The organism is Corynebacterium sp. MSK008, assembly GCF_030232585.1.
Classification (GTDB): domain Bacteria; phylum Actinomycetota; class Actinomycetes; order Mycobacteriales; family Mycobacteriaceae; genus Corynebacterium.
The window spans coordinates 57,120-104,579 of sequence record NZ_JASPJX010000011.1; the positions used below are offsets into that span (position 1 = coordinate 57,120).

A 47,460-nucleotide genomic window follows, 5' to 3' on the forward strand; every position below is an offset into this window, starting at 1 on the left:
TGGTTACGCGGCAGCTCAAGGCCCACCTGGCGGGCCTGGGCGATCGCGCGGCGAAACGCGGCGGCTTGCTGGTCGGTGTACGGGTCGGCCGGGTCGTCGGCGCAGCTCAGGTGTGTCATCAGCCCCGCGACCGTGAGCTTGCCTTTGCGCTGCGCGTCCAGGGCGAGCTCGAAGGCCTCCTGCCAGCGGACCTCGTCGATGCCGGAGCGGTGCATCCCCGTATCCACTTTGAGGTAGACGGTGGGCGCCATTGGTGCGTCGATAAGCGAATGCAAATGCGTGAACGACGGGACCCCCACATCGACGCCAGCCGGGAGCTCCTCGTGCGGATCCCACAGCCACGCCAGCACCGGCTTAGTGGTGAGCTCGCGCACCCGGCGCGCCTCCGCAAAGGTGGCCACGCCAAACGCGTCCGCGCCGTTGGCCTCCATCACCGGCACGCAGCGCTCGACGCCGTGGTTGTAGGCGTCCGCCTTAACCACGCACATCAGCTCCGCCGACGTCTGCTCGCGCAGGCGGCGGGTGTTGTGCGCGATAGCGTCCAGATCGATCGTTGTTGTCAGCACGGGCCTATTACACCATGTGGGTCACGCCCAAAACGATGAGCAGCACCGCCACCGACCACGTCGCCGCGGCCGTGACCTGGTCGGGGTGGGCGCGCGCCCAATCGAAGCCGCGCGCGGCGGCGCTTTCCGGCTTCGCGCGCACCCAGCCCACGGCCAACGCGGCGAGTGTGGGCAGCGACAGCGCCACCGTGGCGTAGAGCGGGATCGCGGCGTAGCGCACCTGCGCGTCGAGGCCGGCCGCCGACAGCAGCGCGAGTCCGCCGTAAAACGGCATCGACGTCGCCGACTGGATCAGGCCGAGCACCACGCCGGTTCCCACCGTGGCCGGGCCGGGTGTGTGCAGCGGGCGCATGATCTTCTGCACCAGCGCCTGGTTGTCACCGCCGCGCAGCGCCAGGACGGCGGTGAGGATGCCGGTGGCAATGAGCAAAATGCCGAACACCGGGCCTTCGACGAAGCGCTGCACCACCGGGCCCAGCCCGTCGAAAATCACCAGCATGATCAGCGCCAGGCCTGCCACACCACACCAATCGCCCGCGATCAGCAGCGCGGTGGTCTTGGCGTAGTTGTGCCTTGCGGCGATGCCGACCGCGACGATGACGCCGATGAGGAGCAGATTCACCGAATCAATGAACGCCAGCTGCAAAGCACCGAGCATCCGACCTCCTGTGTGTGGGGTTTGTCGGACTCACCCTAGCGGAGACAGGTTTGCAGTAGGATTGCCCGCGTGTCTGCGAAGCTGAAGAATCTTTCCGACCTGTCCAAGCGTGGCCCCCACCGCGTCCTGGAAGGCGACCTGGGCTACACCGGCCTGCCCGGCAAGGTCTACACCCCCGCCGAAGGCAAGAACCTGCCCGGCGTGGCGTTCGGCCACGACTGGCTCAAGGACGTCGCCGCCTACGAGGACACCCTGCGCCACCTGGCCAGCTGGGGCATCGCCGTGGCCGCGCCGGACACCGAAACCGGCTTCAAGCCCGACCACACCGGCCTGGCCGCCGACCTGGAGACCGCCATGCAGATCCTCGGCGGCGTGCGCCTGGGCAACGGCAACATCACCATCTCACCCGGCAAGCTCGGCATCGTCGGCCACGGCATGGGCGGCGGCGCGGCCGTGCTCGCCGCGGTGGACAACCCGAAGGCGAAGGCCGTGGCGGCGGTGTACCCGGCCAACGTCGCGCCGTCCGCCGTCGAGGCGGCGCGCAACCTGTTCGTCCCCGGCATGGTCGTCGGCCCCGGCGAAGACGGCGACTCGCTGTTCGACCCCGGCAACCCCGCCAAGCTGGCCTACAACTGGGCCGGCGAAGTGGTCTACCGCGCCCCGAAGAAGGGCGACCAGCAGTCCTTCTCCGAGGACACCTTGGTCAAGCGCATCCTTGGCCTGGGCAAATCCGACCGCGGACTGCAGGAAACCGTCCGCGGCCTGCTCGTGGGCTACCTGCTGCACCAGCTCGACGGCGACAAGGCCTACGCCTCCTACTCCGAGCCGGACGCCGAAGGCTCCGGCGTGGAGGCTCTGACCGGCGAAAAGCTATCCAAGGCCGCCGGCCTGGCGCGCGACAACGCCGGCTTCTCCCTGTTCTAGCCCCCTTCCCCGTCGTGGTTGCTTACACGACGGGGTTTTCGCCGTTCGGGCCAATCGCGCGCAGCACCGCCTGGATCTGCTGCTTTTGCGTCTTCTGCGCCGCGTTACGACGAGGCCGCGGCATGCTGTAGTCCCCCCGCGGCACCGTCACCGGTTGCCTAGGCATCGTCTCGCGGGCCCGCGCGTGGTGCTTGGCGGTCATCTCCATCTTCTGCTGCGTTTCCTTCATCAACGCCTCAAAATCCGCCATGCGCTTCGCCGTGCGCTTTTGGTACTGCGCCACAAACAGCTCGAAATCCATCGCTACCACTCCCCTGACTTCTTCATTGCCCACGGATCAACGCCCGCCCCGCCGGCGGCAGTGCCGGTGCCGGTGCTTCCCGCCTGCGCCGGCTGCGTCTCCAGGTTCTCCAGCTTCTTCGGCGGCGGTGCCGGCTCCTCCACCTGCGACAGCTCCGGCGGCGGGGCGATCACCCCGTCATCCGCACGTGCAGGCGCGGGCGGCGGCAGTGGTGGAGGTTCCGGCTCGGGTTCCGGCTCTGGCTCGGGCTCCGTCGGGCAGTCCTCGAGCGCCGTCTCGTCGATGCCGAGCGTCGCCTCCAGGTTCGCTTCCAGCGTCAACCCCAGCTTCAGATCCAGTCCCACACCGGCGCCAGCATGCGCCGAAGCGTCGGAGGCGCTGGTAGCGGCGGCAGGGCGCGTGCTGACGTCGCAAGGCGCATGCCCCTTCTCCCCGAACTCCACCGGCGGGGCGGGCTGCTCGGTCGCCGCAGCGTCGACGCGCGTAGCGACCTCGCCCAGGCACTCCTTGATCACGCAGTTGCGGTCGCTGGCGGTCTCGCGCGCGGTGCGAAGCGCCTCAATGACCATCTCCACCGCCGGCTGGATCAGCTGCACAATCCCGCAGTTCAGCACGATATCCAGCATGCGACGCGCCGGCTCCAGCAAGGCGCGCACCGCCGAGGCCGCGGTGTCCACGATCGTTTTGATCGCCTCCCCGCACTGCCCCATGGACTCACCGGCCGCTTTCGCGCGGTCGAAATGCTCGGTTTCGCGTGTTTCGTCGCAAAGCTCGCGCTCGCGAATACCCACCTCGTCGAACCAGGCGCTGTCATCGCACGAGCACGTCCGCGCCGGTGTTTCCGGGCGCTGCCCGCCCGCAGACAACTTCAGGCCCGCGGCAAGGAACGCGCTAAGCTCCAGTCCCTCGGTCTGCGCCACCTGCTCCAGCAGCTCACCCGCCAGGCAGTGGACTGCCGCACGCTGCGCCGGCCCCACCTCCGGCGCGACATCAACCGCGCGAACAAGCGACTGGACGTCGTCTTTCACCGCAGCCATCATGCGTTATCCACCCCACCGGAAATCGACTCCAAAAACTCGGAGGAGAGCTGGTCGGCGGCGACGGTAGCGTCGCTAAGCAACAGCACCTGCCCCCAATTCTCCTCGCGCGCCGCAAGGAAACGTTGCGACGTGGAATGCAACGCCTCCAACGCATCGACGATGCGCTGACCCTCCCGCGCAAACCCCGCGCCGAACGACGACGCGGCAACCACCGGCCGCCCAGCGTCGAGCTCGCGCGCGGCGTCGCGGTACGCGTCAATAGCCTCTGTGTACTTCGTGCGCACCGCATCAATATCGATGTCGAGCGCCCCAACATGTGTCATATGCCCACCCCCGAAAGGCTCGCAGTTGAACTGTCTTACCTTTACTTAGACTCCCCCAACGCCCCGGCGGTTCCCTGCCGGGGCAAAAAACTTTTACCGCCGATAAACCTACACCGCGGCAACGACCGCCGCGAGGCGACCGGCAACCTTGCGCGCCTGCTCCTCCTCAGCGGCCTCCACCATGACGCGGAACAGCTCTTCCGTGCCAGACGGGCGCAGCAACACGCGGCCGGCATCGCCCAGCTCAGCTTCCGCCTCGGCGATGGCGTCCTTGACGGACTGGTCCTGAAGGATCAGCGCCTTGTTGGACACCGGCACGTTGATCAGCGTCTGCGGCAGCACCGTCATCACCTCCGCCAGCTCGGCGAGCGTCTTGCCGGTCTCCGCCATGCGCTCCATGAGCATGAGGCCGGACAGCACGCCGTCGCCAGTCGTGGCATGCGCCGGCACCACGATGTGGCCGGACTGCTCGCCGCCCAGGGAGAAATCGCCGTTGCCCAGCTCTTCGAGTACGTAGCGGTCTCCCACCTTCGTCTGACGCACCGAGATGCCCTCGCGCTCCATGGCCAGCTTCAGGCCCAGGTTGCTCATCACCGTGGCGACGAGCGTGTTGTCCTTCAGGCTGTTGGACTCCTTCATGCCGGTGGCGAGGATGGCCATGATCTGGTCGCCGTCGACGACGTTGCCCTGCGCATCCACGGCTAGGCAGCGATCGGCGTCGCCGTCGTGCGCCAGGCCCAGGTCCGCACCGTGTTCGACCACGGCCGCCTGGATCTGGTCCATGTGGGTGGAGCCGGAGCCGTCGTTGATGTTGTAGGCGTTCGGCGTGTTGTGGATGGCGGTGACCTCGGCGCCAGCGGCCGCGTAGGCCTTCGGGGCGACCTCGGAGGCGGCGCCGTTGGCGCAGTCCACCACGACCTTGATGCCGTTCAGAGGCTCAGTGATGGCCTCTTTGAGGTGGGCGAGGTAGCGCTCCTGGGCATCCGGCGCTTCCTCGATCACGCGCCCGATGGCGGTGCCGGTCGGGCCCGTTTCCTCCAGCACGGCCATGGCGCGCTCGATCTCGTCTTCGATGTCGTCCGGCAGCTTCTTGCCGCCGGCGGCGAAGAACTTGATGCCGTTATCCGGCATCGGGTTGTGGGACGCAGAGATCATCACACCGATGTCGGCGCCGTAGTCGTCGGTGAGAAACGCCAGTCCCGGGGTGGGGATGACGCCGACGCGCAGCACGTCCACGCCTTTCGACGCCATACCGGCCGCCATCGCGGCAGCCAGCATCTCGCCGGAGACGCGCGGGTCCCGGCCGATCAGCGCGATCGGGCGGCGCTTCTCCGAGCCGCGGTCCTTGGTCAGCACGGTCGCAGCCGCGGCGCCGAGCTTGAGGGCAAGCGATGCGGTGAGGGCCTCGTTAGCCAGGCCGCGGACACCGTCAGTTCCGAACAATCGAGTCATGCGCACAATTATGCACTTGCCTATCGACGATCGCTCCGCCACCCCAACTTCCGCGCAATTTAACCTGGCGTTTTGCGAGTTATCCACAGGGGTGGTGGCGCAAATTCCACAGGGCGGACCGGGGTGGGGTTGCGTTGGGTTTAGGGTCTGTGGCCATGAACCCGTTCGACGCATTCATCCAGGCGATGTCCGCAGTATCCATGGAGACACTGCGGCACTTCGACCTGCCTGTCGCCCTTGCGGCCGGCATGGCGCCGGATAAGGCACGCGCGTGGGCGCGGATGCAGGACGTCTACTACGGGAAAACGAAATTCACCCGCAAGCAATCGGAAGCCGCGCAGAAAGCCCACGCGTTCTCACTCGACGAGCTCGGACTGATCGAACGGCGCATCAGCGGCGTGAAAGACGCTGGCGAGCGGTGGCGGCTGCGGCTGGAACTGCTGGATGTTTCTGGCGGGTACCGCGCGATCGAGCGCGCCGCACGCGACATCGTGCCCCGCGACGACAACGCCCCGACAAAGAAGCAGGTGGCGTTCTCGGCACCGAAGAACGGGCGGGCGCGCATCACCATCGACACCACCGACCGCAAAGCAGCCGACTTAGAGCACCGCCTGCGCCAAGGCATCGACCCGGCCCTGCCGGCTGCGGCGCAGATGGAGGAGGCGTTTTGGCGCATCGTCGAAGGCACCACCGGCGGAGTCGTCGCAGCAGCACCACGCCCGATCGTGATGGTGCCGATCACCGAACACGCCCGGATCATGGCGGGTGACGGCGACGACGTCATCCTCACACTCACCGACGGCACCATCATGACGGGTGCGGAGTACCTCCAGCAGGAGTTCGGCGAAGCCTTGGAGGTTGCCGCCTTCCACCCGGAGGAAGGGGCGGTGAACCTCTACGACACCGAGCGTTTTGCCAACCAGAAACAACGCGATCTTGCCTGCATGGTCTCACCCGTGTGCGCGTTCCCAGGCTGTAGGCACGGGGCGTACGGGTCGGAGATCCATCATGTGGATGCGTGGAAACACGGTGGGCTGACCAACATGGACAACCTGGTGCCGCTGTGCCGGTATCACAACCGGATCAACGACGATGACCCCTGGCGCAACACCCGCGGCCGCATCGCCATGATCAGAGGCGCACCGTGGTGGGTCTCACCGCGCGGGTTCCACATCAAAAACACCGACCGCGGAGCACTCGACCAACTCTTCGGACCACCAAACACCTAGCAACGCAAAACGCCGCCGCCCAACAACGGACGACGGCGTACAACGCACGCGTAAAAGCGATTAACGCTTGGAGTACTGCGGTGCGCGACGGGCCTTGTGCAGACCTGCCTTCTTGCGCTCCACGGCACGGGCGTCACGGGTGAGCAGGCCAGCCTTCTTCAGGGTGGTGCGCTCAGCCGGGTTGTAGACGTTCAGTGCGCGGGCGATGGCCAGGCGCAGAGCACCGGACTGGCCGGTCGGGCCGCCACCGGAGATGTTGGCCTTGATGTCGAACTGGCCCTCGCGCTCGAGCAGGGTCAGCGGGGTGAGGATGTCCTGCTGGTGCAGCTTGTTCGGGAAGTAGTCCTCGAACTCGCGGCCGTTGACGGTGATCTTGCCCTCGCCCTCGACGACGGTCACGCGAGCGATGGCGCGCTTACGGCGGCCAACGGTCTGGATCGGCCCCTCGTGCAGCGGAGCGGCCTCAACGGTCTCCTCGGTTGCCTCAGCCTCGGGGGCGATGGCGTCGCCGATGGTGTAGTTGAACTCCTCGGTCGCGGCGGTTGCGGCGTCGACGTCGGTGCCCAGGGACTCAGCGGTGTTTTCGAAGTTGTTCGGCTCGGTCATTACTGTGCCACCTGCTTAAACTCGTAGGTTTCCGGCTGCTGGCCAGCGTACGGGTGCTCGGCACCGACGAAGACGTGCAGCTTCTTGATGGACTGACGGGAAAGCTTGTTGTGCGGCATCATGCCCTTGACAGCTTCCTCGATCACGCGATCCGGACGCTCGTCCAGCGCGCGGCCCAGGGTCATGGACTTCAGACCACCCGGGTAGCCGGAGTGGCGGTAACGCATCTCGCGCTCGCGCTTGTTGGAGGAGATGTGGATCTTGTCGGCGTTGATCACGATGACGTGGTCGCCGGTGTCGACGTTCGGTGCGTACTGCGGCTTGTGCTTACCGCGCAGGATGTCTGCGACGGTGGAAGCAAGCTTGCCCAGCACCACGTCGGTTGCGTCGATGACGTACCACTTGCGGGTGATGTCACCGCTCTTCGGGTGGTAAGTAGACATGCATGACTCCTTAAAGTCTGTCTAGATGGCTGCCGGCCAAAACTTCGTCTGCCCCTTTGCGCTTCACGGCGGCCGGTGGAGACCCGAAAAGCGCATCCGGCGGGACACACAGGGATAACACCCTACGGCACACCTGCCCGAAAACAAAAAGTGCCGCCGCAGGTGATTCCCCCATCACCTGCGGCGGCACGTCCCCCGTGTCCCCCAGTGGTTGCGCCGCGGGCCGTGTGAAGCCGTGCCCGTCCCCCGATGAAAACGGCCCCTTGCACGGCCTGCGACGCAAGTCTTGTTGTGTTCTAGCCCCAGCTGTTCGCGGCTGCGTTGTTGACGACGAGCATGGTGGTGTTGCCGTCTTCCACGGTGTTGGCGATCTGGTTGAGGATCTGGTTCAGATCCTGCGCTGCCTGGTCCCACTTGGCCTGGTGCGCCTGGTAGGCCGCGGCTGCGGTGCCTTCCCAGGTCTGCGCCATGGGCTGGAGCATCTGCTTGAGTTCGGCCAGGTCGCCGTTGATGCGGGAGGCGGAGGCGCGCATGTCCTCTGCGGCGCCGGCGATCTGCGCGAAATCGTACTTGATCTGCATTGTTTCCCCTTTACAGTGCGAGTCCGCCGGCGATCTGGCGGAGGCTGTCGGTGTTGGTGGCGTCGGTGGTTTCGTAGTTCTTGGCGTTGTCGCGGATGTTCACGGCGATCGCGCTCAGTGCCTCAGAAAGTCGCTTTTGAGCGTCGTCGTAGCGCAGCATGAGCTCATCGAAGCTGCGCTGTGCGTTGCCCACCCAGTAGCCGCGGGTGGCTTCGGCGACTTGCTGCACGCGGTCGATTTCGCGGTTGACGTCGGCGTTGGTGTCGTCGGTGCGGTCTGCAGCGGCGCGCATGACCTCGGCTTCGGTTGCGAACTGCTCCATGTTTTCTCCCCCTCGTTGTGTGTGTTGGGACGGACAACTTCTGTGCTGTCCGTATATCTGACTGACGTTTGGCCCAATCGGTTCCATCGTTTCCAAAACTTTTTTATGTCCCCACGTCAGCCCCCTTATATTCAGCGGATTCCATGGCCATGCGGCAGGTGGCGCGTTGCACGACGGTGGGTTCGGCGCGCGTGTGGCAGCCCACGAACAGCTGCACCGTCCCGTTGGGCCAGGTTTTCCACAGCGATTGCGAGCCGTCGCCGGCGCGCTCCAGGTAGGTCACGGAGATGCCGTCTGTGTCGACGAGTTCGACCTCCGGGTCGGTTTCGATGTCGGCGAGGAGTTGGTCGGCCATCGTGCGCGCTGGCAGCTGGTAGAGGTGCTCGACGGCGATCTGCAGACGGAAATTGGGGTCGCTTCCTGTGGCGCGCCACATGTCGTCGTCGGCTTCGAGGGTGAAGCCTGCGGGGAGTTGGACGGTTAAGCCGTCGCGCTCAATGCTTATCGACGTCTGCTCCGCCCGTTCCTCCTCCTGCACAGGAGACGACACTGGTGCTGATTGCGTCTCCGGCGGCTGCGACGGTGACGGTTCCTCCTCCCCCGGCGACTGCGTTTTCCCGCTGGTCAGACCCCAGATCACTGCGGCGCAAGCGAGGGCGACCGCGGCGACGACGGCGGCGATGATCCACACACCGGAGCGCGATTCCTGCTCCGGCGGCGGTGGTCGGTGGAAGGGTTCTGGGGTGTCGTCGGGTGTGGGCGCGACGGGCTGGAGAGGCTCAGTGGTCAGGTCGATGTCGTAGTCGGCGAGTGCGTGTGTGAGCTCGCTGAGGCGTTGTGGGTCGGCTGCGATGTGCACCGGCGCGCCGTGCGGGTCGGGGCCGAGCACGCTGCGGACGGTGCCGGCGATTTCGCGGCTGGTGGGCGCGTCGAAGCGGTGGATGTTGGCTGCACCGGTGATCACGGTGGATGCGTCGGTGGCGGTGATGCGCAGCTCGGTCATGGTGCCTCCGGAAGTTGGACGGTGCCGCGCGCTTCGCCGTGGATCCAGGTGGCGCGGCCGGGTTGTTGCGGGTTGGGTCGCACTCCGAAGATGGCGCCTTCGTCGCGGGTGCCGTCCATGAGCAGCACGTCGGGCTGCAGGTCCTTCAGGGCGGTCAAAAACGGCCCGAACAGGGCGCGCGAGACGCCGCCGAATTTGCGGGCGGCCACGACGTGCAGGCCGATGTCGCGCGCGTGCGGCAGCAGTTCCGCGATCGGCCGGAGCGGTTCTTCGCCGACGAGTTCGTAGTCGTCGATGATCAGGTACAGCTCGGGCCCGCTCCACCAGGACCGCTCGCGCAGCTGCTCCGGGGTCACCTCGGCGCCCGGCAGCCGCGACTGCAGCGTGACGGCGAGCGATTTGGCGGCCTGCGTGATCGCGCTGGTGGATGCGGCGTACGCGGCGACCATGTTCTCGTCGGCGCGGCCGAGGTGCGCGCGCTTCGGGTCGAGCACCACCATCCGGGCGGCCTCGCGGCCCATGTGCTCCACCGCGGCGATTGTGCTGGCGATGAAGGTGGATTTCCCGCAGCCGCCAGCGCCGACGACGAGGATGTGCCCGGAGGCGTACACCGGTTCGAGGGCGGGCCCGCCGATGCCGAGGGGGATCCTTTGGCCGTCGAGAAGCGAGTGCGTATCGACGCCCTCCGGCAGCACCCGCAACCTTTCCACCGGCGCCTGGTCGGCGGTGGTGGCGAGGTGGGCGATGTCCTCGCCGCTGGTGAAGACGAGCTGGACGGTTTTGCCGTCCGGGGTCAGGCCGCGGCCGGGTGTGGCGGGCAGCTTCTCCTGGTGTTTGCGGTTGATCAACGAGTCCATCGGTTCAGCCAGCCGCAACTCGAGGCGGGTGCCGATGAGGTCGCGCACGTTCGGGCGGATCGCACTCCAGCGCTGGGTGGTCACCACGAGGTGGATGCCGGCGTCGGGGCCCTCGGAGGCGATGCGGGCGAGCGGTTCGCGCAGGTCCTCGTCGAGGGCGTGCCAGCCGTCGACAACCAGCATGACAGGCCGCGGGTGGTCGAGGAACCCGGTGACTTCGTCGACGATGCGGCGGGTGCGCTCGGCGTCTTTCATGCTGGCCACGCCGGCGACATGTGGCAGCGCTTCGAGCTCCGGCAGGTCGCCGATGACGTAGACGGCCAATCCCTCCCGCATGTGCGTGGCCACGATGCTTCGCACCGCCATCGTCTTGCCTGTCTGCGGCCCGCCCGCGATGGCGACGTGCCCGCCGGCGCTGTCCAGGTCCAGGTGGAAGGGGGTCTGGCGCTGCTTGAAGGGTTCGTCGATAAGTCCGAGCGCCCCGTCCGTCTGCGCCAGCCGCGGCAGCGGGATGCGCTCCGGCAGCGGCGGCAGCCACACCTGGTGCGCGTGCATGCCGCGGGCATCGGCGACCTCGCGGGCCTTGGCCACCACCGCATCCAGCAGCGTGGTGGAGCGGTCCTCCTCAACGTAAGCGGTGGGCGCCAGTTCGATCTCGTTGCCGGTGAACAGCCGCACGTGCTGCTCGCCGGGGTGCTCCACCACCGTGCGCGTCAGTGGGCCAGAGACGTACGCCGCGCGGAAGCGGGTCAGCTCCATGCCTGCCTTGAGGTAGCCGGACCCGGGCTCGCCGGGCAGCTCGTAGGCATCCGGCACGCCGAGGATTTGGCGGGACTCGCCGGCGGAGAACGTCTTCAAGCCGATGCGGTAGGACAGGTGCGAATCCAGCCCGCGCAGCTTGCCCTCCTCCAGCCGCTGCGAGGCGAGCAGCAAATGCACGCCCAGCGATCGGCCGAGCCTGCCCACCGCCACGAACAGGTCCGCAAAGTGTGGGTGCTGGGTGAGCAGCTCGGTGAACTCGTCGACCACGATGACCAGCGACGGCAGCGTGTTGCCCGCCTTGGTGTAGTCCGTGATGTTGGCGAAGTTGCCCGCTTTGCGCAGCAGCTCCTGGCGGCGGTGCATCTCGCCGGAGATCGCGTCGTACATGCGCTCCACTAGCACCGCCTCGTCCTCCAGGTTGGTGATCACCGCGGCGGTGTGCGGCAGCGACTCGCAGCCCAAAAACGTCGCACCGCCTTTGAAGTCCACGAGTACGAAGTTCAGCTCGTCCGGCGAGTGCGTCGCCGCCAGCGCCACCACCAGGGTCCGCAGCAGCTCCGACTTGCCGGAGCCCGTCGCCCCGATGCACAGCCCGTGCGGGCCCATCCCGCCCAGCGCCGCCTCTTTCAAATCCAGGTACACCGGTGCGCCGTCGGGAGTCGCGCCGATGGGCACGGTCAACTTGTTGCGCACCCCCGGCCACATCGTGTGCGCATCCAGCGCATCGACGTCCGGCACACCCAGCATGGACAGAAAATCCCCGCCAGCCTCGACCGCGCCGTCGGGGCGGCGGTAGAAGCCTAGATGCCTAGCGACGAACTCCGCCTCCGCATCCGTGAACCCATCCGGCACGCCCAGCTGCTCCACCCCCTGCGCCGTGACCGCCTCCAGCACGTCGGTGCAGACCAGGTGGAACGCGTCCGGATCGGCGAAGAAGTCCGGGTCGTCGTGGATGGTCACCACCAGGTCGGAGTCGGTGGGTGCGGGCGAGGCGTGGCCGTCGATAAGCGAGATGCGAAACGCCCCCTCGGAGCGCGCGTGCGGCAGCCACTTCGCCCACGCAAACGGCGCGTCTATGCGGACCTTTTCCGGGCCGTAGAAAAACGCCAGCTGGCACACGATCGAGCGCGCCACATCGGCCGCCGCCGGCCCGGCGAGCGTGATCGCGTCGAACGCGTCGAGCTGGACCAGCATCGGCATGCCCGGCACCGTGCTCACCGCCGCGACGGCACGGCGCAGGCTCACCGCGCACACCGGGTCCAAATCCTCGGGGCTGCCGGGGTCGTCCACATCCACCGGGGTGCACAGCGCGCCCGCACCGGTGCCCAGGCGCACCGTCGGGACGCCTGCACGCTCCCAGATGCGCTCCACCGGCACCGCGGCCACCAGCTCGCCCGGCGCGGGGTGCAGCGCGGTGGCGTGCGTGCGCTGCGTCGCAGCGTTCGCGCGGGCCTTCTTCGCCAGCGCGTCTAGGTGGCGCAGGTAGACGCGGCGGGTCTCGTCGATGTCGCCCTGCTTTTCCTGCGGGTTGAACATGCCGACGAGCCCGAAGAGCATCATCAGCGGAAAAATCAGCATCATCGGGCTCACAGCGCGGCCGGAGGTGGCCATGAGCACCATCACCGCGCCGACTGCCACCACCATCACCACCGGCAGCAGGATTTTTATCACCGGCGGCGACTGCGGCTTTTGCGCCGCGGGCACGGGCTCGGCGCGCAAGGCGCCGGTCGGCGGCGGCGCGGCGTCGATCGCTGCATCGGCGCTACCGGTTGTTGGTGCGAGGACTTGGTCGTAGTCGAGGCCAAGCATCGTGGATTTCCCCCCTTGTGGTTTCTCACAGTTCCCCCGAACTGTGGACGCGCTGTGGATTGTAAGCCATACTGTTTCCCGTCGCGCGGCGAATGGGGGCCGCGCCTGATATTTCGGGGGTTTGAAAGTTGGTTGCAACGTCTGCGCACCACATTGTGCGCGTTACTGTCCGCATCTCGGTTGTGGCGTTCCACCGCGACATCGACGTCACGTTGCCGACGTCGTCGACGCTTTCGGAGGTGCTGCCGGAGCTCGCGCGCCTGGTGGAGCTGCCGGAGGTGCACCGCCCGTGGCAGGCCACCACTGCAGGCGGGGCGGTGCTGGATATGCACACGCCGCTCTACGCACTCAAGCTTCACGACGGCGCTACCGTCGCCCTCCACCCCCAAGAGCCCACGCCCCCGCCGGTCGTGCGCGACGCGGCAGACGCGCTGGCTGGGGCGGCCGAGTCGACGCGGCAGGTGCGCGGGCTGGACGTGGTGGCGACGTTCACAGGGTTTGCGGCGGTGCTGCTGCTGGCGCGGGTGAACGCCTCGTGGCCGGTCGCGCTTGCTGCGGTGGCGCTGCTGGCGTTGGCGGTGGCGTCGATAGGCAGGTCGCGCGCGGCGTTTGCGGCCGTGCCGCTGCTGGCGGGGCTCGCCGCGGGCGCGTGGGTCGCCGGTGGCAGCGGCGATGCAACCTCGCTCGGCCTCGGGGTGCTGGCGGGTTTGCTCGCGGCGGCGGTGGCTGTCGGCGTGGGCGTCGCACTGGGCCTAGCCGGGGCTGCGCAGGTGGCGTTCACCGCCGCGGTCTGCGTGCTGGCCGGCGCCGGCGCGGCCGGCGTGTGGCTGCCCGGCCCGCTCGCCCCGCCCGCGCTGACGGTGCTGACCGGGGTGCTCGGGGTGATGGCCACACCCGGCGCGGCCACGCGCGCGGCCGGGCTGACGGTGCCGCGGGTGCCCACCGCCGGCGAGGAGTTCGACCGCTCCGACGACTACCAGCACGACGTGGACGCCCGCAGCGCCGCAGCTGCAGCCATCGCATCCGCCATCGCGGCGGCGATCGCCGTGTGCTGCGTGCCGGCGCTGCTATGGCTTGGCCGGGCCGGCGGGGCGTGGACGTTCGCGTTCTGCCTAGGTGTCGCCGCCGCGCTTGTGGTCTACGCCTCGCGTCAACACTGGGCGGTGCCGCGGGCGTGCCTGACCGCGGTGGCGCTTTCCGCCGTGGTCGCAGCCGCGGCCGCCGCGGCACAGACCGGGCACCCGGCGTGCATCGTCCTCGCCGCGCTCGCGGCACTTACCGCCGCGGCAACGGTCGCGTGGGCACCGCGCGTGCCGGACGTGGAGCCGACCACCATCGTGTGGTTCGAGCGCGCCGAGATCGCCGCCACCATCGCCGTGATCCCGCTGGCGGTGCACTTAACCGGCCTGTTCGACATGATTCGGGGGCTCTAGCATGCGCAAACTCGCCGCAATTGCCCTGCTCGCGTTCAGCCTCACGCCTGCGCCTGCCTCCGCCCAGGATGTGGCGTGCGCGGTGCCGGCGCTCGTCGCAAAGCCTGCTGCTTTACCCGCGACCGAAGCGCTGCGGAAGTTCGCCACCGGTGCCGGGGTACGCGTGGCGGTGATCGACACCGGCGTCGCACCGCACCCCGAGATCACGCACCTGCGCCCGGGCCGCGACTTCGTGGCCGCGGACGCGCTGCACGACTGCGATAACCACGGCACCGCCGTCGCCGGGATAATCGCCGGGCGCACCCTCGGCATCGCCCCGGACGCGGAAATCATCGCGATCCGGCAGACCTCGACGCACTACCGCGACCTCGACGCCGGCAACCTGCACACGCTCACCGACGCGATCCACAACGCCCTCGACGAGGGCGCGAGCGTGCTCAACATCTCCGTCGTGTCCTGCCTGGAGCCCGGGTTCGCCTCGCGCATCGACACCTCCGGCATCACCGCCGCCCTCCACCGCGCGGAGGCGCAAGGCGCGGTGGTCGTCGCCGCCGCGGGCAACACCGGGCCGGACTGCGAGCCCGGCTTCGAGGTCTTCCCTGCCCGCTTCCCCACCGTCCTCGCGGTGGCCGCGCGCGCCGACGACCACACCATCGCCGACTACTCCCTGCCCGCCGGGTTATCCGCGCCGGGCCATGTGCCGGCGGCACTCGCACCCGGCGGGTGGGCCGAGGGGACGCTGGCCAAAGACGGCGTGCACCCGTACGTGGGCACGAGTTTCGCCACCCCTGTGGTCAGCGGCACGGTGGCGCTGTTGCAGTCGCGCTACCCCGGCATCACCCCGGAGCATGTGCGCTCGCTTATCCGCGCCTCCGCCCAACCCGGCGGCGGCGCCATCAACCCGCTAGCAGCGCTGACCCAACTGACACCCCACGAGCTGGCGGACCGCCCGACCGCCCAGGTACGCGCCGTCGACGCGCAGCCCAGCGCGGCCGTGGGCAGGCTCGGTGTGCTCGCCGGCGTAGCGCTCGCGCTGGCTGCGCTGGTGGTCGCGCTGCGCGCCGCGCTGCGGGGCTAATACGTCGCCGTCATCGCCGCGTCGCGGGTCAGCTCCGCGCCCTCCGGCAGCAGGGCGATGATCTCCCACGGCACCGCTTCGACGTGCGCCGCACCCACGGTTGCCAGGGTTTCCGCATCCGGTGCCCGGTGGCGCAGCCCGTTCGCGGAGACGACGTGGAACCCGTGGCCCGAATCCACCCCGACGGAGCCGCCGTTCAGCCCCGCGAAGTGCGTGGCCACCGACGTGCCGGACAGCTCGATGCCTTCCGGCACCACATCTACGGTGGCCCCGCCGCGGTTTTGGTCCACGCACGCCAAGTGCGGCTCAACCCACCGCGGCCGCTGCTCCGGCAGGCGCAGTTCCTCCTCCGCGTCCGGGTACGACGCCAGGCTCGCACGACTCGCGACGGCGGCCTTCGCCCCGGCGTCCAGCAGCATGGTGCGCTGGGTGCCGGTGATGGGTCGAATCCGGCCGTCCGCGAGCGCCCAGGATGTACCGTCCGCGTCGATGATCTGCGGCAGCGGGTCCGGCAGCGCCGCCGGCGGCAGTTCTTCCAGCGCGGAAATGACCTGCGTCGGCGGCGTCCACCGTGGCGTGTCCGGGGTGATCCCCAGCGCCCGGCGGATCACGCGGCCCTGCGGGGTGTTCGCCTCCGGCAGCAGGCGCCGCCCTTCGGAGGTAACCACCCACTCGCGGGTGGCGTCGGCGGCGAGGACGGCGGCGTCGATAGGCAATGGCTCCGGAGCCTCACCCGCAACCACCGTGATCCTGTCCGCGCCGCACACCGACCAGCTGGCCGAAGGCGCGTCCTCGGGCGCGAACATGCCCGGTGCCGCAACGATGCCCACCGGCACACCCCGGGGCAACTCGGCGAGCTTCTCGTCGCCGATGCGCGCGGGATCAGCCGCCTGGCCGGCGATCAAGCGCGCCGACGCCAAGTTCGTCACCGGGTGCGCCGCCTCCCCCACGCGCACGTACAGCGTGCCGTCCGTGGCGCGCACAATCGGCGCATCTCCCGGGTCCGCGTTCGGCCGCATCCAAGCAAACAGCCCCATTACGCCTGCGATCATCACCACCGCCGCGGTACCGAAAATGGTTGCGCGGCGCCGCGCGGCCAACGGGTCGTGGATCATGCGGATATCCCCGAAAACCAGGCCGTGCTCCATACGACGGCGCATGAACTTGTGCCCCGACACCTGGGCACGCGTGGTTGGCAACAGCTTCGCCATGACAATTCCCCTCCCCCGAGAAAAACACCTGGCGGAAAGCTTACTGCGTCGCGCCCACCTCCGCGAGCGCAAACAGCTCGTCCGAGCCGTTTTCTTGCCCGTCTGCGACCATGTCCTCCAGTTCCGCCTCGCTGAACTGGCTGTTCACCGCGAAGATCGCCGTGGAGCCCTTGCGGTAGACGGGTGTCACGCCGTTAGAGACCCAGAAGTCGCGCAGCATCTCGTACGGCGGGTACTGGTAGTGCCAGAACGGACCGGGGCTGAGCAGGAAGAACTTCACGTTCAAGTTCTCCACCGTCTCGTCGACGAGGTTGTGCTCGCCTTCGCCGATGAAGTCGGCGTTCCAGTACATGATGTCGCCGTTGGTGCCGCGGCCGCCGTTGGGCCACAGGTAGTGACGGTTCAACGTGGGCACGCCGTTGTAGGCGTACATCCAGGAGTAGCCGTCGGCGGGGTCGCCTGCGGTCAGGCCCTCCCAGGCGGCGGGTTGGGCGGCTAGCCAGTCGAAGGCTTCAAGGTCGTCGGCATCGACCATGCGGTCGCTGACGCGGGCTGCGGCGTAGGTTTTCTCGGCGCCGTGGTCGGTGTGCTCGCGCATCATCGGGATCGCCGCGGAGGCGACGATGCAGGCGACGACGATGCTCGCGATTGCGGAGGTGCGCTCGCCTTTCGCATAGCGCTTAGCGACGGGCGCTGCCGTGACCACGCGAATCCCCGCCGCCACGGCAATAGCTGCCGAGGCCGTGACAGCCATGACCACCGGCATGATCAGGCGGTGGCCGGTGCTGTAGTGCAGGTTGCCCACGTAGTCGAGCAGGCGGCCCAGCGTGTTGCCGAACGGCTCCAGGGCATTGGCGGTGATAGCCAGGGACACCGCGTAGAAGAGCACCGGCCAGATTTGGCGGCGCCACAGCAGGCACACCACCGCACCCGCGGCGGCGAGCCAGAGCAGCACGGTGGAGTCGTACGCCGGGAAGAACTGCAGCACGTGGCGGGTCTCCATCCGTGCTGCTGTGCCCCACGCCCCGCCGACGCCCAGGGTTTCCTCCGGCCGCCAAGACGCCACCTCGCCCGCCTGGGCGGAGCCGGCGAGCACCTGCGGGACGAACATGGCAACGCCGGCGACGGCCGGCAGCGCGATCCACAGCGTGTCCGTCAGGCGGGTGCGCTCCGGGGAGATCAGTGTGGAGGTTAGCCAGTAGAACCCGACTGCGAGCACGACGATGGTGACTGCGGACGGGTGCACGCACAGCACCGCCACGAACGCGAGTGCGGCGGGCAAGGCGCTGGCGCGCCTGCGCGGCACGGTGATAAGCAGCCACGTCACGGTGCCGGTGAGCGCCACGGCGAACAGGTAAGGCCACATGCCCACGTAGTCCGGGATCCAGAACAGCTGCGGGGCGGCATACCCCATGACCGCGGCGAGCGCCGCGGCGATCTGCGCGGTTATCCCGGTGGAGCGCAAGAACGCGAACACCAGGCACGCGAGCGTGGCCGGCAGCGCCAGCGCGGGCAGCACAGCAGAGGCGATGTTTAGCGCCGGGATGGGGTCCAGGCCCGCCGTCTCGCCGAACAGCGCGACCCCTGCGTGGTAAGCGGACGGGTAGAACAGCTTCAGCTGGGATTCCACATTCTGCAGCTCACCCATGCGGGTGGCGGAGGCGATGCCCTCGTCCATGATGAAGCGCACCAGGTTGGCGTGCCACTGCACATCCCACCCCTGGACGATGTTGTAGACGCCGTTGGGCATCCGCTCCAGCCAGTGCAGCCGTTCCGAAGCGGCCATGAACGCGCCCACCCCGACGCCTACGGCGGGCAGCACCCAGTACGGGTCGGCGATGCTTTCCTTGCGCACGTCGCCGGGAAACAGCGCCCGGCGCCAGCTCACGGACCCGCCACGGCGCGCGCGTCGCACGAACATGAACCGCCACGCAGCGGCCGCCATGACTGCTACGACCATGCTCACGCCGAAGGTCCACAGGTTGTACGGCGCGCTGGTCAGCCCCCAGAACCAGGAGGTCACGCCGAACAGGCCGAAGGTCACCGGCAGCGCCGCCGCACCGGCGGCCGGCGTTTTCATGCCGGCGACCCAGGACAACACGAAGCCGGGGAGGGTGAAGAACACGACGGCGAACCACGCGGCTGCGACTGTAGTCATGGTGGTTATGGCACCTCCCGGTTCTGATGTAACCCAAGCATGCTACATCTCACGGGTGGCTCTGGTCGCTTCGGCGCGCGCCGCCAGTTCGGCATCCGCCGGGTACTCCACCCCCACCAGGGTCAGGCCGCGGGCGGGGGCGAGGGGGACGTCGGGCGAGCGGGCGTCGAGAAGCAAAAGCTCCTCCGGCCACTCGGGCGCGCGCCTGCCTTCGCCGACGGTGAGGCAGGTGGCCACGAGTGCGCGGACCATGTTCCAGCAGAACGCGTCGGCGGTGATCCGCGCCTCGTAAAGCCGCGGCTCGACTTCGCGCCAGGTGAAGCTGTGCACCTCGCGGATCGTGGTGCCGTGCTCCTTCGGGCGGCAAAACGCGGCGAAGTTGTTCAGCCCCACCAACGCGTCGGCGCACGCCTGCACCGCGCCCAAGTCCACGGGTTTCGGCCACACGGCGGTGTCGCGCGCGCGGGTGGGCACGGCACCCGCAGGGTGGGTGGTCACCCGGTAGCAGTAGGTGCGGGTCAGGGCGGAAAAGCGCGCGTCGAAGCCTGCCGGGGCTTGGGTGACGTCGAAGACGCGGACGTCTTCAGGCAGCAATTTTGCTAATCGACGCACCAGCCGCCCCGGATCCCCCTCAATCGAGCGCCGGTTGAGCGACTCCCCCGGAATGTCCGCGTGCGCGACCTGGCCGGCAGCGTGCACGCCCGCGTCGGTGCGGCCGGCTACGGTGAGCGCCACGCCGGTACGCAGCACGAGCGACAGCGCATCCTCGATGGTCTGCTGGACAGTGCGCAGGTCGCCCTTTTGGCGAGCCCAGCCGTGGAAGTCGGTGCCGTCGTAGGCGATGTCCAGGCGCAGGCGCAGCGTGTCGTCCATGGTGAGGCATTGTATCGCCGGAAATGGTGCGCACAGCAAAGCGCCCGGGGGCACTGACGTTGCAGTACCTCCCGGGCGCTCGGCGCAAAAGGGAGTGTAGCTTTCGGCTACTTCTCCTCTGCGGTCTCCTCGGCCGGAGCCTCGGTGGTCTCCTCAGCCGGAGCCTCTTCAGCCTTGGCCTCCTCGGCCTGGCGGGAAGCGGCGGCGCGTGCTGCGCGGGTTGCCTCGGAAGACACGGTCTCCTCGAGCACCAGAGAGATCTGGGTCATCGCAGCGTTGTCGCCGGCACGGTTCTCCAGCTTGATGGAGCGGGTGTAGCCGCCATCGCGGTTGGCGAACTTCGGTGCGAGCTCGTTGAACAGGTAAGCAACGACTTCCTTGTTCGGCAGCTCAGCGGCCACGGCGCGGCGGTCAGCCACGGTGCCCTTCTTCGCCTTGGTGATCAGCTTCTCGGCGTACGGACGCAGCATGCGTGCCTTTGCGTCCGTCGTCTTGATTGCGCCGTGCTCGAACAGGGCCAGGGCCAGGTTGGACAGAATGTGCTTCTGGTGGCCGGCCGAGCCTCCGAGACGGGCGCCCTTCTTCGGGGTAGGCATTTTCGTACTCCTCGTGTGCGGTTAATTGAGCGCGTGCTCTGTGGTGTTACTCGGTCTCGTCCGCGCTGGTGTCGACGTAGTCGCCAGTCTCGGCGTCATAGCCTTCGATCTGGGTCGGGTCGAAATCTTCCGGAGCGTCCTTCAAGGTCAGGCCCAGGTTGGCGAGCTTGATTTTGACCTCGTTGATGGACTTCTGGCCGAAGTTGCGGATATCCAGCAGGTCCGACTCGGTGCACTCAGCGAGCTCACCGACGGTGTGGATGTCCTGGCGCTTCAGGCAGTTGTAGGAGCGAACGGAGAAGTTCAAGTCCTCGATCGGCGTGGAGTACGCGGCGATGTACTCGGTCTCCTGCGCCGACGGGCCGATCTCGATGCCCTCGGCCGCGGTGTTCAGCTCGCGCGCCAGGCCGAAGAGCTCCACCAGGGTGGAACCGGCCGACGCGAGGGCGTCACGTGCGGTCATGGAGTTCTTGGTCTCCACGTCGATGATCAGCTTGTCAAAGTCGGTGCGCTGCTCAACACGGGTCGCCTCAACCTTGTAGGCGACGCGGGTGACCGGCGAGTAGATCTGGTCGACCGGGATGCGGCCGGCCTCACCGCCGGAGTTGGGCATGGCCGGGACGTAGCCGCGGCCGCGCTCGACAACAAGCTCCATCTCGAGGCGAGCCTGCTCATTCAGCGACGCGATGTGCAGATCCGGGTTGTGGATCTCCACACCAGCCGGCGGCTCGATGTCGCCGGCGGTGACGTCGCCAGGGCCCTCAACAGCAAGCTGCATGACAACCGGCTCGTCGGAGTCGGAGGACAGGACGATGTCCTTGATGTTGAGGATGATCTCAGAGACGTTCTCCTTGACGCCGGTGATCGTGGTGAACTCGTGGAGCACACCGTCGATCTTGATGGAGGTCACGGCTGCGCCCGGGATGGACGACAGCAGCGTGCGGCGCAGAGAGTTGCCCAGGGTGTAACCGAAACCAGGCTCGAGCGGCTCGATGATGAACTTCGAGCGGTTGGTGTCGATGTACTCCTCGGTCAGTTCAGGACGCTGAGAGATGAGCATGAACTTCTCCTTTGTCGGCTCCCGCTATATGAAGCCGGTAGGAACGGATATGTGGAAGATTTTCGAGCACCGGCCGAACACGTCGGCAGTGCGCGGGGTGAAGCAAACGAAAGTTTACTTCGAGTAGAGCTCGACGATGAGCTGCTCCTGCAGCGGAACGTCGATCTGAGCGCGCTCGGGCAGCTGGTGCACGAGAATGCGCAGGGTGTCCGGAACGACCTGCAGCCAAGCCGGGACGACGGCGTCGAGCAGGTTGTCCTGAGCCTCTTCGAACCACAGCATGTTGCGGGACTTGTCGCGGACATCGATGATGTCGTACTGCGTCACCGCAAACGACGGCACGTTGATGTGCTTGCCGTTGACGGTGAAGTGGCCGTGGGAGACCAGCTGACGTGCCTGACGGCGGGTCTTAGCCAGACCAGCGCGGTAGATCACGTTGTCCAGACGGGACTCCAGCAGGATCAGCAGGTTGTCGCCGGTCTTGCCCGGACGACGGTTCGCCTCTTCGTAGTAGCGACGGAACTGCTTCTCCATCACGCCGTAGGTGAAGCGAGCCTTCTGCTTCTCCTGCAGCTGGAGCAGGTACTCGGACTCCTTGATGCGAGCGCGGCCAGCCTGCCCCGGGGGGTACGGGCGACGCTCGAAGGACATGTCGCCGCCGACGAGGTCGACGCGGAGGCGACGGGACTTACGGGTAGCAGGGCCGGTGTAACGAGCCATGTCTCTTTACCTCTTTCCTTTCAGCCTTAAACGCGACGACGCTTCGGCGGACGGCAGCCGTTGAACGGCTGCGGCGTCACGTCGGAGATCGAAGACACCTCCAGGCCGGCGGCCTGGAGAGAACGGATTGCGGTCTCGCGGCCGGAGCCCGGACCCTTGACAAAGACGTCAACCTTCTTCATGCCGTGATCCATTGCCTTGCGGGCAGCGTTCTCGGCAGCCATCTGCGCGGCGAACGGCGTGGACTTACGGGAGCCCTTGAAGCCGACGTGGCCGGAAGACGCCCAGGAAATCACGTTGCCCTGCGGGTCCGTGATGGACACGATGGTGTTGTTGAAAGTGGACTTGATGTAGGCGTGGCCTGCGGCCACGTTCTTCTTGACGGCGCGGCGTCCGCGACGCGCGCCGGAACGAGTCTGAGCAGCCATAGGTTACTTCTTCTTTCCTGCGATGGTCTTCTTCGGGCCCTTGCGGGTGCGCGCGTTGGTCTTGGTGCGCTGGCCGCGGACGGGCAGGCCACGACGGTGGCGCATGCCCTGGTAGGAGCCGATCTCAATCTTGCGGCGGATATCTGCCTGCACCTCGCGGCGCAGATCGCCCTCCACGGTGTAGGAAGACTCGATCGCGTCGCGCAGCGCGGCGAGCTGATCGTCGGACAGATTGTCCGTGCGCAGGTCCGGAGAAATACCGGTCTTCTCGAGCAGTTCCTTGGCTCGGGTTGCACCGATGCCGTAAATGTAGGTGAGTGCGATCTCCATGCGCTTGTTGCGCGGGAGATCAACACCAGCTAGACGTGCCATGAGGTACGTGCCTTTCGGGTTGTTACGGTGGTTTTCTCCCCACCCGTCCACGCCAAACAACGCTTTGTCCGGGCCGTGCCGGAGAGTGGGTTGAGATTACGCGCGGCTCCAGCCACCGTGGCCAGAGGTGCACGATCCGCCGTGAGGGCGGATCTGGGTGAGGAGGCTGAAATGCTTACTTGTAGCGGTAAGTGATACGCCCGCGGTCCAGGTCGTAGGGGGAAAGTTCCACCACGACGCGGTCCTCCGGGAGGATGCGGATGTAGTGCTGGCGCATCTTGCCACTGATGTGGGCGAGAACCTCGTGCCCGTTGTCCAGTTCGACCCGGAACATCGCGTTCTTCAGGGGCTCGACAATGCGGCCCTCAACCTCGATTGCGCCTTCTTTCGCCATACACTCCACTTCCTACGCCGCCTGAAAGTGCAGGCAGCAGACGTTTTTACCGGTTACATGTGGCGCTCGTGCAGGCGTGCACAAACACCGCTGGACTACATTAGCCATTTACCTGCGAAAACGCAAAAAGCCCCAGCGGTTGCCGGGGCTTATCTCGGATACGGGTTAGAACACGTAGACCTTGTCGCCGATCTGCAGGTCGTTGAAGTAGCGCTCTGCGTCGCCGCGCCACATGCGCACGCAACCGTGGGAGAGGATGTTCGGGTCGCCCTGGTGGAAGGCGATGCCGTTGTAGGTGAAGTAGGTGGCGTACGGCATCGGCGCGTTGCCGAACTCCCAGGAGATTTCGTCTTTGACCTTGCGGTTGACGTAGAACGTGCCGCGCGGCGTCTCGTAGCCGGGCTTGCCCGGGCCGATCAGGCCGGACTGGTAGTACATGACGCCGTTGTTCTGCAGCCAAGAGCGGCGGCCATCGATGTCTACACACGCCTTCGCGTCAGCCGGGCACGGGCCGTAGTTGAAGTCGCCGCGCGGGTTCTGCTGCGGCGCCGGCGCAGGTGCCGGGGCCGGGGCCGGCTTCGGGGCCGGCTTGGGCTTCGGGGTCTTCTCGGCGATCAGGCCAGGGAAGAACGTCTCGACAATCTCGTCGATACGCTTCTTCGCCTTCGCCGGCAGCTCCGGGTCGATGGCGGCCAGTCCGTCTGCCTGCTGGCGCAGGCCGTTGCGGATGTTCCACGCGGCATCGCGCGCGGACTTGTCCAGGTTGCTCAACGACGAAGTGGCCTGGTTGGTCAGCGAGTCCAGGCTGGACATGGCAACCGGATTCTGCCCAGGCGCGGCCTGAGCGGAAACCGGAGCTGCCAGGGAGGCGACGACACCGAGGCCGGCAGCGAAGGTGGTTGCGCGTCGCTTCAGCGGCGACTGCTTTGCGTGGCGGGGACGGTAAGACATGGCGGAAGTATAACCTCCCTGCCATGAAACGCACTACAACGCGCCAGAAAACTACACGCGCGGCGTAAGAATTCTCGGGCCCTCGGCGGTCGCGGCAACGGTGTGTTCCCAGTGGGCGGCAGGCGCGCGGTCCACCGACACCACCGTCCATTCGTCCTCCAGCACCTCGGTGTCCACTTCCCCACCGAGGATCAGCATCGGCTCGATAGCCAGCACGGATCCTTCCTGGATCACGGGCCCTCGGTTCGGCTTGCCTTCGTTGGCCAGGTACGGCTCCTCGTGCATCGTGCGGCCGATACCGTGGCCCCCGTAGCCGTCGACGATGCCTAGCTCCACCCCGAAGCGCTCCTCGGCAGCAAAGGTGGCCAGCTCGAGGGCGTGGGAGACGTCGGTGAGCTTGTTGCCCGGGACCATCGCCTTGAGCCCTTCCGCGAGCACCCACTCGGTCGCGCGGTTCAAGGCGTCGATTTCGGGAACCAGCTCACCGACGCCGAAGGACCACGCACTGTCGCCCACCCAGCCATTGAGCGTGGCGCCGCAGTCGATGGAGACCAGGTCTCCTTCTTCGAGCACAATGCTTGACGACGGAATCCCGTGCACGACCACCTCATTCACCGACGCACAGATGGAGCCGGTGAAGCCCTGGTAGCCCAGAAACGTCGGGATCGCGCCGTGATCGCGGATGACCGTCTCGGCCACCTTGTCGAGGTCGAGCGTGCTTACACCCGGCTTGGCGGCGGCGCGGACCTCCTGCAGGGCGATGCCGACGATGCGCCCGGCGGCCTCCATGGCGTCGAGCTCTTCCGGCGTTTTGGCCGCGATCTTGCGTTTTCTGAAAGCCATGTACGTGGTGGTCCTTTGGGTCGTCGATAGGCAAAAAGCGAAAGGCCGGTGCGAACACACCGGCCTTCACACTGGGCGTGCTACTTGCCCAGCGCCTCCATGGCGCGCTGGTTGATCTCGTCCACGTCGCCGACAGCGTCGATGGAGATGATCTGGTCGCCGTAGTGCTGGATCAACGGAGCGGTCTCGTCGCGGTAGACGCCGAGACGGGTGCGGATGGTCTCCTCGTTGTCGTCCGCGCGGCCGCGGGCGAGCATGCGCTCGACCACCACGTCCTCGTCGACAACAAAGTTGAGCACGCCGTCGAGCTTCTCGCCCTTCTTGCCCAGCAGCTCAGTGAGGATCTCGGCCTGCTCCACTGTGCGCGGGAAGCCGTCCAGCAGGAAGCCGTCCTTCGCGTCATCCTGGTTCAGGCGGTCTTCGACCATGCGCGCGGTGACGTCGGTAGGCACAAGCTTGCCGGCGTCGATGTAGCTTTTCGCCTCAACGCCGAGCGGGGTGCCCTCGCCAATGTTGGCGCGGAACAGATCGCCCGTGGAGATGTGCGGCACACCGAGCTTCTCGGAGAGAATCGCGGCTTGGGTGCCCTTGCCGGCACCGGGAGGGCCAAGGAGAACGAGACGCATTATCGCAGAAGTCCTTCGTAGTTGGATTGCAGGAGCTGGGATTCAATTTGCTTGACCGTGGTCAGGGCCACGGAGACCATAATCAGGATCGCGGTGCCGCCGAACGCACTCATGCCCATCTGGCCCGAACCGGTGATACCGGCGTCCATGGCCAAGTTCGGCAGAACGGCGATCAGGGCGAGGTAAATGGCACCGACGAACAGCAGACGGTTCATCACAAACGCCAGGTACTCCGCGGTCGGGCGGCCCGGACGGATGCCCGGGATGAAGCCGCCGTACTTCTTCATGTTCTCCGCCTGATCCACCGGGTCGTACTGGATGGAGACGTAGAAGTAGGAGAAGAAGATGATCATCACCACGTAGGTGAGAATGTACTGCCAGGAACCCGGGTTCTGCAGCCACGCCATCACGTGGTTCATCCACCAGTTGTCCGGCGGAGTCGGGTTGTTCATGGTAACGATCTGGGTGATCAGCACCGGCACATACATCAGCGAGGACGCAAAGATCACCGGGATCACGCCGGCCTGGTTCACCTTCAGCGGCAGGTAGGTCGAGGACCCGCCGTACTGACGGCGACCCACCATACGCTTGGCATACTGCACCGGGATGCGGCGCTGGCCCTGCTCGATGAACACGATGCCGATGACCAGCGCGATCAGCGCCAGAATAACCAGGGTCAGAGTGACCGCTCCGGACTGCTGAAGAATGAACGCACCCTCGGACGGAATCTGGGTGGCGATGCCCGCGAAGATGAGCAGGGACATGCCGTTGCCGACACCCTTTTCAGTGATGATCTCGCCGAGCCACATGATCAGCACCGCACCGGAGGTCATGACAATGATCATCATCAGAAGCGTCCAGATGTTGCGGTCCTCAACCAGCACCGGCATGCCCTGGCCGAGCAGCTGTTCGCGGTCCGCTAGCGCCACAATGCCGGCCGACTGCAGCAGTGCCAGCGCCACCGTGAGGTAGCGGGTGTACTGCGTCATCTTCGCCTGGCCGGACTGGCCTTCCTTCTTCAGCTCCTCGAACTTCGGGATCACCACGGTGAGCAGCTGCACGATAATCGAGGCCGTAATGTACGGCATGATGCCGATGGCGAAAATGGAAAGCTGCAGCAGCGCGCCACCGGAGAACAGGCCGATAATGGAGAACATCGTCGCCTGGTCGCCGCGGGAGATTTCCTCCAGGCGGGAGTTGATTAGCGCGTAGTCCACACCCGGAGTGGGGATCTGGGCGCCGACGCGGTACAGAAACATCAGCGCAAGGGTGATCAGGATCTTCTTGCGTAGATCCGGGTCCTTAAACGCCTGAGCAATAGCGGACACAAAGCCTCCTGGCCCCCGCCGCGCCACGGACGGGAGGTAGTGGACATTCGACTCCTCGCGCAGGTTTCGCGGGCATACGAAAACCGGCGGGGCGGTCTTTTGACCCCACTACACTAACAGCCCCCGGTAGAAAGTTGATATTTCAGGTTCGGTTAGGGCCACTTTCCCAGGCTCCCCCAAGGCGGCCTGCTGACACTTCGCGGCGGAATCCGTCAGGCGGGCCCTATCGGCCCAGGTCGGCGCAAACGGCCGCCGTAATGTGTCAGGAATCTGCCGGGCCCGGCTCCCCCACCCAAATTGATTCACCCGCCGGTGAACGGATCCGTTCGTCGATTTCTCCGACCTGGGCAAAATGAACGCATTGCCCACCCGACTAGGTATTTGTTCACTCGGACCGACTTCGCGAGTGAACAAATCCCCCACGCTTCCCAGACACTTCGCGGCGGAATCCGTCATCGCACCCCACCACCAACGGCGAAACCCCCGCCCTGGACGGGAAACGTCCGGGACGGGGGTGACGTCGAAAAGCTCAGGCTTACTCCACGATGGTGGAGCCGCCCTCAGCCTTCGGAGCACGCTTGGAGAACTCGACGGTGTTGGCGGAGCCGCCAGCAGCCTTGATCTTCTCCTCAGCGGACTTGGAGAACTTGTTCGCGGTGACGTTGAGCGCGACGTTGATGTCGCCCTCTGCCAGCACCTTCACCGGCTGCTTCGGGCGAACGAGGCCCTTGGCAACGATGTCGGCGATGGCGATGTCGCCACCCTGCGGGAAGGCCTCTGCCAGATCCGCGACGTTGACCACCTGGTACTCGACGCGGTTCGGGTTCTTGAAGCCCTTCAGCTTCGGCAGACGCATGTGCAGCGGCATCTGGCCACCCTCGAAAGCAGCGGAAACCTGCTTACGAGCCTTGGTGCCCTTGGTGCCGCGACCGGCGGTCTTGCCCTTGGAGGCCTCACCGCGACCAACGCGAGTCTTGGCCTTGTTTGCGCCCTCTGCCGGGCGCAGATCATGGAGCTTGATGATGTCAGCCATGTTGTATCTACTCCCCTGCAACTTCTTCAACGGTGACGAGGTGGCGCACCTTGAGGATCTGGCCGCGGGTAGCAGCGTTGTCCTTCTTCACGACGGACTGGCCGATCTTGCGCAGACCGAGAGCCTCGAGGTTCTTACGGGTAACCGGCTTCTCGCCGATCTTGCCGTGGTGCAACGTAATCTTCAGTGCCATGGTGCTTAGGCCTCCTGACCTGCGCGTGCGCGCAGCATACGAGCCGGTGCAACTTCCTCGACGGACTTGCCACGCTTGGCAGCCACCTCTTCGGGGCGGACAAGCTGCTTCAGGCCTGCGACGGTTGCCTGGACCACGTTCAGGGCGTTGTCCGAGCCAAGGGACTTGGCCAGGATGTCCTGAACACCAGCGCACTCGAGCACCGGACGGACAGCGCCGCCGGCGATCACACCGGTACCCGGAGCAGCCGGGCGCAGCATGACGATGCCCGCGGCCTCTTCTGCCTGAACCGGGTGCGGGATGGTGCCGCCGATCATCGGGACGCGGAAGAAGTTCTTGCGAGCTTCCTCTGCACCCTTCTGGATTGCGGCGGGAACTTCCTTTGCCTTGCCGTAGCCGACGCCGACCATGCCCTCACCGTCGCCGACGACGACGAGTGCGGTGAAGGACATGTTGCGGCCGCCCTTGACGGTCTTGGCAACGCGGTTGATGGTGATGACGCGCTCGATGTACTTATCGCGCTCGTCGTTCTGGTTGTTGCGACGGTCGTCGCGGCGGCCGCGGCCACCACGGTTGCCGCGATCGTTACGGTCGTTGCGGTCGTTCTTGTTCTGGTTGTCGGCGGAGCGCCCGCCGTCACGCCGTTCACGTTCGGCCATTACGCGATCCTTCCGTTGATGGTGATGTTTGCGGTGATCATTAGAACTTCAGACCACCTTCACGAGCTGCTTCAGCCAGGGCCGCGACGCGGCCGTGGTACTTGTAGCCGCCGCGGTCGAAGACGATTGCTTCGATGCCTGCAGCCTTGGCGCGCTCAGCAACGAGCTGGCCAACCTTGGCAGCCTTGTCCTTCTTGTCGCCCTCCAGGTTGCGCACGTCCGGCTCGATGGACGACGCGGAGACCAGGGTGTGGCCCGCGAGGTCGTCGATGACCTGGACGTGGATGTGACGCGAGGAGCGGTGCACAACGAGACGCGGGGTCTCCGGGGTGCCGCGCAGCGTCTTGCGGATGCGGTTGTGGCGACGTGCGCGTGCCTCGCGGCGGCGGGACGAGATGTCCTTGCCAACCGGGGTGCGCTTGGTGTTCTCTGCAGTATTGCTCATGATTACTTACCCGTCTTTCCGACCTTGCGGCGGACCTGCTCGCCGGCGTAACGGATGCCCTTACCCTTGTACGGGTCATCCTTACGCAGACGGCGGATGTTTGCCGCAATCTGGCCAACCTGCTGCTTATCGGAACCTTCGATGGCCAACTTGGTGTTGCCGTCGACGGAGAACGTGACGCCTTCCGGCGCCTCGATCAGGATCGGGTGCGAGTAGCCGAGGGAGAACTCGAGGTCCTTGCCCTTCTGCTGCACGCGGTAGCCGACGCCGAAGATCTCCATGTTGATCTTGTAGCCCTCAGTCACACCCACGACCATGTTGTTGATCAGGGAGCGGGTCAGGCCGTGAAGCGAACGGTTGTCACGGTGGTCGTCCGGACGGGCCACCACGATCTGGTTGTCCTCGACGGAAGCGGTGATCGGTGCCGGCATATCCAGGTCCTTGGTGCCCTTCGGGCCCTTGACCTCGACGTGCTGGCCGTCGATCTTCACCTCGACGTTGTTCGGGATTGCGATGGGTGCATAACCTACACGAGACATAAGTCTTTCAACCTCCCCTTTACCAGACGTAAGCGAGGACTTCCCCGCCTACACCCTTCTCTTGAGCCTGGCGGTCGGTGAGCAGACCGTGGGACGTGGAGATGATTGCCACGCCCAGGCCACCGAGCACCTGAGGCAGGTCGTTGGACTTCGCGTACACGCGCAGGCCCGGCTTGGACACGCGGCGCAGACCAGCGATAGAAGGCTCGCGGGTCGGGCCGTACTTGAGGTTGAGCGTCAGCGACTTGGCGACCTTCTCGTCCTCAACTTTGTAGTCTTCGATGTAGCCTTCCTGCTTCAAGATCTCGGCGATGTTCACCTTGATCTTGGACGAAGGCATAGACACGGTGTCGTGCTGCGCAGTTGCTGCATTGCGCACGCGCGACAGCATGTCCGCGATCGGATCAGTCATGGTCATTGTGGTGACCGTTACCTTTCTCGTTGCGGTTCCCATCCACCGGGTGACCTGCAGCGCGTGAGCGCTTGAGGTCGCGTTTTCCGCATGGTCTGTCGGGGGCTACTCACGCTGCCCACACTCAATAGCGTGGGCCGCTCGCCGCCTCCCTTGCACGCGGTCCGCATCTTGGCGGGGGGCCTGCAACAAAGTTGGATGTTCAAATGTACTTCGGCTTGCGCAGGCCGAATCGTCGGCGCGCAAGTCCGAGGGGGTAACTTACCGCTTTCCTGCACCAATGAGCAAATCGCTTATCGACGGACACCTCCGGCACACCTCCGTGCACAGACCCCATAGACTGCCTTTCTATGGAAACTGCTCTTGCTCAGCTATGTGGAACGCTGGCCGCCACGCGCGAGGCGCGCGAAGCACTGTACGTGTGGTTCCACCAGCATCCCGAGCTGTCGTTGCAGGAGCTGCAGACGTCTTCGAAGATCCGCTCGCGGCTGGATGCGCTGCAGCTGACGCACATGCAGGTTGGTGAGACTGGCACGGTCTGTGTGCTTGAGAACGGCCCTGGCCCGGTGGTTGCTATCCGCGCAGATATCGACGGCCTGCCGGTGCAGGAACGTTCCGGCAAGCCCTACGCCTCCACCGCCACGCAGGTGGATGCTGTCAGCGGGCACGAGGAGCACGTCGCCCACGCCTGCGGGCACGATTTCCACATTATGGGCGTGCTCGGCGCATTAGAGGCGTACGCCACCAACCTGGACTGCTGGAGCGGCACACTGGTGGCGGTGTTCCAGCCTGCGGAGGAGGCCTATGCCGGGTCCCGGGTGATGCTGGCCAACGGCATCAGAGAGGCGATGCCGAAACCGGACGTCTACTTGGGGCAGCACGTACTTCCCATGCTGCCTGCAGGCTGTGTGGGCACGCACCCAGGCCCGTTTATGTCCCAGGCTTTCTCCGCCCAGATCGAGGTCTGGGGCAAAGGCACCCACGGTTCCATGCCGGAAAAGGGCGTGGACCCGATCCTGCTGGCCTCCAACATTGTCACCCGCCTGCACACCGTGGTGGCCCGCGAAATCCAGGCGAAGGACACCGCGGTGCTCACCGTCGGCGCGATCCACTCCGGGGTGAAAGCGAACGTGATCCCGGAAACCGCCGAGCTACGCGTGAACACCCGCGCTTACACCCGCGAGGTCAGCGACACGCTGCGCAGCGCCATCATCCGCATTGTGCGCGGCGAATGCTTCGCGGCCGGTAGCCCCCGGGAGCCGGAAATCACTTTCTACGACGAGTACCCGCTCACGGATAACAACCCCGTGATCACCTCGCAGGTGCGCGACGCCTTCGACGCCCACTTCGCCGACGAGTCCATGGATATCGGCCAAATCCCTGCCTCAGAGGACTTCTCCATCATCCCGGACGCGCTCGGCGTGCCCTACACCTACTGGGGCTTGGGTGGTTTCAAGGACTGGGAAAACGCCCCCGGCAACCACTCCCCGGCCTTCGCTCCGGACCTGCAGCCCACGCTCGACCGCGCGGCCGAAGCCATGATCGTGGCCGCGGCAGCGTGGCTGGTAGACAACGACGGCGTGTAGCTAGAACGGCAGCGCCGGCCGCGAGCGCACCCGCGTTTGCCCGATGTCGGAGCGCTGCCCCGCCTCATGCCCTTGGTCGAACGCATCCGCGTCGAAGGACCGCTTTGACGAGAAGCTTCCTAGAAAGAAGCCCATCTCTGCGGCGAAGTTGTCGCGGGCTTCGGTGGCTTTCTGGAAGTCGTCGACAAGCACGAGCCCATACTCCCCGTCCGATTCCTCCACGGTCTTTTCGGCTTCGGCGAGGCGCGCGCCGATGCTGGCGGCGAAGCCGGACATGAAGCTGCGGCGGCGCACCACCGCCGATTCGCCCCAATGGGTCGCGCGCACCTTTTGCGCATCCGCCAACATCACGGGCAGAAGCAGCGCGTAGAGCATGTCAACCCGCTCCAGGTGCCGCGCGCAGCCGAAGATGACCGCGTCTTTCATACGCGTGGAGTTGTACACGCGCTGCGAAAACCCGGTGCAATGCAGCGCGAATGCGATGGTCAGCAGCAGGTTCGCCTGCATCTCGGTGTAGGAGCCGGCGAACTCGTAGGTGCGCTGGCCCACCTGGTCGCCGTCGTCGGTGTCCAGGTCGCGTTGTTCGTAGCCGTACTCGGCCATGAGCTCGAACGCCCTGGCGTAGAACGCGTCGCCTTCCGGCGTGCCCTCCCGGTCGCGGGCCTGGTTGAGCAGTTTCTGCAGTCGTTGTTTGATCTTGTCTTCGGTACGCATCGGACGCACCCACCCCTTTCTGTGTTCGGATGTGTGGGTGCAGTTGTAGCGGGGCGTCAAGGCGGATGTTTTCGGGCTTGTGGAATTCGCGCTTGCACCCCTGTGGATAACCCGCGTTTTTGCACGTAGATTCGCCGCGAGTTCGCGAGTTAAGCATCCGGCGATACCATCGGTTCCCGTGAGCAGGACCAAACGCAGCTTCGCAGTGACCAAGATTTCCGCCGACGGCACCCGCGACACCCGCGCGGGCCAGGTCGCGGTCGAAGAACCGCTGGAGATTCGGGCCGGTGGCGTGAGCGTCGCAACGCTTATGCGTACCCCGGGCCACGACATCGAGCTCGCGCACGGCCTGCTGCTGGCGCGCGGGACGATCACGCGTGTCGAGGACGTGGTCACCGCCCGCTACTGCGAGGGCGCAATCGGCGGCGAGAACACCTACAACCTGCTGGACGTCCAGCTCGCGCGACCCTCGGCCCCGCAGTTCATCGACCCGATCCCCGGCGACGCGTGCGGTATCTCCGCGGAGCAGCGGGTGCGCGAGCTCGCCGCGAATCTCGACGTGCGCGGCGAGTTCATGAAGCTCGACCCGACCGCGATCTTCGCGCTTCCCGAGGTGCTGTCGCAGCACCGCACGCGTGACCTGCCCACCGCAGTCGCAGGCGACGTCGCGCGCCAGGACCTCGACCCGTTGAACGCCGTGCACAAGATTGCGGGGCACATGCTTCTCGACGCCTCCGCGTCCGCCGCCCTCACCCTCGCAACCGATGCGCAGGTGGGCTTCGAAATCGTGCGTGCCGCCGCAGCCGCTGGATTCGGCGCGGTGGCCACAACTGCCGGCGTAACGTCGATGGCCGTGGAGCTGGCCCGGGCCACCAACACGGTGCTTGTCGGCGAGGTGGGCGAGGAGCGTTTCAGCGTCTACGCGGGGGCTTAAACGGTTTAGCCGGCGAACATCTGCGACGCTTTCACCGCGGTCTCCCACAGCCCGTAGACCAACAGCGCCGCGATAACCAGCGCGAGCACCGTCGCCACCAGCGCGTGGATGGATCCAGCACCGCCACCGGTTGCTGCCGTTGCGGACTCTCTCGCCGACGCACGGTCCGCCTCCACCTTGGCCTGCACCGTCTCCGGATCCTCGAACCACTTACGGGCGACCGGCCGGACCAGCACGTTCGCCACGAGCCCCACCGCGAGCAGCACACACATGATGTAGAGCGAGAGCTGGTAGAGCTCCGGGCCCGAGTTGCCGCGGTTGGCCTGCCGCTCCACCACCGTGTTGATGATCAGTGGCCCCGCTACTCCTGCCGCGGACCAGGCGGTGAGCAACCGTCCGTGGATTGCGCCGACCTGGTAGACCCCGAACAGGTCGCGCAGGTATGCCGGGATGGTGGCGAACCCGCCGCCGTAGAAGGTGAGCAAGATCAGAGTGCTGACCACGAACAACGACAAGCTGGTGTGACCGGCGGATGCCACCACGAAGTAGAAGATCAGGCCAACCCCCAGGTACACCATGTAGATGTTCTTGCGGCCGATCACGTCGGAGGCGGACGACCAGATGAAGCGCCCGCCCATGTTCGCCAGCGACAGCAGGCCGACAAACCCGGCGGCGGCCGCGGCGCTCAGCGCCGGGTAGTAGTCCTGCACCATCGGCGCGGCGTTTTCCAGGATGCCGATGCCGGCGGTGATGTTGCAGAACAGGATCACCCACAGGCACCAAAACTGTGGCGTGCGGATCGCGTTGTTCGCGCTGACGTTGGCACCGACGATGGCGACCTTCGCCGGCTTCGCCTTGATCTTCGGCGCACCCGACGGGGTCCAGTCCGGGTGTGGCAGCCGGATGCAATACGCACCCATCGCGATGACCAGCAGGTACACCACCGCGAGGGTGATAAACGTCGGTTCAAGCCCCGCAGCGCGATCCGCGAGCTCAGCCCCGCCGCCGAACGCCTCCATCAGCCGGTTCGACGCCGGCGAGGCGATCAACGCGCCGCCGCCGAAGCCCATGATCGCCAACCCCGTGGCCAGGCCCGGCCGGTCCGGGAACCACTTCATCAGCGTGGACACGGGCGAGATGTAGCCGATGCCCAAGCCAATTCCGCCGATGAACCCGTAGCCGAAATACACCAGCCAGAGGTTGCCGGTGCTAATCCCCAGTGTGGCCACCAGGAATCCGACCACCCACAGCACGCCTGCCACAGACATCGACGCGCGCGGACCGACCTTTTCCACCCACGAGCCGAACAGTGCAGACGACGTGCCCAACATGCCGATCGCCAGCGAGAAGATCCACCCCACAGCGACTTCCCCCACCCCGAAGTGCTCCATCATCGGCTTCTTAAACACGGAGAACCCGTACACCTGCCCGATGGAGAGGTGGATCGCCAGCGCTGCCGGGACGATGAGCCAGCGGTTGAATTCCTTGGGTGCGATAATCGCACCTCGGGAGAAGAATGACATGGACGCTTCCTGCCGTCTCGCCTGCATAAATTACGAATGGAATCATATCTCGCAGGCGGGCAGAAACTGAAAGCTTCCATTCACACGAGGAGGTCAACGGCCGATGTTCTACGACGAAGCACTCCAACACGCCGGATCCACAACTGCCGCAGCCCTCGGCGCCCTGCAAACCGCGAAAGCATTCCTCCACGGATTCGCCCGCCCCTGCACGGCAAGGTGGCCGGAGGTCACCGCCATCATCAACAGCATCGAGTTCGATGCATCAACGAGGGACTTTTCGCTTCACGACGACGCACGTGCCCGGATGGACACCTGCCTCGACCAACTCGATCACGCAGCTGACGATGCCTGGCCCGACGACCCAGACCCGCTCGACACCATCGCCATCAATGCGCTGGATGCCGTGGCGGACCTCACATCGAACAGGGTGAAATACTGGGAGCAGTTGGGGGTCGCACTGTCGCCCAGCAAAGATGACTATTTCAACTTCATCCGCCTGCTCGCTGCCGCACGCAGCCGGGTCACCGGCGAAACGCTCCACTTCGCCGAGATCGACGACGTGGGCAACCTGTTCGTCTTCGAAGACTTCTTGCCGCCGGTGCTCGCGGAGGACGAAACTGACTTAGCAGACACCATGCTCGAACCCGCGGGCGTCGATAGGCACAGCGTCACCGTGGCCAACGAACCTGGAGTGGTGTCGATTGTTGGCCCCGTAGAGACAGTGCGGAAGATCTACGAGGCAAACGTGCAAGCCGAAGCCGCTGCGGCAGCCGCGCGCACCACCTCCCCCGCCCAACCTGCCGAGGACCGCGCGGGGTACGAGCCGCTCGTCGACTTCACCACAGACTGCCCGTTAAAGTTCGAGGAGGTGCTGGACGCGATGGGAAATCCCGAGCCGACCCCCATCATCGACCGCATGAATTGGGACGAGTTCCTCGGAAACGGGTACCAGGCGACGCTGCCGCTGGCCGGCCAATCGTTTGCCGCTAGGGCCACCGAGAAGGACGGTGCGGTGACCGAACTCGAGATCAGCCCGCACAACAACGCCAGTTTCCTGGGCATCCCGTTCCACATCCCGACCTCGAGGTTCACCGAGAAGCTCGACGACCTCGACATCCCCTGGGCCGACGACGGGCGTGCAGGAATTGTCCTCTACGAGCACTGGGTCACCCTTTACAACCACGACGGCCGGATTGAAGCCGTCCTGTGGCACAACCCGGAAACCCTCACCGACATAGAGCTGCTCGACCTCGCGTTCCCGCCTGACTCCACCCGCAAACCTCGTTAGTCGCACCTCAGGCGGCGTCCAACCCACCCCCAACACGCGCAAAACGCCCCCGGCTCAGAAAGAACCGGGGGCGCAAAGCAGCTCAAGCTGCCTAGATGTCAGGCAAAGCGCTTATGCGCGCTTCATCTTGCCGTCCTTGTCAGCGAACGGGAAGCCGAGGTGCGTCAGCAGTGCGCGACCCTCGTCGTCGTTCGTGGCGGTGGTCACGAGCGTGATGTCCATGCCGCGGACGCGATCGATCTTGTCAATGTCGATCTCGTAGAACATGGTCTGCTCGGACAGGCCGAAGGTGTAGTTGCCGCTGCCGTCGAACTGCTTGTCGTTCAGGCCGCGGAAGTCGCGAATACGCGGCAGAGCCACGGTCAGCAGACGGTCCAGGAACTCCCACATGCGGTCGCCGCGGAGGGTGACCTTCGCGCCGATCGGCATGCCTTCGCGGAGCTTGAAGTTAGCGATGGACTTCTTCGCGCGACGCAGCTGCGGCTTCTGGCCGGTGATCGCGGTGAGGTCCTCGAGCGCGCCGTTGATGACCTTGGAGTCGCGGGCTGCGTCGCCCACACCCATGTTCACAACGATCTTGGTCAGGCCCGGGATCTGCATGACGTTGTCGTAAGAGAACTGGTCGTTCAGCTTGGTGCGGATCTCGTCCTGGTAACGCGTCTTCAGGCGGGGGGTGTACTGAGTTGCTTCAGTCATCTTAGATGTCCTTCCCGTTCGACTTGGCCACGCGGACCTTCTTGCCGTCCTCGTCGAAGCGGAAGCCGACGCGGGTCGGCTTGCCGTCGGAGTCCAGGATCATCACGTTGGACACGTGGATCGGGGCTTCCTGGGTGACAATGCCGCCGGACTCGGCGCCGCGCTCCGTGTAGGAGTTGGCGACGTGCTTCTTGATGCGGTTCACGCCCTCGACCAGGACCTTGTCACGCTGCGGGTACGCCTCGATGACGCGACCCTGAGCGCCCTTGTCCTTGCCGGCGATGACCTGGACCATATCGCCCTTCTTGATCTTCATAAGTTAGATCACCTCCGGTGCGAGAGACACGATCTTCATGAAGCGCTTGTCGCGCAGCTCACGAGCGACCGGGCCGAAGATGCGGGTGCCGCGCGGCTCGGTGTCGTTCTTGATGATGACGGCAGCGTTCTCGTCGAAGGAGATGTAGGAGCCGTCCGGGCGACGGGTTTCCTTCTTGGCGCGCACGATGACGGCCTTGACGACCTCACCCTCCTTAACGTTGCCGCCCGGGGCTGCTTCCTTCACGGTGGCGACAATCGTGTCGCCGATGCCGGCGAAGCGTCGAACAGAACCGCCGAGAACGTTGATGCACAGAATTTCGCGTGCACCAGTGTTGTCGGCGACCTTCAGACGCGATTCTTTCTGAATCACAGTTGGTCTCCTGACCTGGATCAATGTGCGCCAGATTTCCGTCCTGTACGCACGTGGTCAATGCTTTCGGTGCCTATTGCTTATCGACGAACCACCACATGGTCGAAGGGTCTCGGATGCTCAGCTCGGAAACGCGCGTCGCAACCGACCAGCAGTAGACAACTGAGGTATTCAACCACGAGCTGGGCAAATTCCAAAATCCCGCGTTCGCCTGAGACGCACATCACTAACCCGGCGCATAAATAGCATCTTTCACACCATTCCTGTAATTTTTATGGGCGTGAGCTTCCATGAGTCAGCCCCCAAGTCCATCCAGAACAAGCTGGACCTCTTTAACAAAGAGCCCGTGCGGTTCGCGGTGAGAGCGATCCTCGCGGGCGTGTTCCTGGGCATCATGACGGCGTTCGCCGCTAACACCGCGACGGTGGTTGAGTCCATCGCACCAGGGGCGGGCAGGTACGCGTTCGCCTCCATCTTCGCCTCTACCCTGTACGTCATCGTGGTGCTGCAGGGAGAGCTTGCCACCGGCGACATGATGTTCATGACATACGGGGCGATTCACAAGAAGAACACGATCCTCAAGGGTCTCGCCATCGTGTGCTTTGTCACCCTTTTCAATCTCATCGGCGGCGTGCTGGTGACCTCCATGATCGCCTCCACCACGATCGGAGAAGCGGTGACGACGGATAGTTTCATCTACCAGTTGATCGTGTCCAAACTTGAAAAGCCGTCCGGCAAGCTCTTCATCGAGGCGATCCTGGCCAACATGGTGGTCAACATCGCGTTCATGCTGACAACACAGGCAGGCAAGGACTTTACGGCCAAGCTGCTCGGCGTCGTCGTGGTCGTCCCGGCGTTTGCGGCGATGAGCTACGAGCACTCCATCGCCAACTTCGTCCTGACATCTCTGACCGGCTTCGAGTTCGGGCCCGAGAATATCCCCGGCTACACCTGGGACAACATCCTGCGCCACTGGACAATCGTGTGGGTGGGCAACTTGATCGGCGGCGGCCTCATCATGGGCGGCATTTACGGCTGGCTCAACCTGACCAAGACGGACTACAAGGACTAGTCCCCCGCCGTCTGCCAGAATGGGACGGGTGAATACACCTGTTTCCCATTCGGCTCCAGATGTCCTTCAGGCCGTGCGCGGCGTGCGCGACGCGGTGGCGGATACGGCGCTGCCTGTCGACGTCGCTCCCGAAGCCCGCGCCATAGTCAACCAGCTCGACGACTATGTGCTGCCGCGCCTTGCCAACCTCGACGCTCCCCTGCTCGCCGTCATCGGCGGCTCCACCGGCTCCGGCAAGTCCACCCTTGTCAACGCGCTTTTGCGCGAGCGGGTGTCCAACCCGGGTGTCATCCGCCCCACCACCCGCCAGCCGGTGCTGGTGGCCAACCCGGGCGACGCGGACTGGTTCAACTCCCCGCAGGTGCTGCCCGGCCTCGCCCGCTCCCACGGCGCGGGCGACGAGCGCTCCACCACCCTGCGTGTGGTGGACACGCCCCGCATCCCAGAGGGCTTGGCGCTTCTCGACGCCCCCGATTTCGACTCCATCGACGACCAGAACCGGGCACTGGCGTCGCAACTCCTCGCCGCCGCGGACCTGTGGATCTTTGTCACCACCCCGGCGCGCTACGCCGATCAGCTGGTGTGGAACTTCCTCAACGATGCCGCCGGCCGCGGCATCGAGGTTGTGGTGGTGCTCAACCGCCTCGACGAAAAAGCCGCGGAGACGGTGCCGGACGACCTGCGCCGCATGATGAACGACGCCGGGCTGTCCAAGGCCACCGTATTTACCGTCCCGTTCGTGGCGGACCTGGGTGGCGAACGGGCCGGCGAGTTCCTGGGCGAGGAGCTGGTCGCGCCGCTTCGCGAGTACCTGACCACGCTCGCAGACGACACGGCCGCCCGGCGCGACGTCGCCGGCAAGACCGTCGCGGGCGCGGTGGAATCGGCGCTGGCCCGCGTGGATGCCCTGGTGGGCCGACGCGAGCGACAGGAGAACTTTGCCAACCAGTTGGACGAGTCGATCCACGAGTTCTACACCGCCGCGAACCGGCATGTCATCGATGCCACCTCCGATGGCAAGTTGCTGCGCTCGGAGGTGATGGACCGCTGGCAGGACGTCATCGGCACCTCGGATGTGTTCCGCGGCTTCGAGCGCTGGTTCTCCAGCGCCGTGGACAAGGTGGGCAGCTTCTTCACCGGCCAGCCCGCACCGCTTCGCGAGGTGGAAACTGAAATCGAGTCCGGCCTGCACGCCGTGATCGTGGACGCCGCCGAGACCGCCGCGTCGCGCGCGTGGTCCCACACCGGATCGGTGGCCCCGGAGCTGCGCGCGGACGCGGACCCAGCACTGGCCCGCGCCAGCGTCGACATCTCCGATAAGGCCGCGCAGCTGGTGCGCGACTGGCAAAAGGACATGGTGCAGCACATCCAGGACACCGCGGGCGACAAGCGCCAGCGCGCCCGCATCATGTCCTTCGGCCTGAACGTGGTCACCGTGGCGCTGATGCTGGTGGTCTTCGCCTCGACGGCGGGTATTACCGGCGGCGAGGTGGCCATCGCGGGCGGATCCGCCGTGGTGGGCCAGAAGCTTTTGGAGACCATCTTCGGCGAGGAGACGGTGCGCCGCATGGTCGTCCAAGCACGCGAGGATCTGAACCAGCGTCTGGGCGAGCTCTTCGCCGCGGAGCGCGACCGCTACCACGCACTGACGGATCCCCTGCTCGAGGGCGCGACCGCAGAGCAGATGCGGGAGGCTTCCGCGGAGGCGAAGCGCGCTGTGGACGTGAAGCTCCTTGGGCTCGTCGATAGGCAAGACGCCCCGCAGCTGCCCGCACAGCAGGAGGACGTGCAGGACAGCTTCGAGCGCGGCACGCTGCGCGGGCTGTTCGACCAGTTGCGCGGCAACTTCGGCAAGGGGGACGGCAATGTTTAGGAAGAAGACTGGCCTGACCGAGCGGCTGGAGGCGCTCGAGGAGGCCGCGCAGATCGGCGCGCCCTACCTTTCACCTACCAACCGCGAGGGCCTCGAGCGCGTGGCAAGGGCGGGCGCGGAACGCCGCGCGCTGTCCGGCGACCACACCGTGGTGGGCTTTTTCGGCGCCACCGGCTCCGGCAAGACCTCGCTGTTCAACGCGGTTGTGGGCGAGGATCTGGGCAAGGCGGCGGCGCGCCGCCCCACCACCTCCTCGCCGCTGGCCGCGATCTGGGAGCCGGACGGCTCCGATGAGCTTTTGGATTGGCTGGGCGTGGAGGACCGCCGCGCCCGCCAAGGCGAGTTCGCCCGCGGCGCAGGCCCGCTGATCCTGCTGGACCTGCCCGATTTCGACTCGGTGGAGGCGTCCAACCGCGCCATCGCCGAGCGCCTTGCCGGCCAGGTGGACGTGCTGGTGTGGGTCTCCGACCCGGAGAAGTACGCGGATTCCGTCATCCACGACCAGTTCATCCGCCCGCACGCCAACCACTCGGCCGTGACGTTGGCGGTGCTGAACAAGTCCGATCTGCTCGCCGCGGGCGATGTCGGCACCGTCGCGGACTCGTACGCGGGGCTGTTGCGTGACGACGGCCTCACCAACGTCCAGGTCGTCCCCACCTCCACCCTGACGGGCGCCGGAATCGAGGACCTGCGCGCCGCGATCGCGAAGGTGGCCAAGGCGCACACGGCGCAGACCGCGCGCATCGAGGCGGACATCCGCTCTGTTGCCGAGGGGTATGCCGGGGTGAGGGGTGCCGGAGGCGTCGCAAAGAATGCGAAACGCGACATGGATGCCGTGCTGGCGCAGGCCGCCGGCGCAGACCGCATCGCGGAGACCACCGCCGCGGCCTACCGCAAGCGGCTGCGCGAACGCACCGGGTGGCTGCTGACCTCCTGGATCACCCGCTTCAAGCCCGACCCGCTGCGCCGACTGGGGCTGCGCGAAGCATCCGACGAGATCGGGGTGCACCGCAGCTCCATGCCTGAGCTCGACGCCGCGTCGAAGGCCGTGGCCAACCGGGGCGTGCGCGACTACGCGGGCGCCGTGGCCGACGGGCTGCCGCACGAGTGGTCCGCCGCCGTGGCCGACCGCGCCGAGGAGGTCTCCGCCGGCCTGCCCGCGGAGCTGGACCGCGCCGTGGCCCGCACCACGCTGCCCGCGGAACCGTCCAAGGGCTGGTCGCTACTCACCGTGATCCAGTGGCTGGCGCTGCTGGCTGCCCTGGTGGGCGTGCTGTGGTACCTGCTTGTCGCGTTTGTTCCGGGCGTGCTCACTCCCCTGCTCGGCGGCGACCTCGTCCCCGACGTGGAGGGCTGGCCCATTCCGACGCTTTTGATCATGGCGGGGCTGCTCACCGGCCTGGTTATCGGCCTGATCTCCGCGGTGTTCGGCGGGATGCTCGGCTCCGGTGTGAAGCGGCGCACCCGCTCGGCGGTGCAGAAGCAGGTCGCCGAGGTTTCCCAGACCGCGGTGGTGGAGCCGCTTCTGGCCATCCGGGAGGACTACTCCCGCTTCGCGGAACGCATCGCCGTAGCCGCCGGGTAGTTTCCCGGTACGGTCGGCGGGCATGGCACGAATTCCCAGAGTCCTGTCCATCGCCGGCACCGACCCCACCGGCGGCGCCGGCATCCAGGCCGACCTGAAGTCCATCGCGGCGGCCGGTGGCTACGGCATGTGCGTGACCACCGCCCTGGTGGCGCAAAACACCCAGGGTGTGCGCGAGATCCACACGCCTCCGCAATCGTTTCTGCGCGCGCAGCTCGACGCCGTGTTCGACGACGTTGAGGTCGACGCCGTGAAGATCGGCATGCTCGGCGACGCCGAAACCACCAACACCATCGCCGACTACCTCACTGCCCACCCGGTGCCGGTCGTGGTGGTGGACCCGGTGATGGTGGCCACCTCCGGCGACCGCCTGCTGTCCACCGACGCCGAGGAGGCACTGCGCGAGCTTGTCCGCGACCACGCCACCGTGCTCACCCCGAACCTGCCGGAGCTGGCGGTGCTCACCGGCCAGCCCGAGCCGGATTCCTTCGAGGCGGCGGTCGAGCTGGGACGCACATACGCTGCAGCTGCGGACGTTAACGTGCTGGTCAAAGGCGGTCACCTCAAGGGCGACCGCGCCTCCAACGCGCTAGTCACCCCCGGCGGCGAGGCCCACGTCGCCGAGGTGCCGCGCGTGGACACCAACAACACCCACGGCACCGGCTGCTCCCTATCCTCCGCGCTGGCAACACGCATGGCACTCGGCAGCGCCACTGACGCCGTTACCTGGGCATCCGAGTGGCTCCACGAGGCGATCGCCCACGCCGACGAGCTCCACGTCGGCCAAGGCCACGGGCCGGTGCACCACTTCCACCGCCTCTACCGGCTCGCGGGCGGGGTCTGAGCCTCAGCCGCCACAGGCTTCGGCTCCTTCGGCTCCACAGAAAACAGCTTTTCGCCGGCGCTGACACTGCCAGGCAGAAATAGCCCCGGCAGAACCTCGCCGACCTTCTTCGTGTTGGACACCACCACCGGGGTGGTCACCTCGTAGCCGGCGGCCTCGATGCCGCCGATGTCGAAGGTGGCCAGCAGGTCGCCCGCGCGCACCTCGTCGCCCTTCTTCACTTGCGGGGTGAAGTGCTCACCCTTGAGGTTCACGGTGTCGAAGCCGATGTGCATCAACACGTCCACAGGCTTGCCATCGGAGCCGGTGCCGCGCACCGCGTAGGCGTGGGCGGACGGGAAGGTGACCACCACTTTGCCGTCGAGGGGCGAGCGCAGCTCCCCCACCGTCGGGCGGATCGCCACGCCCCCGCCGAGTTTGGCCTGGGCGAACATCGGGTCGGAGACGTCCGTCAACGGCAGCGCCTCGCCGGTCAGCGGGGCCGCAACCGGCAGCGCGTCCGCGGACGCCTCGCGCAGCGTGGCCACCGCGGCGGCGTCGGCGCGCGAATCCTCCGGCGCGTCCGGGTCGATCGTCCCCTGCTTGCCCACCAGGTAGCGGCCGTAACCGTAGGCCGCCGCGAACGCGATAACGAACGTCACGGCGGCAAGCGCCAGGAACGTCGGCATGTCGCCGGGGCGCATGGACACAACTCCGATGAAGCCGGCGGCGCCTAATGCGGTGGCCTTGACGTCGAAAAGCGCGATCAGCATCGCACCAACGGCAGCCGCGCCCATGCCGATGTAGAACGGCCAGCGCAAACGCAGGTTCACACCGAAGATCGCCGGCTCGGTGATGCCGAAGACAGCCGAGACACCCGAGGACCCAGCCAGGCCCTTGAGCTTGGCATTGCGCGCCAAGAAGTACACGGCCAGCGCCACCGCGCCCTGCGCGATGTTGGCCATGGACGCCGTGGGGAAGATAAACGAGCCACCCTGGTTGAACAGCTCCAGCTCAATCGGCGGGAAGGACTGATGCAGTCCCGTGATCACGATCGGCGAGTACACCAGGCCGAACAGGAACCCGCCCACCGGGCCGCCCAGGTCGTACAGGCTGGCCAGGCCGTGAATGAGCAGGTCGCCGAGCCAGCGCACGAACGGGCCGACAGCGATGAAGGTGATAAACCCGGTGATCAGCAGCGTGGCCAGCGGGGTGATCAAGAAGTCCGCGGTGCCCTTCAGTCGGCGGTGGAACCACTTCTCAATCGTGGCCAGAATCCACGCGACAGCCAGCACCGGAAGCACAGCGCCCTGGTAGCCGCCCTGCGCCACCGGGAAGCCGAACAGGTCCCAGTACGGCATGGTCCCTTCCGCCATGGACGTGGCCACGTCGTAGCCGTTGACCAGCGCGGGGTGCACCATCGCCATGCCCATGCCGGCGCCCAAGTACTCGTTGCCGCCGAAGCGCTTCGTCGCGGAAAAACCCACCAGCACCGGCAAGAACGCAAACGGCGCGGACGACAGCACGTTGATGATCTCGGTCAGCCCCTGGATCTGCGGGAACATCCCCACCAGGGAATCGTCTCCGAACAGCCCCTCCGCGGTGAGCACGTTGTTCAGCGCCATGAGCAGGCCGCCGCCAACCAGGATCGGAATCAGCGGCACGAAGATGTCGGAAAACACCTTGATAAAGCGGGTGAACCAGCTGCCCTGGTCCGCCGCCACGCTTTTCAGCTCCTCGGTGGAGACCGCAATGCTTCTCGACGTCATCCCGTCCATCGCCGCAAACACCCTGTCCACGTCGCCAGGGCCGACAATGATCTGGTACATGCCGCCGGTTTCGAACACGCCCTTGAGATCAGGGTCGTTTTCCAGGGCGGTGGTATCCGCCAGCGATGAATCTTTCAGCACCATCCGCAGACGCGTGGCGCAGTGCGCCGCGCCGACGATGTTGTCCTCACCGCCCACGGCGGCCAGCACTCGGCCGGCCACGTCCTTATGTTGCACAGTTGTTCCTTCCTATTGAGGTGTTAGCGCCGACCACTGCGCCCCACCGGGAGCAAAGACGGCAAAAGAAAACGCGACTTCCCCGTCGCCCGCGGTGCACTCCACCGCCGCGCCGTCCGCGGTAAGCACCAGCTCACCTGCGGCGCACTCGGCCCACCGGATACGCCCGCCCACGTCAACCAACACGGTGCCGCGCCCTTTTCCGTCCGGACGCCAGGTCACTGTGGCGCACGTGTGCTCCCCCTCGGGGACGAGGTCCGCCGCCCAGGGGGCGTCCCCCAGCGCCACCCGCTCGACGAGCATGTCGTGGGCGTCCGGGATCTGCAGGGCGGTGGCCAGGTGGCCGTCGATAAGCAAAAGCTCCCTGACCAGCGTGAGCTGATGCACCCACCCCTCCGCGGGGAAGGTGGGGGTGTCGTCGCGCGCGGGCAGCCCCATCCAGCCGAGCATGAGCGCGCCGCCGTTGTTGTCGCTGATGAGCTGCGGCGCATAAAACTCCGAGCCGTAATCCAGCGGGGTGAAATCCCGCTCGACCTCGACCCGCAGGCCTTCAAGCTTGCCCACGACGTACCCGCAATCGTCCGAATCCGGAAACTGCGGGCAAAACACGAACACGTCGCGCATCTCGCCCGTGGCCTGATCGCGCATCCGCAGCAGGTTGGGGCACTCCCACATGTAGGCCGAGGCGACGTTGTAGTTCAGGCCCGCGAACTCGATCTCGCCGGCGAACTGCCACGTGTCCAAGTCGTCCGAGGTGTAGAGCACAGCCGCGCCGGTGCCGTTGTCGCGCTGGGCGCCCAGCACCATCCGCCATGTGCCGTCCGGTGCCTGGGTGACGTGCGGGTCGCGGTAGTGCGCGGTGTAGCCGTCGGCGGGGCCGTCGATCGCGGGGTTGGTGTCGCGGCGACGGTAGATTCCGCCCATGGGGCCTTCGATGTCGTCCACATCCACGATGTTCTGGCTGGTCAACCGCTTTCCGTCGCGTTTGATGTTGCCGGTGTAAAACAGGCGGATCTGGCCGTCGTGCACCACGCCCGAGCCGGAGTAGCAGCCGTTCTCGTCGTACGACACGCCCGGGTAGAGCGCGTCCGGGAGATGCCGCCACACGCCCGAACCCAACGTGGTCACGGCATGCCCCCAGCCGGTGCGTTTGGGCTGGGCGGGAAAACTCGGGTCGTGCTGGTAAAACACATGCAGCTCATCGCCGAGCAACATCATCCCGTTCGGGTCGTTGAGCCTGCCTTGAGGCGCGGTGAGGTGGTGTTTCGGCCGGTACGACATGTGTTTATTCTATGACGCATGATCACCGTGTACGGCGAAGCCCTGGTCGACCTCGTGCCGTCCGCCCCCGGCCCACTCGCACCGCTGACCCCGGCGCTCGGCGGCGGCCCGTTCAACGTGGCCCGCGCGCTGGGGCGCTTCGGGGCTTCAGTGGCTTTCCAGTCGCGCCTCTCCTCCGACGCGTACGGCGCGGCGCTGCGGCAATCGCTCCTCGACGCCGACGTCGACCTCTCGCTGTGCCCCAGCGGTGAGGAACCCACCCCGCTTGCAGTCACCGCATTGCGTGACGACGGCTCCGCCTCCTACACCTTCTACGTCAACGGCACCGCGGACCGGCTCGCCGAACCGGAGCCGGTCGAGGACGGCTACGCGGTGTTTGGCACGTTGTCCCTGGCCCTGGAACCCGGCTCGCTGCGCTACGCCGAAGCCGCGCGAGTCAGCGCCGACAACGGCGCGACCGTATGCCTGGACCCCAACCTACGGCCCGCGTTTTCCTCCGAAAAGCACCGCCTGTTCCTGCGCGGGCTTCTGGAATCGGTGACGGTGCTAAAGCTTTCCGACGAGGAAGTCGACTTCCTCGGCGATACCTCGGACGTGCCCGTCGTAGTGACCACCCTCGGCGGCGACGGCATCCGCGTCCGCGCACCGTTCGGTTCCGTGGAGGTGCGGGCCCCCGCCGTGGAAGTCGCGGACACCATCGGCGCCGGCGACACCATCATGGCCGCGCTGGTCCACCAGTTCGACGCCCGCGGCCTCGACCGTTCCGCGCTGCTGGCGCTGGGCGAAGGCGAGTGGCGCGAGATCCTGGACTTCGCCGCCCGCGCCGCCGCCATCACTGTCTCCCGCACCGGCGCCGACACGCCGTACCTGCACGAACTGGCGTAAGCGCGGGTCTGCGCGGGTCTGCGCGGGTCTGTTTGGTCTGCGCCGGATTCCTGTCTGGCACCGTCTTCTCCCCCCGGCGCGCGGATCTGCTAGTTCCCCGCCCCGCCCTCCTCCAGGCAACTAGCAGATCACGCTCTTACCGACAACGCCTTTCAACACCACCTGCACAAACAAAAACTTGGACAGTTGATCTGCTAGTGCTGTCATGTCTTGACACTTTTTGGACATGGAGTCTGGTGAGTTTTTGGACGTGGAGTCTGGTCACTTATTGGACATCA

General features: G+C 66.3%; 50 protein-coding genes (1 of these 50 cut by a window edge). 12 read left to right on the forward strand and 38 right to left on the reverse strand.

Annotated elements, in window-relative coordinates; genetic code table 11:
- Both alr and QP996_RS09595 read right to left on the reverse strand, forming a co-directional pair.
- Positions 1 to 566: the 5' portion of an alanine racemase gene (alr, locus tag QP996_RS09590; protein ID WP_284872418.1), read on the reverse strand. 502 nt of this gene lie to the left of the window's left edge; the window shows 566 of its 1,068 coding nt (coding positions 1–566); the start codon lies at positions 564 to 566; its stop codon lies beyond the left edge, outside the window.
- 7 nt (positions 567 to 573) lie between these two features.
- Positions 574 to 1,224: a GAP family protein gene (locus tag QP996_RS09595; RefSeq protein ID WP_284872419.1), complete on the reverse strand. Its 651-nt coding sequence runs from the start codon at positions 1,222 to 1,224 to the stop codon at positions 574 to 576.
- 69 nt (positions 1,225 to 1,293) lie between these two features.
- Here QP996_RS09595 and QP996_RS09600 point away from each other — a divergent pair, with 69 nt between their 5' ends.
- The gene (locus QP996_RS09600; protein ID WP_284872420.1) at positions 1,294 to 2,148 is read left to right on the forward strand and encodes a dienelactone hydrolase family protein; all 855 of its coding nucleotides are present in this window, start codon (positions 1,294 to 1,296) and stop codon (positions 2,146 to 2,148) included.
- 22 nt (positions 2,149 to 2,170) lie between these two features.
- Here QP996_RS09600 and QP996_RS09605 read toward each other — a convergent pair whose 3' ends face one another.
- The 4 genes from QP996_RS09605 to glmM all read right to left on the reverse strand — a co-directional run bounded on the left by QP996_RS09605 (position 2,171) and on the right by glmM (position 5,264).
- Positions 2,171 to 2,449 (reverse strand): hypothetical protein, encoded by a 279-nt coding sequence (locus QP996_RS09605; RefSeq protein WP_284872421.1) that lies wholly within the window; start codon positions 2,447 to 2,449, stop codon positions 2,171 to 2,173.
- Positions 2,450 to 2,451: 2 nt separating this feature from the next.
- Positions 2,452 to 3,486 carry a hypothetical protein gene (locus QP996_RS09610; RefSeq protein WP_284872422.1) on the reverse strand — a complete coding sequence of 345 codons (1,035 nt, stop codon included), beginning with the start codon at positions 3,484 to 3,486 and terminating at the stop codon, positions 2,452 to 2,454.
- Positions 3,486 to 3,812 carry a hypothetical protein gene (locus QP996_RS09615; protein ID WP_284872423.1) on the reverse strand — a complete coding sequence of 109 codons (327 nt, stop codon included), beginning with the start codon at positions 3,810 to 3,812 and terminating at the stop codon, positions 3,486 to 3,488. The genes QP996_RS09610 and QP996_RS09615 overlap by 1 nt, the downstream gene beginning before the upstream one ends.
- A 108-nt stretch (positions 3,813 to 3,920) precedes the next feature.
- Entirely contained in the window at positions 3,921 to 5,264 is a 1,344-nt protein-coding gene (gene glmM, locus QP996_RS09620; protein WP_284872424.1) for a phosphoglucosamine mutase, read from the reverse strand.
- 155 nt (positions 5,265 to 5,419) lie between these two features.
- Here glmM and QP996_RS09625 point away from each other — a divergent pair, with 155 nt between their 5' ends.
- Entirely contained in the window at positions 5,420 to 6,493 is a 1,074-nt protein-coding gene (locus tag QP996_RS09625) for an HNH endonuclease signature motif containing protein (protein WP_284872425.1), read from the forward strand.
- A gap of 60 nt (positions 6,494 to 6,553) precedes the next feature.
- On the opposite strand, the gene rpsI is transcribed toward QP996_RS09625, so the two are convergent.
- From rpsI to eccCb, 6 genes are all read right to left on the reverse strand, one after another.
- Entirely contained in the window at positions 6,554 to 7,099 is a 546-nt protein-coding gene (gene rpsI / locus QP996_RS09630) for a 30S ribosomal protein S9 (protein ID WP_034997311.1), read from the reverse strand.
- Positions 7,099 to 7,542, reverse strand: coding sequence for a 50S ribosomal protein L13 (gene rplM / locus QP996_RS09635; RefSeq protein WP_034997310.1), 444 nt, complete (start codon positions 7,540 to 7,542; stop codon positions 7,099 to 7,101). Before rplM ends, rpsI begins: the two co-directional genes overlap by 1 nt.
- A gap of 296 nt (positions 7,543 to 7,838) precedes the next feature.
- The gene (locus QP996_RS09640; protein ID WP_284872426.1) at positions 7,839 to 8,123 is read right to left on the reverse strand and encodes a WXG100 family type VII secretion target; all 285 of its coding nucleotides are present in this window, start codon (positions 8,121 to 8,123) and stop codon (positions 7,839 to 7,841) included.
- Between the two features lie 10 nt (positions 8,124 to 8,133).
- Positions 8,134 to 8,445, reverse strand: a complete 312-nt coding sequence (locus tag QP996_RS09645; RefSeq protein ID WP_239217657.1) for a WXG100 family type VII secretion target — start codon at positions 8,443 to 8,445, stop codon at positions 8,134 to 8,136.
- Positions 8,446 to 8,548: 103 nt separating this feature from the next.
- Positions 8,549 to 9,448, reverse strand: coding sequence for a type VII secretion-associated protein (locus QP996_RS09650; RefSeq protein WP_284872427.1), 900 nt, complete (start codon positions 9,446 to 9,448; stop codon positions 8,549 to 8,551).
- Complete coding sequence (eccCb, locus tag QP996_RS09655) at positions 9,445 to 12,876, reverse strand: type VII secretion protein EccCb (RefSeq protein WP_284872428.1); 3,432 nt, start codon at positions 12,874 to 12,876, stop codon at positions 9,445 to 9,447. The genes QP996_RS09650 and eccCb overlap by 4 nt, the downstream gene beginning before the upstream one ends.
- A 155-nt stretch (positions 12,877 to 13,031) precedes the next feature.
- Here eccCb and eccD point away from each other — a divergent pair, with 155 nt between their 5' ends.
- Together eccD and QP996_RS09665 are read left to right on the forward strand one after the other, a co-directional pair.
- Complete coding sequence (gene eccD, locus QP996_RS09660) at positions 13,032 to 14,309, forward strand: type VII secretion integral membrane protein EccD (RefSeq protein WP_284872429.1); 1,278 nt, start codon at positions 13,032 to 13,034, stop codon at positions 14,307 to 14,309.
- 1 nt (position 14,310) lies between these two features.
- Positions 14,311 to 15,387, forward strand: a complete 1,077-nt coding sequence (locus tag QP996_RS09665; protein ID WP_284872430.1) for a S8 family serine peptidase — start codon at positions 14,311 to 14,313, stop codon at positions 15,385 to 15,387.
- Here QP996_RS09665 and eccB read toward each other — a convergent pair.
- The 19 genes from eccB to rpsH all read right to left on the reverse strand — a co-directional run bounded on the left by eccB (position 15,384) and on the right by rpsH (position 30,234).
- Positions 15,384 to 16,598 carry a type VII secretion protein EccB gene (eccB, locus tag QP996_RS09670; protein WP_284872431.1) on the reverse strand — a complete coding sequence of 405 codons (1,215 nt, stop codon included), beginning with the start codon at positions 16,596 to 16,598 and terminating at the stop codon, positions 15,384 to 15,386. The two genes, QP996_RS09665 and eccB, sit on opposite strands and share 4 nt — an antisense overlap.
- A 40-nt stretch (positions 16,599 to 16,638) precedes the next feature.
- A complete protein-coding gene (locus tag QP996_RS09675) occupies positions 16,639 to 18,756 on the reverse strand; it encodes a DUF6541 family protein (protein ID WP_284872432.1) in 2,118 nt (705 codons plus the stop codon).
- 42 nt (positions 18,757 to 18,798) lie between these two features.
- Positions 18,799 to 19,629: a tRNA pseudouridine(38-40) synthase TruA gene (truA, locus tag QP996_RS09680; protein WP_284872433.1), complete on the reverse strand. Its 831-nt coding sequence runs from the start codon at positions 19,627 to 19,629 to the stop codon at positions 18,799 to 18,801.
- A gap of 107 nt (positions 19,630 to 19,736) precedes the next feature.
- Complete coding sequence (gene rplQ / locus QP996_RS09685; RefSeq protein ID WP_284872434.1) at positions 19,737 to 20,225, reverse strand: 50S ribosomal protein L17; 489 nt, start codon at positions 20,223 to 20,225, stop codon at positions 19,737 to 19,739.
- 46 nt (positions 20,226 to 20,271) lie between these two features.
- Complete coding sequence (locus QP996_RS09690) at positions 20,272 to 21,285, reverse strand: DNA-directed RNA polymerase subunit alpha (RefSeq protein ID WP_239217647.1); 1,014 nt, start codon at positions 21,283 to 21,285, stop codon at positions 20,272 to 20,274.
- Positions 21,286 to 21,399: 114 nt separating this feature from the next.
- Positions 21,400 to 22,005: a 30S ribosomal protein S4 gene (gene rpsD, locus QP996_RS09695; protein ID WP_284872435.1), complete on the reverse strand. Its 606-nt coding sequence runs from the start codon at positions 22,003 to 22,005 to the stop codon at positions 21,400 to 21,402.
- Between the two features lie 26 nt (positions 22,006 to 22,031).
- A complete protein-coding gene (gene rpsK / locus QP996_RS09700; RefSeq protein ID WP_063937554.1) occupies positions 22,032 to 22,433 on the reverse strand; it encodes a 30S ribosomal protein S11 in 402 nt (133 codons plus the stop codon).
- Positions 22,434 to 22,436: 3 nt separating this feature from the next.
- Positions 22,437 to 22,805: a 30S ribosomal protein S13 gene (rpsM, locus tag QP996_RS09705; RefSeq protein WP_034997293.1), complete on the reverse strand. Its 369-nt coding sequence runs from the start codon at positions 22,803 to 22,805 to the stop codon at positions 22,437 to 22,439.
- Positions 22,806 to 22,980: 175 nt separating this feature from the next.
- The gene (gene infA, locus QP996_RS09710; RefSeq protein ID WP_019193979.1) at positions 22,981 to 23,199 is read right to left on the reverse strand and encodes a translation initiation factor IF-1; all 219 of its coding nucleotides are present in this window, start codon (positions 23,197 to 23,199) and stop codon (positions 22,981 to 22,983) included.
- A gap of 165 nt (positions 23,200 to 23,364) precedes the next feature.
- The gene (locus QP996_RS09715; protein WP_284872436.1) at positions 23,365 to 24,150 is read right to left on the reverse strand and encodes a L,D-transpeptidase; all 786 of its coding nucleotides are present in this window, start codon (positions 24,148 to 24,150) and stop codon (positions 23,365 to 23,367) included.
- A 51-nt stretch (positions 24,151 to 24,201) separates the two neighbouring features.
- A complete protein-coding gene (map, locus tag QP996_RS09720) occupies positions 24,202 to 24,993 on the reverse strand; it encodes a type I methionyl aminopeptidase (RefSeq protein WP_284872437.1) in 792 nt (263 codons plus the stop codon).
- 80 nt (positions 24,994 to 25,073) lie between these two features.
- Entirely contained in the window at positions 25,074 to 25,619 is a 546-nt protein-coding gene (locus QP996_RS09725; protein ID WP_239217643.1) for an adenylate kinase, read from the reverse strand.
- The gene (gene secY, locus QP996_RS09730; RefSeq protein ID WP_284872438.1) at positions 25,619 to 26,947 is read right to left on the reverse strand and encodes a preprotein translocase subunit SecY; all 1,329 of its coding nucleotides are present in this window, start codon (positions 26,945 to 26,947) and stop codon (positions 25,619 to 25,621) included. The genes QP996_RS09725 and secY overlap by 1 nt, the downstream gene beginning before the upstream one ends.
- Before the next feature lie 535 nt (positions 26,948 to 27,482).
- Entirely contained in the window at positions 27,483 to 27,980 is a 498-nt protein-coding gene (rplO, locus tag QP996_RS09735; protein WP_284872439.1) for a 50S ribosomal protein L15, read from the reverse strand.
- A 7-nt stretch (positions 27,981 to 27,987) separates the two neighbouring features.
- On the reverse strand, positions 27,988 to 28,173 hold the full coding sequence (gene rpmD / locus QP996_RS09740) for a 50S ribosomal protein L30 (protein WP_034997282.1): 186 nt from the start codon (positions 28,171 to 28,173) through the stop codon (positions 27,988 to 27,990).
- Between the two features lie 5 nt (positions 28,174 to 28,178).
- A complete protein-coding gene (rpsE, locus tag QP996_RS09745) occupies positions 28,179 to 28,832 on the reverse strand; it encodes a 30S ribosomal protein S5 (protein WP_284872440.1) in 654 nt (217 codons plus the stop codon).
- 40 nt (positions 28,833 to 28,872) lie between these two features.
- Positions 28,873 to 29,277, reverse strand: coding sequence for a 50S ribosomal protein L18 (gene rplR / locus QP996_RS09750; protein WP_038609691.1), 405 nt, complete (start codon positions 29,275 to 29,277; stop codon positions 28,873 to 28,875).
- A 2-nt stretch (positions 29,278 to 29,279) separates the two neighbouring features.
- Complete coding sequence (gene rplF, locus QP996_RS09755) at positions 29,280 to 29,816, reverse strand: 50S ribosomal protein L6 (RefSeq protein WP_284872441.1); 537 nt, start codon at positions 29,814 to 29,816, stop codon at positions 29,280 to 29,282.
- A gap of 19 nt (positions 29,817 to 29,835) precedes the next feature.
- A complete protein-coding gene (rpsH, locus tag QP996_RS09760; protein WP_284872442.1) occupies positions 29,836 to 30,234 on the reverse strand; it encodes a 30S ribosomal protein S8 in 399 nt (132 codons plus the stop codon).
- A gap of 344 nt (positions 30,235 to 30,578) precedes the next feature.
- On the opposite strand from rpsH, the gene QP996_RS09765 reads away from it, so the two are divergent.
- Positions 30,579 to 31,814: an amidohydrolase gene (locus QP996_RS09765; protein ID WP_284872443.1), complete on the forward strand. Its 1,236-nt coding sequence runs from the start codon at positions 30,579 to 30,581 to the stop codon at positions 31,812 to 31,814.
- Here the strand turns inward: QP996_RS09765 and QP996_RS09770 are convergent, their stop codons facing one another.
- Positions 31,815 to 32,528 (reverse strand): DUF2786 domain-containing protein, encoded by a 714-nt coding sequence (locus QP996_RS09770; RefSeq protein ID WP_284872444.1) that lies wholly within the window; start codon positions 32,526 to 32,528, stop codon positions 31,815 to 31,817.
- Between the two features lie 178 nt (positions 32,529 to 32,706).
- On the opposite strand from QP996_RS09770, the gene QP996_RS09775 reads away from it, so the two are divergent.
- Positions 32,707 to 33,462 (forward strand): formate dehydrogenase accessory sulfurtransferase FdhD, encoded by a 756-nt coding sequence (locus QP996_RS09775; RefSeq protein ID WP_284872445.1) that lies wholly within the window; start codon positions 32,707 to 32,709, stop codon positions 33,460 to 33,462.
- Between the two features lie 5 nt (positions 33,463 to 33,467).
- Here QP996_RS09775 and QP996_RS09780 read toward each other — a convergent pair whose 3' ends face one another.
- On the reverse strand, positions 33,468 to 34,985 hold the full coding sequence (locus QP996_RS09780; RefSeq protein ID WP_284872446.1) for an OFA family MFS transporter: 1,518 nt from the start codon (positions 34,983 to 34,985) through the stop codon (positions 33,468 to 33,470).
- Positions 34,986 to 35,088: 103 nt separating this feature from the next.
- On the opposite strand from QP996_RS09780, the gene QP996_RS09785 reads away from it, so the two are divergent.
- Entirely contained in the window at positions 35,089 to 36,273 is a 1,185-nt protein-coding gene (locus tag QP996_RS09785; RefSeq protein WP_284872447.1) for a hypothetical protein, read from the forward strand.
- Between the two features lie 111 nt (positions 36,274 to 36,384).
- On the opposite strand, the gene rplE is transcribed toward QP996_RS09785, so the two are convergent.
- From rplE to rplN, 3 genes are read right to left on the reverse strand one after another with little or no spacing between them, the layout of a single operon-like run.
- Positions 36,385 to 36,969 carry a 50S ribosomal protein L5 gene (gene rplE, locus QP996_RS09790; protein ID WP_284872448.1) on the reverse strand — a complete coding sequence of 195 codons (585 nt, stop codon included), beginning with the start codon at positions 36,967 to 36,969 and terminating at the stop codon, positions 36,385 to 36,387.
- Between the two features lies 1 nt (position 36,970).
- A complete protein-coding gene (gene rplX, locus QP996_RS09795; protein ID WP_284872449.1) occupies positions 36,971 to 37,285 on the reverse strand; it encodes a 50S ribosomal protein L24 in 315 nt (104 codons plus the stop codon).
- 3 nt (positions 37,286 to 37,288) lie between these two features.
- A complete protein-coding gene (gene rplN, locus QP996_RS09800; protein ID WP_070474984.1) occupies positions 37,289 to 37,657 on the reverse strand; it encodes a 50S ribosomal protein L14 in 369 nt (122 codons plus the stop codon).
- A gap of 280 nt (positions 37,658 to 37,937) precedes the next feature.
- On the opposite strand from rplN, the gene QP996_RS09805 reads away from it, so the two are divergent.
- The 4 genes from QP996_RS09805 to thiD are packed head-to-tail and all read left to right on the forward strand — an operon-like array spanning position 37,938 to position 43,031.
- Entirely contained in the window at positions 37,938 to 38,729 is a 792-nt protein-coding gene (locus QP996_RS09805) for a formate/nitrite transporter family protein (protein WP_284872450.1), read from the forward strand.
- A gap of 28 nt (positions 38,730 to 38,757) precedes the next feature.
- Positions 38,758 to 40,602, forward strand: coding sequence for a GTPase (locus QP996_RS09810; RefSeq protein WP_284872451.1), 1,845 nt, complete (start codon positions 38,758 to 38,760; stop codon positions 40,600 to 40,602).
- Positions 40,595 to 42,187, forward strand: a complete 1,593-nt coding sequence (locus tag QP996_RS09815; protein ID WP_284872452.1) for a GTPase — start codon at positions 40,595 to 40,597, stop codon at positions 42,185 to 42,187. The genes QP996_RS09810 and QP996_RS09815 overlap by 8 nt, the downstream gene beginning before the upstream one ends.
- A gap of 22 nt (positions 42,188 to 42,209) precedes the next feature.
- A complete protein-coding gene (gene thiD, locus QP996_RS09820) occupies positions 42,210 to 43,031 on the forward strand; it encodes a bifunctional hydroxymethylpyrimidine kinase/phosphomethylpyrimidine kinase (protein ID WP_350309515.1) in 822 nt (273 codons plus the stop codon).
- Here thiD and QP996_RS09825 read toward each other — a convergent pair.
- Together QP996_RS09825 and QP996_RS09830 are read right to left on the reverse strand one after the other, a co-directional pair.
- A complete protein-coding gene (locus tag QP996_RS09825) occupies positions 43,007 to 45,016 on the reverse strand; it encodes a sucrose-specific PTS transporter subunit IIBC (protein WP_284872453.1) in 2,010 nt (669 codons plus the stop codon). The genes thiD and QP996_RS09825 overlap by 25 nt on opposite strands.
- A 12-nt stretch (positions 45,017 to 45,028) precedes the next feature.
- Positions 45,029 to 46,297 carry a glycoside hydrolase family 32 protein gene (locus tag QP996_RS09830; protein WP_284872454.1) on the reverse strand — a complete coding sequence of 423 codons (1,269 nt, stop codon included), beginning with the start codon at positions 46,295 to 46,297 and terminating at the stop codon, positions 45,029 to 45,031.
- An 18-nt stretch (positions 46,298 to 46,315) separates the two neighbouring features.
- Between QP996_RS09830 and QP996_RS09835 the strand changes: the two genes are divergently transcribed.
- Positions 46,316 to 47,182: a carbohydrate kinase family protein gene (locus QP996_RS09835; protein ID WP_284872455.1), complete on the forward strand. Its 867-nt coding sequence runs from the start codon at positions 46,316 to 46,318 to the stop codon at positions 47,180 to 47,182.
- Positions 47,183 to 47,460: the final 278 nt, after the last annotated feature.

Coding starts and splice junctions, on each gene's coding strand:
- QP996_RS09595 (WP_284872419.1), bottom strand. CDS start 1,224: ATGCTCGGTGCTTTGCAGCTGGCGTTCATTGATTCGGTGAATCTGCTC.
- QP996_RS09605 (WP_284872421.1), bottom strand. CDS start 2,449: ATGGATTTCGAGCTGTTTGTGGCGCAGTACCAAAAGCGCACGGCGAAG.
- QP996_RS09610 (WP_284872422.1), bottom strand. CDS start 3,486: ATGGCTGCGGTGAAAGACGACGTCCAGTCGCTTGTTCGCGCGGTTGAT.
- QP996_RS09615 (WP_284872423.1), bottom strand. CDS start 3,812: ATGACACATGTTGGGGCGCTCGACATCGATATTGATGCGGTGCGCACG.
- glmM (WP_284872424.1), bottom strand. CDS start 5,264: ATGACTCGATTGTTCGGAACTGACGGTGTCCGCGGCCTGGCTAACGAG.
- QP996_RS09625 (WP_284872425.1), top strand. CDS start 5,420: ATGAACCCGTTCGACGCATTCATCCAGGCGATGTCCGCAGTATCCATG.
- rpsI (WP_034997311.1), bottom strand. CDS start 7,099: ATGACCGAGCCGAACAACTTCGAAAACACCGCTGAGTCCCTGGGCACC.
- rplM (WP_034997310.1), bottom strand. CDS start 7,542: ATGTCTACTTACCACCCGAAGAGCGGTGACATCACCCGCAAGTGGTAC.
- QP996_RS09640 (WP_284872426.1), bottom strand. CDS start 8,123: ATGCAGATCAAGTACGATTTCGCGCAGATCGCCGGCGCCGCAGAGGAC.
- QP996_RS09645 (WP_239217657.1), bottom strand. CDS start 8,445: ATGGAGCAGTTCGCAACCGAAGCCGAGGTCATGCGCGCCGCTGCAGAC.
- QP996_RS09650 (WP_284872427.1), bottom strand. CDS start 9,448: ATGACCGAGCTGCGCATCACCGCCACCGACGCATCCACCGTGATCACC.
- eccCb (WP_284872428.1), bottom strand. CDS start 12,876: ATGCTTGGCCTCGACTACGACCAAGTCCTCGCACCAACAACCGGTAGC.
- QP996_RS09665 (WP_284872430.1), top strand. CDS start 14,311: ATGCGCAAACTCGCCGCAATTGCCCTGCTCGCGTTCAGCCTCACGCCT.
- eccB (WP_284872431.1), bottom strand. CDS start 16,598: ATGGCGAAGCTGTTGCCAACCACGCGTGCCCAGGTGTCGGGGCACAAG.
- QP996_RS09675 (WP_284872432.1), bottom strand. CDS start 18,756: ATGACTACAGTCGCAGCCGCGTGGTTCGCCGTCGTGTTCTTCACCCTC.
- truA (WP_284872433.1), bottom strand. CDS start 19,629: ATGGACGACACGCTGCGCCTGCGCCTGGACATCGCCTACGACGGCACC.
- rplQ (WP_284872434.1), bottom strand. CDS start 20,225: ATGCCTACCCCGAAGAAGGGCGCCCGTCTCGGAGGCTCGGCCGGCCAC.
- QP996_RS09690 (WP_239217647.1), bottom strand. CDS start 21,285: ATGCTCATCTCTCAGCGTCCTGAACTGACCGAGGAGTACATCGACACC.
- rpsD (WP_284872435.1), bottom strand. CDS start 22,005: ATGGCTCGTTACACCGGCCCTGCTACCCGTAAGTCCCGTCGCCTCCGC.
- rpsK (WP_063937554.1), bottom strand. CDS start 22,433: ATGGCTGCTCAGACTCGTTCCGGCGCGCGTCGCGGACGCCGCGCCGTC.
- rpsM (WP_034997293.1), bottom strand. CDS start 22,805: ATGGCACGTCTAGCTGGTGTTGATCTCCCGCGCAACAAGCGCATGGAG.
- infA (WP_019193979.1), bottom strand. CDS start 23,199: ATGGCGAAAGAAGGCGCAATCGAGGTTGAGGGCCGCATTGTCGAGCCC.
- QP996_RS09715 (WP_284872436.1), bottom strand. CDS start 24,150: ATGTCTTACCGTCCCCGCCACGCAAAGCAGTCGCCGCTGAAGCGACGC.
- map (WP_284872437.1), bottom strand. CDS start 24,993: ATGGCTTTCAGAAAACGCAAGATCGCGGCCAAAACGCCGGAAGAGCTC.
- QP996_RS09725 (WP_239217643.1), bottom strand. CDS start 25,619: ATGCGTCTCGTTCTCCTTGGCCCTCCCGGTGCCGGCAAGGGCACCCAA.
- rplO (WP_284872439.1), bottom strand. CDS start 27,980: ATGGCTGACATCATCAAGCTCCATGATCTGCGCCCGGCAGAGGGCGCA.
- rpmD (WP_034997282.1), bottom strand. CDS start 28,173: ATGGCACTGAAGATTACGTTGCACCACGGCAAGATCGGCGAGAAGCCG.
- rpsE (WP_284872440.1), bottom strand. CDS start 28,832: ATGGCCGAACGTGAACGGCGTGACGGCGGGCGCTCCGCCGACAACCAG.
- rplR (WP_038609691.1), bottom strand. CDS start 29,277: ATGAGCAATACTGCAGAGAACACCAAGCGCACCCCGGTTGGCAAGGAC.
- rplF (WP_284872441.1), bottom strand. CDS start 29,816: ATGTCTCGTGTAGGTTATGCACCCATCGCAATCCCGAACAACGTCGAG.
- rpsH (WP_284872442.1), bottom strand. CDS start 30,234: ATGACCATGACTGATCCGATCGCGGACATGCTGTCGCGCGTGCGCAAT.
- QP996_RS09765 (WP_284872443.1), top strand. CDS start 30,579: ATGGAAACTGCTCTTGCTCAGCTATGTGGAACGCTGGCCGCCACGCGC.
- QP996_RS09770 (WP_284872444.1), bottom strand. CDS start 32,528: ATGCGTACCGAAGACAAGATCAAACAACGACTGCAGAAACTGCTCAAC.
- QP996_RS09780 (WP_284872446.1), bottom strand. CDS start 34,985: ATGTCATTCTTCTCCCGAGGTGCGATTATCGCACCCAAGGAATTCAAC.
- QP996_RS09785 (WP_284872447.1), top strand. CDS start 35,089: ATGTTCTACGACGAAGCACTCCAACACGCCGGATCCACAACTGCCGCA.
- rplE (WP_284872448.1), bottom strand. CDS start 36,969: ATGACTGAAGCAACTCAGTACACCCCCCGCCTGAAGACGCGTTACCAG.
- rplX (WP_284872449.1), bottom strand. CDS start 37,285: ATGAAGATCAAGAAGGGCGATATGGTCCAGGTCATCGCCGGCAAGGAC.
- QP996_RS09815 (WP_284872452.1), top strand. CDS start 40,595: ATGTTTAGGAAGAAGACTGGCCTGACCGAGCGGCTGGAGGCGCTCGAG.
- thiD (WP_350309515.1), top strand. CDS start 42,210: ATGGCACGAATTCCCAGAGTCCTGTCCATCGCCGGCACCGACCCCACC.
- QP996_RS09830 (WP_284872454.1), bottom strand. CDS start 46,297: ATGTCGTACCGGCCGAAACACCACCTCACCGCGCCTCAAGGCAGGCTC.
- QP996_RS09835 (WP_284872455.1), top strand. CDS start 46,316: ATGATCACCGTGTACGGCGAAGCCCTGGTCGACCTCGTGCCGTCCGCC.